This is a genomic window from Brachyspira hampsonii, from assembly GCF_002214805.1.
Lineage (GTDB): Bacteria > Spirochaetota > Brachyspiria > Brachyspirales > Brachyspiraceae > Brachyspira > Brachyspira hampsonii.
The window spans coordinates 1,211,099-1,268,769 of the sequence record NZ_CP019914.1 but is presented as its reverse complement, the minus strand read 5'-3'; the positions used below and the strand labels follow the sequence as shown (position 1 = coordinate 1,268,769).

Sequence of the window (57,671 nt, the reverse complement as noted above, 5' to 3'; positions counted from 1 at the left end):
AAAGATATTAAAAATGCTAATATACAAAATACCGAAGCTATTACAGCATCTATTTATTTTAAAGAATTATTTTCTAGTAATGATTTTATATTTCATAGACAGGATTTCAAAGATAAAAACATTTATGCTCTTAATGCAGCTTTAAACTATACTTATTCTATTATAAGGGCCATTATTATTAAGTATATAATTGCTTCAGGTTTTATTCCATATCTTGGAATATTTCATAAATCTAAAACAAATCCTTTTAATTTGGCTGATGATATTATAGAGCCTTTCAGACCTATTGCAGATTATCATGTATATAAATTTAAAGAAATTTTAATCAATTTAAAATTTTCTGCCCTTGATTCTAACATAAGAAAAGAAATGCATCAAATTTATTTATATGAAGTTTGTATAAATAATAAATGGTTTGAATTATCTTCCGCATGTAAAATATTAATTTCTTCATTATTAAAATCTATTAATAATAATGATTATAATATATTTTTATACCCTAATGATTGGAGAGAAGATATTTGATATTGATTGTATTTTTTGATTTGCCTGTAAAAACTAAAAAGCAGAAAAGAGCAGCTTGTCTATTTAGAAAATATTTATTGAAAGACGGATTTTTTATGATGCAGTTTTCTGTATATGCAAGAATATCAAAAAATTATTCTCTTTTAGAAAAACATATTAATAGAATAGAAAAAAATGCACCAAAAGAAGGTTCAATAAAAACCATAATAATAACTAAAGAGCAATATAATAGTATGAAAGAGTTAATAGGTAACAATAAACATTTTATAAATATAAATAAAAATTATAAAAATTCTTCTAAAATTATATATTTATAATTTATATTATTGATTTTATCATTTTTATGTATATACTGAAAGTGTATACACATTTTATGGAGATAATATGGCGGATTCTCAAATTCCTGATATTAAAGATATTTCTTATTTTATAAGGACAGGCAAAAATAGCTATAAAGTAAAAGTAAAGAAATTATTAACTATACTTGCTACATTTATAATAGAGAATAGTTCTTTTAATAAAGATTCTAAAGATGAAAAAAAATTAGAGGAAAAATATAGTAAGTCAATATATAAAACTCAGTTTGAAACTGTATTTAAATTAAGATATTCAAAGTTAGAATGTGCAAGATTAAAATGTACTAAATTAAATTCTAAGGAATGCATGATATGTGATGAAAAAGAAAAATACAGAAAAGGAGAAGAAAAAAATAATTTTTATAGGGAAGATAAAGAGAATTTAGAAAAAGTGATAGATGCCTCATATAAACAGGCTATTGATTTTATTATGGACTTTAGAAATATTCTTATACATAAAAATGTTAGGGATGATCATTTTGACCATTGTAAATTTAAAGAATTCAATGCAGAATTATTTAATTTCCTAAAATTATGTTTAGATAATGAAATAAATTTAGATGCTAAATATATAGAAAAAATTAAAAAAGAAAATCCAAAATTATCTTTAGAAAAATATAAAAATAAGGATTTATATATAAGAGAAGCATTAAATGTAGACTTTAACGAAATGGAAACATCATTTAAAAATGTACCTTTTGTATATGCTTTAATGATTATAGCTATGTTTACAGAAAAAAAGCATATAAAAGAAATATTAGATTTAATAAAGTTAAAAGGATACATTAATGAATTAATTTTATCTTTTTCATTAAGAGGCGGATATAAAACACTTGTACCGGGTATTGAATTTGATGATGATAAATTATATTATAATCAAATAAAATTCAAAGAGAAATTTAATAGTGAAGTATTCAATACATCAAAGAGAATAAAGAAAACTATAAAAGATTTTGATGATAAATATCATACAGTAAATCAAAATAAAAATCAGGCAGATATTTTTTATTTGTATAAAAAAGCTCTTAAATTTTACAGCTACAGTAATAGTTTTCCAAAAATAGTAGAATTGGAAGATATTATTAGAAAAGATAATACAAATAAATTGATAAAAATAAGAAAAGAAAAAATAGATAAGAATGCTAAAACTGAAATAGAAAGAAAAGAAAAAATAGATAAACTAGAAAACTCCAAAGAAGAAATAGAGAAATCTTTAATCAATGTATTTAGAAATGAAGATATCTTTATGAAAGAGGCTTTAAATTTTATTACAGAATATGGTAAATTTGGAAATTTGAAAAGTTCATTTTTTGAAGATACATGGTCTATAGTAGGAAATGCTGCTATATGGGCCGTTCCTGTTGATAAATATTATATTGATACTAGAAGAAAAGTAAAGCCTTCTAAAAATGCTGATGGATCTATATACAAAATAGTTTATAATGATATCGACAAGAATAACAATATAGGTATGATAAAGTATAGTATTAATAAATACAATCTTACAGCTTTGCTTACATCTATAATGATTTCTGATAATGTAATATTTAATAATTTGCAGTCTGCAGCATCTTTTTTGCATATAAAAAAAGAATATAAAAATAATAATAAAAAATGCAATGTCAGAACATTAGAAGATATTTTGAAAGAGAAAGTAAGTAAATATAGTGTATATCAGAAAACTAAATTTTGTGTAAGAGCTATAAGAAGAGAAATAGCTAAAGATGAACATATACATCAAAGAGATAGTATTGTACTTCATGATAAGTTAATGATGATTATATCAAAACTTAATGTATATAGTTTGTCATCTCCTTATGAATCAATTAAAAAAGCATTTGATTCTATTCACATAGATATTCCTGATAATATAAAAGGTATACTAAAGATAAATACTCTTGACGGTATTACTGATGAGTGTATAAAACTTACTGTTAAATTTGCTGAAAATAAGAAAAATATAAAAAAGAATCCTAAAGATGACACTAACATTTTATATAAAAGCTGGAGTAAATATGCTTTTTCTCCTAATTATTCTATGAATAAAGATAAAAATGATTATTATAAAGATACAGACAGCACAATTTATGAAGCTTTGAGATGGGATAGTATAAAAAAAACTTTATTTTCAAAAGAATTTAATGATTATAAAACTAGAAAATATGATTTGCTATCCATACTATTAAAATATTTTCAATCTAAAAATTATACTATTCCTATAATTATTAATTTTTATGAAGAGTATAAAGCTAAAAATAAAATAAAAAAATTTAGAGATAATGAAATAAGAAATATATTAGCTCAGGAAATGATTCTTGCATTAATTTCTAAGAAATATGCTAATTTAATTGTACATAGAAATAAATATTTAGGAAAAAAGACAAGCATTATTTTTGAATACAATAAAAATAATAGAGGTATTTTAGACTTTGATTTAGTTTGGGTATTAAAAACGCCTATTAGGATTAATATTAGAGATTATTATAAAAAAGATGTGAGAAATGATTTAGAATGGCTGCTTGATCCTCAGAGAATAAATAAATCATCAATGAAAAAAGAAGATTTGGAGCTTTCTATATCTAATTCTATAGAGGCATTTAATATTATAGTTCAAGATGAAGTTTTAAAAAAATTTATTAATCCAGCAATTACTGAATTAAAAGAAGGAGAAGAGCTTGATGTAATAAAAGTTAAGGAATTGGTGCGTGTATTAATGTGGGCTGCTAAAGAGTTTTTATATTTTATATGTGCTATAGAGTCTCATTTAATTTACAAATGTCATAAAGCGTATGGTTTTGAAAGTATAATAAAGGAAGATGGATATGTAGATTTTAACTCTTTAGTTAATTTTAATAATGATAAAATGACTCCAAAGATATCAGAAACTATAAAAGATGTTAGAAATATGATTTGTCATATGAGAGTAAAAGATGGTACAGGTATAGCTGCTATAGATTATAAGAGGAGTATTAGTATTATTAATAGTGTATTAAAAGCTTTAGAATTAAAAGACATTTATGAATCTTATAATAAGATAAAATAAAGGAAATGATAATGCTAAAAAACAATAAGAATCTTATAACTTTTAAAGAAGTTTTTGACGGATTGAGTGAAAGCAACAAAAAACTTTTTAATGAACTTTTTGATGAGGCTAGAATTAAATGTGAAAATGAAAGGGTTAAGGAATTTTTTGAATATACTGAAATAATTGAAGATGAATTGAAGATAAATTATTTAGATAAAGATATATATTATTATTTGGTGTTTTGTATTAAATTATACAAAAAACAAAATAATAGTTTGATAAGTTATTTTGATAAAGTATTAAAGATTGATTTAGAAGATATAAAAAATGATAATTCTATATTTCCTTTTTTGTATGTTATAATTTTACTTAAACATTATTCTTTTAAAAAATTAGAAACTTTTATAAATAATTCTGAAATTGATAGTTCTGTATTAAAATTATTATACGGTTATTATATGCCTAATATTAAAAAAAATATGGATCAGAATACTGTATTAGAGGTTAATGAAAAAATTAATGAGAACACAGTTGTTTTTAATTTATATTTAGATGAAACAGGAAATATTAATGCTAATAAAAAAGAAAAAGAGAAAATTTTTGCTATTGGAGGATATTTTATAAAAGATAAATCTTTATCTGATTGGTATAAGGAAAACTATGCTAAGTTAGATGAATTAAATAGTGAATATTTTCAAAATGATAATAGATATTCATATTCTTCTGAAAATAAAAAAAAATTGGTTTTAATGAATGTTTATCATAGAAATAAAATCAATAATAATTTGAAAAAAGAAATAACTAAAAGTGCTTTTGATTTTCTAAATAAAAATGACGCTAAATTTGTATGTATATATGAAAATAATCCTAATGGTATAGAGTTTACAAGAAAATACTATGTCGATTTAGCATCTAATTTAATAGTAAAAACTTTAAATAAAATTATTAAAGAGTATGATATTGATTTATTGAAGCAAAATATATTATTAATTATCAAAATGCCTTCAAGAGTTTATGTTGAGAAAGACATACTAAACAATAATACTAATAGTAATAGGAATATGGAGCCTATAGACATTGAACCTTATGTTAAAGAAGGAATAGAAAGTTTAAAAATTAAATATGGACTAAATAATAATAATATAGAATATATAATGCTCCCTTTAAGACCTGCAGATAAAGAGCCTGATTTAGTTTTTGCTGATTATTTTTGCAATACTTTTTATAACCGTCATACTTCAGATTCTAAAGAAATTTTTAAGGAGTTTAGTATATATTTAAAAACAAAATACAGTTCATTTGATAAAGATCCTATTGATTTTTATTTTGATAAATATGACTATTATACAATATTAAACAGATATATCTTTTATAAAAAATTAGCATCACATAACAAAATAGGTGATAGAAGAAAAAAATTTGCTGAAAATGACAGCACAGAAATATTGAATTTTTTTATAAACGATGAGGAGTTATATAGAAGAGTAAGTTATTTAGTTCATGCTGTAAAAAGTATATTAGATAATTTAGAGATAGAATCTAATAATGAGTTTAAATATGATAATATATTGGAAAGCTATGATATATTAATTAAACTATTAGAAAAAATTAAAAAAAATAATTCAAAAGAAAATTTTGTATCTAAGAAACTTGATTCTATTATATTTATGATTAATACAGCTAAACTTTCTATTTATAATCATAGTGATAATACAGATAAATCTTTAGAAATGATTGAGCTTAATAAAGGTAAGATAGAAAATATAGATAGTGATTATTTCTTTTTAAGGGAAAAGATACTTTTTGATAATATAAGTATGGTTGCTTTATGGGATTTTTATAAATGCGGTGATATTATAGAATATATAAAAAATATTTTGGAAAATATTAAGTGTTATAATAAATTATATATAGATGATATAGCAAGATTATACGGAACGCTTGGTCAGACATATATTGTTCACTATTATGTTACAGAAGATAAAGAAGATTTGGAGAAAGCTAAGGAATGTTTTTCTAAATCTAAAGAGTTGTTTAAAGATGATAAGGAAAATATAGGCAGAGTATACAGTAATTTTATGCTTTATGCTATTACAGCAGGTAATGAAGAAGAGTTTTTAGATTATCTTTATAAATATATTAAAAAAGGGGAAAAAAAATTTGATAATATTGATTTGTTAATTAAAGAGTTAGTTTCTTATATAGATAATAATAATCAGCCTGATAAAAGCGATAAATATTTGATAATAAGACTTTTAAGGTATTGTAAGAATTTTTATGATGATAATAAATACAGCAGAAGAATATCTGATATACTTATAGAAAAAAGCGGCAATTTCTATAATGATAAAGAAAGAAGAAAATCATCAGAGGATGTAGATATAGAAAAAGATTATTGTTTTGTATATTATAAAGTAAAAAAAGAAAAACTATCTTTGTCAAATAGCTATATATTTGTAGAAAATTTGCAAGGTTATTTTCAGTATATGAGAAAACTTTCCCTATATTTAACTGAGATATTAACAGGAGATGAAATCTATTTTGATAAAGCTGTAAATATATTAAAAGAAATGCTTGAGCTTCCAAATACTGATTATGAGAAAGCGTTTGGAAAGTTTTTGGAAGAAAGTAAGGAATCCGACTTAGATAAACATAATTGGGCTTTTAATTTAAGTAAAAAGTTATATATGTGATATTTTTTGAATAAAATAGTTTGACTTATTTTAAAAAGTTTATATAATATATAATATCAAGTCTCTGGTATTTATCCCCAGAGTTTATTTATTATTTTTTGACTTTGTTTTTAGGCTTTTTGCTTAGAAACAGTATTTTGAAATTAAATGTAATTATTTAATTTCTGTTTGTTTTACAACTTTTTATATAAAATAATAATTTAAACTTTAAGGGGTTAAGTATATCTAATAAAAAATTATTCATTACAGTTTTAATCCTTTAAAATTTTATTATTATTACTGCTGTATAATTATGTATTTAATATACAGTATAGCTCTTTTACATTATAAATATAGTTATTTTATTAAAAATAATTTTTTTATAGTTTTTTTTAATAATTTTTTAATATAATACTTGACATATTTTGTAAATATGCTATTATTGGCTTATAAGATAAAGATATTTAGCTACTGCTAAAGTTTGAAAATATCAATTTTTTACGAGTTTGTCTCTTCTAGCTTAGGAAGAAACAGTATTTACAATTTAATTTTTTTAATGATATTTTTTATAAAACTTAAAAGGAGCTAAATATGCCTATTAACTTTTTTTCTAATAAAAGTAATCTAAACACTGTTCATTATATAGTGAGTAGTCTATTAACTTATGATAATAGTATTGCTCAAATAATTAGAGTGAATAAGAATATCAAGAAAAATCATTTTAAAAAATTAAAAAAGAAAAGTAGTTACCGCCCTTGGAAACTTGACTATCATACTAAGTTGTTTTCATAATTATTGATGAAGAATATTGTATTTTTAATATCTATATAAAAAGGAGTTTTTATGGATAAAAATATAATTTTAGTATTGAAGATTGTAAAAGCTGCTGCAGAAATATTAGTAGAATATTTTAGCAACAAAGAAAATGTTTAATTAGGAGGTTAATATGTTTGGAACTATTATTCGTACTTTATTACCTATCATTGCAGTAAAAATAATTACTAAAATTATCAAAAAGTTTTAGATGTAATTATATTTATGGTAAATAAAAAAGGAGGATACTATCAAATAATTAGTTAATATTTTTTAGTTATTTGCATGCTGTATTTTATAGTTTTTCTAAAATACAGCATGGTTTAAGCAATATGTTAAAGGAGTAATATATGTACAGCCAAAATAATAATTATAAAAAAAATAATAATAAAGGCATTTCAAAAAATAATAGGAGGAAAATAAAAATGTCAAACAATAATTTAAATAATAATATTTCTAATAATGGTTCTATTAATTCAGCAAGAAAAGTTAAATACAGTGAGCATCTTGCTAATTTAAATAAGGTTATGAATGAGCATCTTAAAAATCTTGAAAAAAATTTAGATAAAAATACTTATTTATGTAGTTGCTGTTGGGGCTTGGAATTAGATTATTTATCTGAATCAAAAGACTTAGAAGCAGATATTCAAATTAAAGAGTATGAGAAAAAATCAAGCAAAGTATCGGTCATAGTCAAAGATGATAATAAAAATGCAAAACGCAATACTAAGGCAATTTCTGAAACAAGATATTTATATAATGATGGTTTTAACAAAAAGATAGTTCCTGAAGAAAGTGTAGAGGAAGTAAAATCTATAGCTTCTAAATAGCAAAATACTGATACAAAAGATTATAAGCATACATCTGAAAACACATCGGATAGATTATCAAGTAAAGACGGTAAGGTTAATAGTAAAAAGTTAAATGAGAATGAAGAGCTTACAAGAAGATTAAAAAATGGTGAAAAACTAGAAGTTGAAAATAAAGATGCTCAATTTAAAGCACAGTATTTGAATCAGCTTCCTAAAGCAGCATTATACGGAGCAGTATTTTCGGGCATTAGTGCTATATCAAAAGAGTATGATTGCATTAAAGATGATATGAAATAATTAGCAAATTTTGGTTAATGAAATTGTTAGGAGGGTACTATCAAATAATTAGTTAATATTTTTTTAGTTATTTGCAGTCTGTATTTTAGAGTTTTTCTAAAATACAGCATGGTTTAAGCAATATGTTAAAGGAGTAATATATGTATAATCAAGATAATAATAACTATGGACAAAATAATAACTATAAAGGCAGAAATCATAAAAATAGAAAGAATAATGCAAAATATAATAATGTATTTGTAAATAAAGATACTAAAATAAAAAAGTTTGATATTGACAGTAATTTAAGCAATGGCATTATAAAAGATAGTACCATACATAAAGATATTTCCGGTAATATGGCGGATTCTATTGGATTGGGAAGAAGTGTAAAATATCAGGATCATCGTAATAATTTAAGTAAAGCTATGAATAATTATCCTGAGGCTTTAAAAAAGGTTTCAGATTCAAAAATAAATATGGATCCAAAAAAGCGTATAGGATTTATAGATGAGGTTAAGTTAACTGAATCATATAATGTAAATGCAGCTGAACAATGCAGAGAATATAAAACAGAAGCAAGATTAACTAAACCGGGAGATCCGGAAGCAGATATTATAGTCAGAGATGGTAATACAGAGACAAAATATCAAGTAAAAGATAATGAAAATGCAAAAGTTAATACAGAAGAAATTTCTAAAAAAAGATATTCAGGAGAAGATGGTTCAAATAAAAAGATAGTTCCTGAAGAAAATGTAGATGAAGTAAGAGCAATAGCTTCTAAAAAACAAAATACTGATACAAAAGATTATAAGCATACAGCAGAAAATACATACGACAGATTATCAAGCAAAGATGGTAAAGTTAATAGTGAAAAGTTAAATAGAAATGAAAGTGAAGAGCTTACAAGAAGATTAGAAAATGGAGAAAGAATAGAAGTAAAAAATAAAGATGCTAAATTTAAAGCACAGTATTTGAATCAGCTTCCTAAAGCAGCATTATGCGGTGCATTATTTTCAGGCGGAAGTGCATTTGTCGGAGAGTTTGTAAAGTTTTTATCAAATGGATGCAATTTAACAGAAGATGAGTTTATAGAATCAGCATATAAAGTTCTTACTGCTACTACTGATGGGGCTGCAAAAAGTGCATTAGGGGTTACTTTTACTTATTTGGGTAATAGAGTTGGTTCTTCATTACTTGGAAAAGCTAATATTGCAGGCGGTATGGCTGTAATGACAATAGATACATTAAAAAGTATGTATAGATTTATTACAGGTAAAATAGATACTGTTGAGTTAATGGGAGAGGTATCTCAGAATTTTGTTTCTATAACATCAACTTCATTAGGTGCTTATGCAGGTTCTTTAGGCGGAAGTGCATTAGCTGGGGTTATCGCTTCTAATATGTCTATGGGGGCAGCAGCAGCAGCTTCATTGGGAGCTTTTGCAAGTATAGCAGGATCTGTTGTAGGAGGTTTAGCTGTTGGAATTACTGTATCTTATCTTATATCAAAAGACAGTGAGGCAGGATTGGAAATAGCAAGAAGAGATATAGAAGCAGCCTATCAGACTTTTGCTAAAGACCGTAATCTATATGCTTTAGTAGAAGGTGTTGGTACTCAAAGAGATTGGGAGTTTAGTTTCAAGAGTTTAATTCCATTCGGCGGAGTTTTTGCTCAAATATCAGAATACTCTGCACGCAAATCTGAATTGAATAGAATATCTAGTATGTTAGACAGAGAATATGAGAATATAGATGAAGGAAAAAGAAGAGTATTGGCAGATATGCAGCAGAAATATTATGAGGCAAAAGCAAATATAGAAGAAACATTCTACAGCAGTATTAACACAATGTTTGATGATGACAGAATTGATTTGAGCAATCAGTTAATGGATTATTTGAATCAAAAGAGAACTATATATGCATTAAGAGAGAAAAAATATTTTAATGAAATACATAAAATAGATGAAAAAAACAGCAAATTAGCATCAGATATACAGAAAGATGAATTGTTTTTCAAAGAAGTAGAAAATCTTACTAATATGCTTAAAGACTCTGATATAGAAAATAGGGAAATGATAATAGATGCTATAGCTTATTTAGTATCTGATGAGTGGCTTAAGAATTTTAAAAGCGATGATGATGAGCTATACAATTTATTATTGGAATACGGATTATTAGACTAATATTTTATAAGGAGTATTATTTATGTTTTTGGACTTTATTTTTAATAAGATTTGCAGCTATAGTTTAGATAAAAAAAGAGAAAAAATTAAAAGAAAGATAGATGATGTAAATGCATATAGAGAACTTGCATTTAAGGATATTTATGATGCTAAAGAAATGTATAATGCTAAATTAAATGAAATAGTAAATTTTCTTAATGGTATTAGAAACGAAGCAGAAGCAAATTTTAAAATAATAGTGATGGAAGAATTATATGAAGTAGCTGAGATAATAAGAAAATCTTATGACTTGTTATTTATCATAATAGATTATAATTCACAAATAAAGATATTTAACTATAAGAAGAATTATTATAGAACAGAAATAAATTTTTTCAAAAGAAGAAGAGAAGAATGTTACAAGGTTATAAAAGTATTATCTCTTTCAAGAAGAAAGGATGCAAGATTAAAATGGTTTAATGAAGCTAATGGTACAAATGTTAAAACTATAGATGAACTTAGAGATTTAAGAGGAAGTTATTATAATATTGATTTGTTAATTGATTTATGCGAAAAGGATTTAAAAAACTATAGGAAGATTAATAAACTTAGAGAATATATAAAAATGTTAGATAAAAAGATTCATGTTCTTTATGATAAAGTGAAAGATATTGATGCAAAGATAGAAAAATTGAGAGAAACTATTTTTAAATATTTAGAGGGTTATTATAAATTGTATAAAGATTATTTAGAGATTATTAATAAAAGATTTAATATGGAAGATGTATTTCCAAGCTATAATATGCTTATTAATAAGATAGAAGAAATGGAAATAAATGGATCTTTATTATTAGAAGTAAGAAGTACGGCAAATAAAATCAAATCAATAAAAGAAAGCCGTGAACATTATTCTGATTGGGATAATCCTATACAAAGAAATAATATTGCCCGTAAGAATTATAATAGTATTAATGCAGAATATTTAAGTATAGATAAAAAAATTAAGTATTATAAAAAGACTTTTTATTTATTAATGCAAAATAGAAGAAATGCTATATCAGATTTATATAATAGCTGTTTTAAAAAAATAGTTAAGTGTAAGAATGGAGGATATTTAGTCATAATCAATGAAAAAGATAAAGATTCTAATATATTTATACCAGATTTAATTAGTAATAAAGAAGCAATAAATAAGTAAAAATACTAAGGAGGATTTTATGGAATATAAAATAAAAATAAGAAAGCGATATTTAACAGGCATTAATAGAATAATAATATTTGCTATTATGAATGGTATTAATAATCCGCGAGAGTTATTTAATAATGTTCTTAATATCTTCTATAAAGATACAGTTATCAAATGTTTATCTAAACTTATGAATGTACATTTAATTTGTATAAGAGAAACTCCAAATGGAAAAGGTTTTTATTTAAATAAAAATTTTGACGGAGAGTATTATTATATAAAATTGGAAAATAATATAGATTTGAGCGGCACTGAAATGGAGGACATAAAAAATATATTTAAAAACAATTTATCAGATAAGAAAATATTGAAGGCATTGGATTTTAAGTCTATAAATCTGTAGAAAATAAAGCATAATAATTTAAGGAGTAGTAATAATGAAATTTTTTGAATATTTAAATAAATGGGAAAATTATTTATCTGAATTGTTAAAAAGATATGAAGGTCAAAAAGAAAATGGTGAATATATCAAATATTTAAGGCAATTAGAAACTATAAAAAATATTAATTCAGGAATTGTTCTGTCTGTAGATTTGTTTAATACAATAAAAAATAATTATGAAAATATTTCAGATAATATACAAAGTAACAAAAAAATAAGAAATCTATATCCAATACAAGAAATATATCAAAACAATAGCAATGTATTTAATGTAATAGAGAAAGCTGTTAATAGTAAAGAATTATTTTGTTTGATGGGCCCTCCCGGCACAGGAAAAACTACTGCTATTGTAGAAATTATTTTGCAGACTATAAAGCATAATTATAAAGCAAAAATAGCTGTATGTTCTGAAACTCATATTGCTGTAGATAATGCTATAGAAAGACTTAATACTGAAATAGAGAATAGAAATATTAACTGTTCTATTATGAGGTATGAGGAGTTTAAAAATAAATATAAAAATTTAAATATATGCTATAAAAATTATATAGATTCTTGGAAGGAAAAATTGGAAAATATTTATGATGAGAGTTTTACAAGTAAATTGTTTAATGAATTTGAAGAGCATATTATGAAAAATAAGAAGTATGATAAATATATATGCGAGAATGCTAATATTATAGGAATAACATGCAATCAAATGGCTAGATTTAAATTAGATGAATTAGATGATGTTTATGATTTGATAATTATAGATGAGGTATCAAAAAATACATTGCCTGAGATTTTAATACCCGCTTCTTTGTCTAGAAAATTGATATTGGTTGGAGATCCTAATCAGCTTCCGCCTGTATTTTGTAAAGATGAAATAGAAACTATGAATGAAATAGATACAAAGCTGCAGGAAGAATTAATAGAAAATTCTCTAGTTGATAGATTATTTAAAAATGTTGATAATGAAACAATGTTTGGAATGCTTGATACTCAGTACAGAATGGAGTCAAAAATAGGAGATATTGTAAGTAAATTTTTCTATAATAATGAATTGAAAAATGGTACAAAATACAGTGATGATGAAAGTATATATTGGCTTGATTATAATACTGATAAAAAATTTCCAATTAATTATGGAGGAGAATTATATAATCCTATAGAAGTTGAGTTAATAAATAATAGTATTGAAAATTTGAATATTGATGCTGGTACAACTATAGCAGTTATAACTCCATATAAGAAACAAAAAAGGGAATTAAAAAATATTATTAGCAGTAATGAAAAATTAAAGCATTTAAATATAGAAATAGATACAATAGATGCTTTTCAGGGTAAAGAGGCTGATATAGTTTATTTTAGTGTTGTTAGAAATACAGGATCTGCAAGATTTTTTTCTAATATAAAGAGACTTAATATTGCTGTATCAAGGACAAAAAAGAAACTGTATATGGTTGGAATGTCTAAGTATTGTAATAGAGTTGATATACTTAAAAATATATATTTATCTTCAAATGTTTTAATTTAGATTGAAATATCAGTTAAAGTCAATTTAATTATTAATGTATTTATTGTATAATAATTAAATTGACCATTAATAAAAAAATCAGTTATAAAACATTAAACATTAGCCATTTTGAAAATATTATAAACATCTTCTTTATTTAAAGCTCTAAAATGTTTAAACTCTAATTTTCCATCTTTTATACATCTTTTTGTTAAATCTTGTAAAACTTCTTCGCTTTGCACTCCAATACCTAATTCTGTAAAGTTAGTAGGCATGTTTATTTGTTTAAAATAATCTATAGTTTTTTCTATACCTTTAAATCCTGTATCATCATCAATATTCCAAACATTTTTTGAGTATTGAATGAATCTTTGTCTTTTATCTTTTAAGCAGTATTTAGCCCAGTGTCCCCACATAACAGAAAGACTTGCCCCATGGGCTACATCAAACTTTGCACTTAATTCATGACCGAATTTATGAACTATAAAATCAAAAGTAAGCCCTAAACCTGTTAAAGTATTATGAGATAAACTTCCGCACCACATAAGCTCGCTCATAGCGTCATAATTAGTTTTGTCTTTCATAGCTATTAATCCGTTTTTAAATATAGTTCTTAAAACTGCTTCGGCTATAGCATCTGTTGTTTGATTATTGTCTCCATTTGCTGAGTCTTCACTGTCTCCGAAATATCTGTCGAATGTATGCATAAGCATGTCAGATATTCCGCATGCTACTTGATAATATGGTAAAGTAAAAGTGAGGCATGGATTCATTATAGCAAATTTAGGACGATTAAATTCTGTAGGAAAACCTCTTTTATCGAGAGTTTCTTCATTAGTAAGTACAGCAGAATTACTAGTTTCACTTCCTGCCGCTGATATTGTAAGTATGCATCCTATAGGAAGACTTTTTTCTAAAGTTTTTATTCTAGTCCAAAACTCCCATATATCAATATTAGGATTAGATGCCCCATGTGCTATTGCTTTGGCTGTATCTATAACGCTTCCGCCTCCTACTGCAAGTATAAAATCTGCATCAAAATCTATTGCTTTTTTTACGCCCTCTCTTGCATGAGAAAGTGTTGGATTAGCTCTCACATTTCCGAATAATTCATATTCTATATTAGAGTTTTTTAATATGTTTTCTATTTTTTCTAATAGTCCGCTTTCTTTTACGCTTTTTGTACCATAAACTACTAATACTTTTTTGCATCCTAGATTTTTTATTTCATTTCCTACAGTATTTTCTGTGTCTTTTCCAAATATTACTTTTGTCGGATTATTATATATAAAACTTTGCATATTCTTTTCCTTATATATTAGTATATATGATATTTTTTATTGAAATAACATTATAATGATTTTAATTCATAATACAATATAAAAATAAAAATACTGCAAAAATATTTTCATTTTTTTAATAAAATTTTTTAAATATAATTTTTTTATTATACTTGATATTTATTTATTATCTAATATACTATGAATATTATTTATTTTGAGATTGGAGTATTAAAGGTGAGACATATTAGATTTTTAGTTATACTATTGACTTTTAGTTATTCTATATTCGCATTAACTGCAAATGAAACTAATTTATTTAATGCAATTAATGAAAAAAATTCAGATAATGTATCAAATATATTGAATAACTCTGCAGATATAGATGTAAATGTACTAGATATTGAAGGGTATACTCCTTTACACAGAGCAGTTTATAATAAAGATTTAAATACTGTAAATGTTCTTTTGAAAAATAAAAATATAGATATTAATTCTAAATTAGATATGAAAGTAAGTATAGACGGCTGGTATCTAGGAGGTGCTACGCCATTGATATTGGCTTCATATATTGGAGACACTAATATAGTTTCGGCTTTGCTTGAGAATAATGCTGATATTAAGGCTAGAGATAATGTAGACGGCAGTATGGCTATACATATGGCTTCTGCTAATGGTAATAATGATGTAATAATGATGCTTCTCGCTAAAGATTCTTCTACTATAAATGATGTAGATAATAGAGGAAATACTCCATTACATTGGGCTGCTATGAAAGATAAGCCTGAAACTATTAAATTATTAATGGAAAATGGGGCAGATATAGAATCTAAAGATGCAGACGGATGGACACCTTTACATTATGCTGCTGCTTTCTCTTCTCTTCAAACAGTACAGACTCTTGTTAATTTAGGTGCTGACAAAATGAGCAAAACAAAAGACGGAAATGAGCCTGTATATTATGCTAAAGGCGATGATGTTAAGAATTATTTATCAGGAAATGATAATATAGTAAGAGAAGGTAATCCTGAAGATAATTTGGGCGGAGATGAAACTGTTGTGGCTGACAATAATACGGCAGATGAAAATAATAATACAGAAGAAGCTGTGAATACAGAAACAGAAGAAGAAGCCGCAGAAGAAAATGAAGAATATGCACAAAATGATGTTGTAGTAGAAGAAGAAACTGAAGAAGTATATGTTGATGATACTGTAAATGCTGTTGATTTAGATGTTAAGCAGTTAGAACTTTTAGTTGCTGTTAAAAATAATGATATAATAGCTTTAAATACTTTAATGAAAGAGGACGTTAATCCTAATTTTGCCGATGAAAACGGATATACTCCTTTACATTTAGCGGTTATTAATAATAATTTAGATACAGTTGAAGCCTTACTTAATTATAAAGATATAAATAAAGAAGCAAAACTTCCTTATAAAGCTACTTTGGATAATTGGTATTTGGGAGGAGCTACTCCTTTAATAGTTGCTTCTTATGTAGGTAATCCTGATATAGTTTATACTTTAATAGAAGCAGGATGCGATATAAGAGCTAGAGATGATATAGACGGTGCTATGCCTATACATGTGGCTTCAGCAAATGGAAATGATGATGCTGTTATATTATTATTGGAAAAAGATAAAACATTGGTTAATGAAACAGATAATAATGGAAATGATACACCATTACATTGGGCTGCTATGAAAAATAAACATTCTACAGTTAATGTGCTTTTAAAATATAATGCTGATACAAAAATACAAAATTCTGATGGAAATACAGCTTTGCATTATGCTGCTATGTATGCATCTTCTGATGTTATAAAAAATATAGTTAATGCTGATAAATCAAGTGTTAATATGGCAAATAATGAAAATATGTATCCTATACATTATGCTGCTTTAGAAAATAATGTTGATGCTTTAGTATCATTAGTTCAGGACGGAAAGGCAGATGTTAATATAAAAGATTCTAATAATGATACAGCTTTACATTATGCTGCTGCTTATGGCAATATGGACAGTGTTATGTCATTAGTAGAAAAATGCTATGCTGATAAGACATTAAAAGACAGCGACGGATATACAGCTGCAGATTTAGCTTCAGATAATGGTTATAATAATATAGCTAATTATTTAAGAGGTGCTGCTTATATACCTGCTGATAACAATCAAGATAATACAGATAATAATGGTCAGGAATTAATACTTCCTGAATACAATAAAAAGCCTAATTTGGATAAAAAATGGTGGTAATTTAATTTTATTATAATTGTGATTTTTAAGGCTTGGAATTTTCATAAATTTCAAGCCTTTATTTATTATTTTATGAAATTAAAGTATATATTTTTTTAATAGAATGATATTTTTATAAAGTTATAATAATATTATTATGTATTTTATTTTGTTTGCAAATAATATTAAAAATAGTATAATAAAATTTGCAATAGAAATAAATATATAATACAATATAAGATAATATATTAATTGAGAGGAATTAAGAATATGTTTAAAGGCACTACAATATGTGCAGTATGCAGAGACGGAGTTACGGCAATAGCTGGAGACGGACAGGTTACATTGGGTGAAACCGTGATGAAGCCTAATGCAGTTAAATTAAGAAAATTATATGGCGGCAAAGTTATATCTGGTTTTGCCGGATCTACTGCCGATGCATTTACATTATTTGAGAAATTTGAAAAAAGACTTCAGGAATTTTCAGGTGATTTAACCAGAGCAGCAGTTGAGCTTGCCCGTGAATGGAGAACTGATAAGATGCTTAGAAATTTGCAGGCTTTAATCATAGTAGCAAGCAAAGATAAGATGCTTTTACTTTCAGGTAACGGCGATGTTATAGAAAGTGAAAATAACATATTAGCTATTGGAAGCGGCGGTCAGTATGCTAAGGCGGCTGCTATGGCATTAAGTGAAAATACAGATCTTTCTGCTAAAGAAATAGCTAGAAAATCACTTGAAATAGCTTCTAAAATATGTATATACACTAATAGTAATATTTCTTTGGAGGTAATAGAATAAATATGTCATTTGATGCGAAATTAGAAAGCGAACTTACACCTAGAAAAATAGTAGATGCTTTAGATCAATATATAATAGGACAGACAGAGGCTAAACGCTCCGTTGCTATAGCTTTGAGAAATAGATATAGAAGAAGACATTTGCCTGAAGATTTAAAAGATGAGGTTGCTCCTAAAAATATAATTCTTATAGGACCTACAGGGGTTGGTAAAACTGAAATAGCCAGAAGACTTGCTAAATTAGTAAATGCTCCTTTTATTAAGGTTGAGGCTACAAAATATACTGAAGTTGGTTATGTAGGAAGAGATGTTGAAAGTATGGTAAGGGATTTAGTTAATGTTGCCATATTCGATTTAAAAACAGCCATGATGAAAGAAGTAGAGAAAGAGGCTACAGAAATAGCATTAGATAAATTAGCTAAATTACTTCTTCCCTCTGTAAAAAAAGAAAATGATGAAAAGATATCTGAAGAAGAGGCAGAAAAAAAGAAAAATGCCAGAGAACAGATAAAAAAGCGTATAGCTAATGGTGATTTTGATGAAAGTTATGTTGAAATAAAAATATCATCAGGGAATAATAGGATGTTTGGTATAATTCCGGGTATGGGATTTGAAGAAAGCGATATGATTCAGTCTATGGTTGGAAGTATTATGCCTTCAAATAAAAAACATAAACGTTTGAGAGTTAAAGAGGCTAAGAAATATTTAATTAATGAGGCTTCAGAATCTCTTATAGATATGGATAAAATTACATCCGATGCTTTAAATCTTACAGAAAATATGGGTATAATATTTTTAGATGAGATAGATAAAATTGCAAGCGGCAATAAAACAGATAGTGCCGATGTTGCTCGTCATGGAGTTCAAAGAGATTTGCTTCCTATAGTAGAAGGTACTACAGTTAATACAAGATATGGTCCTGTAAAAACTGATCATATACTATTTATAGCAGCAGGTGCTTTCCATATAAATAAACCTTCCGATTTGATACCGGAACTTCAAGGCCGATTTCCTATAAGAGTTGAGTTAAAGGCTTTATCAAAAGATGATTTTAAGGATATACTTGTAAATCCTAAGAATGCCATAACAAAACAATATCAGGAATTATTAAAAACTGAAGGTGTAACAATAGAATTTGAGGAAGAAGCTTTATCAGCAATAGCCGATATAGCATATAATATAAATACCAATGTTGAAAATATAGGTGCTAGAAGACTTTATACTATTATGGAAAAAGTTTTTGAGGAGATTTCTTTCAGTGCTGATGAACATAAGGGTGAATTTATAAAAATTAATGCCGATAATATAAAAGATGCTATGAAAGATATCGAAGATAATAGAGATATAAGCAGATATATATTGTAGTGTTTTTTTTATTTTAATAGTAGATTTTTTTATTATTTTTTATAATATAGTAAATATAATTAAAAAATGGAGTTTACAAATGGATAATAATAATGAACAAGAAAGTACCGTATTTATTAAATGGGTGCCTCTATATGAAACAAGGCATAAACTTATAGACAGTCAGCATAAAGAACTTGTTAATATTGTTAATGAGCTTTATCTTGCAACTGTTGATAATAATGCCAATACTAATGAAGCTTTTATTAAAGCTATAAAAAAATGTATAGACTATACTCAGTATCACTTCAAAACAGAAGAAAAAATAATGGATTTGATTAATTATTCAGATGCTGAGAATCACAAAGCTATGCATAAAAGTTTTTATTTGGAAATAGTTGATCAGATTAGAAAATATGAGGAAGGTCAGCCTTTTGTAGCAAATAAGTTTATTAAATTCTTAAAAGATTGGCTTTTGGAGCATATAGGTTTCCAAGATAAAAAATTTGTAAACGAAATCAAAGAAGTTTTAAAGAAAAAAGAAGGTAATTAATAAAACGGTATTAATATAATTTATAAACATCTGATGTTTATTATTTTGTTGGAATAGTATTGTATAAAAAATATAGGATTTGTTAAGTGTCGAAGAGTAACTCATACATAATTGGTGTAATTATATTAAGTATTATTAGTGCTATACTCCTATTTTTGGCGTTTCCCCCGCTTAATTTATTTCCTATGTCTTTTATTGCTTTAGTTCCGCTTAATATTATAATATTTAAAGCGGATAAAATTAGATATTATATAATATCGGCTTTTTTATTTGTATTGATTTTTTTCGGTCTTCTTTTAATGTGGATTACAGCTTTTATGTTAAAAGAAACGGAAGCCGTAGTCTCTTTTTTAACTTTATTTACTATATTATTTTTGATAACATTTTTATTCTATTTTCCGGCTATGCTATTAAGCGGATTTCTTTCTAAGAAATTACCGGATTTTCGATTTATTATTATACCGGCTGTATTTACATTTATGGAATATATGAGAAATGTAGGATATCTTGGATTTCCTTGGGGAATTATAGGATATTCTCAATGGAATTTCTTGTTGTTTATTCAGGCGGCAGATATATTTGGTGTTCTTGGTATTAGTTTTTTTATTTATTTTTCAAATTCGGTAATAGCACATTATTTGCTTTTTGTAGCGGAGAAAGATATAAAAGGAAAACATAAATATAAAAAACCGTATATTCCGGGTTTGATATTTGCAGTTTCATTCTTATTTATTATTGCTTATGGCACTATAAAAATGAATCTTGAAGAATCTAATAGAGTTTTGCAGCCCAAAACTAGAATAGCATTAATACAGAAATCTTTTGACCCTAATATTTATTGGAATAATATATATACAGGAGAGCCTTATCATAAAAATTCTAAAGGAATACAAGGCTTTGCAGAAAAATTTTTATTAAAACCTGAAAAATTTAAAAGTGAAGAAAAACCGGACGGTGTTACGCAAAATGGTACAATCTCTGTAAAAAGAATAGCTAATCTTGCCAGAGATGCATCCCTTTCAAAGCCGTCTTTAATAGTGTATCCTGAATCTGTTACTTTGGATTCTTATGGTTTTTATATAAACGAATATAGGGATATGTTTAGTTATGGCTTGGCTTCTAATTCTATGCATCCCGGAGTATACAATACATATATACTTTATGATATGATTAGATATACTCAAACCTATCATCTGTTAGGTACAACAATAATAAAAGAGTATACTAATGAAGATGCATATAATCCGTATAAATATTATAATGGTATGGAATTTATTAATGATAAAGGTAATGTAATAGGGGAGTATTCTAAAATTAAACTTGTACCCGGCGGGGAATCATATCCTTTTCAAGATAATGAGTTTTTACTTAATACTTTCCCTTTTAAAAATATAATTAATTTTATGTATTCTCAATTTGATAAGGCTGGTGCTAACAGATGGGATAGAGGTAAAAGCCTTACAGTATTTAATCATCCTAATGGCTATACTTTTTCCGGAGTTATATGTTTTGAGAGTGCTTTTGGTAATTTTGTAAGAAGGTTTGTATATGATGGAGCTCAGACTTTAGCTGTTATTACAGAAGATGCTTGGTCTTATAGCGATGAGTCTTTACTTCAGCATTTTTATATGTCTGTGTTTAGGGCTATAGAAAACAGAAGAGATATTGTTCATAATGGTAATTCAGGAGTTACAGGACATATATCAAGTACAGGTAAAATAATTTCAACGCTTCCTTTTTGGAAACCAGATTATATGATTGCTAATGTAGCTCTTAATGACAAAATTACTATATATACTAGATTCGGTGAATGGTTTGTATATCTTTGTATTATATCTATTATTTTGTTTGTGTTATCAGCTACAGCAAAAACTCTAATGGAATTAAAAGAAATTATTAAAAACCGTTTCTTTTTGAAAAAGTCTGTTGAAGATGAGTCTGTATTTGCTGTTATTCCTTCTGCTAAGAAAGTTGATGAATATATTAATAATGATAATAGTTATGATTTACCTAGTTTAGATGATTTAGATGATATTGTAAGCAGTAAAAATAAAGTTCATAAACCTGATGCTGCAGAAGAAAAAAAATATTCTAATAAATTAGATAACAATAAAAATATTAATAGAAATGATGTTATAGAACATCAAAATAAAGAAAATAAAAAAGATATTAGCAATAAAAAAATAGATCTATTTTCTGATAGTGCTGTAAATTATTCTAAAGATATGGCTGATATAATAAATAATTTAGAAAGCTACAGTATATTTGAAAAAGATAAATATACATCAGAAATATCTTCAGCTTTAACTAAAATCATAGAAGAAAATGATGAAAGGTTTAGCAGCAAGGATACAAAAAAGCAATAATTTTTTAATAGAAGGGGATTAAGATTTATATATGTTGGGGGCTATCAGAATACTTATAGCTGAGGATTCTAAAACGGTTAGTGCATTATTAAATAATGTATTAGCCAATCATTATAGAATAGAAGTTGTAAGTGTTGTGAATAATGGTATAGATGCATATAAATCTATAGTATCAATAAAGCCTGATTTTGTTGTTATGAATATAGATTTACCGCTAATGGGCGGAATAGAATTATTGAAGCTGCTGAAAAAAGAGAATATACAAACTAATATTTTGATTATGAGTTCTTTGGCACAGAATAAGGATTTATCATCCAGAGCTTTGGATTTAGGAGCTTTCGATATAATATATAAGCCTAGAAATATGACAGCAGATTTCATTAGGGAGAATATACTCAGTGTAATCTTGGAAAATACAAGAAATAATACTGTAAGTTCTGATTCAGCTTTTGATTATAATTCCGTTATTTTTAATAGCAATGCAAAAGAAGCCGTTGAAATTGAAGATAATGAAAAAACATATATGGATAAATTTGATGATAATGTCAAAATAATACCGTATAATCAAAAGCAAGTTGCAACAGCTTTAAGTATATCTTTTAGAAAACCTTTTAAAGCTCCTCTTTTAGTGGCAATAGGAATATCTACGGGAGGTCCTAGGGCACTTAGAATAATGCTTCCAAGTTTGCCTAAAGATTTTCCTCTGCCCATATTAATATCGCAGCATATACCTAAAGAATTTTCAACTTCTCTTATTTCTAGTTTGCAGGATATATCTAATATTAAAATTAAAGAGGCTCAGGTAGATGAAGAGATACTTCCGTCTATTGTATATATCTCTCCCGGTGATAAAAATATGGGAATATATATGGACAGCAAGGGAAAATTGAGAATTAAATTTTATCCTGATCCTGATAAAAAATTTGTTTATACTCCATGCGTGGATTATTTATTTAACACTATTGATGAGGTTGTAAAAGATAAAGCTATTGCTATTGTAATGACAGGTATGGGAAATGACGGCACTAGCGGTATGACTAAATTATATAATGATAATAATTTAACTATTGCTCAGGATAAATTAAGCTGCACAGTATATGGTATGCCTAGAAGTGCTATAGAGAGTAAAGTTGTGCATGTGGTATTATCACTTTATGATATTGCAGAATTTTTAGTACAGTATTTGAGAGGTAAACTTAAATGAAGAATGTTTTTATTTTAGCTATTATATTAATAATTTTTGCATCTTCCTGTAAAAAAGAATATGGTACTGAATACTCCATATATGAATATGAAAAATATATATCTAAACTTATAGCAAATAGAGATACATTAGAGTTTACTGCTAATTTTCTTCAAAGTTTAGATGAAAATATAATTAATACTTTGAATGAGATGACTTTAGTATATGAGCTTACACCTGCTAATATTATAGAATCTATAAAAAATAGGGGTGCTTTATATCAAAGAATATTTTCAGATAATGATGATTCTCTTTGCAATTATTTGCCTAAAGACGGAGGATATTATGATGTTAGTGTAACTTATAAAAAATATAAAGATGTTATGCTGGCTCAGATTGAATATCCTTCTTTTAATAAGATATCTGAAAACTCTATTGAATTTGTAGCAATATATTTGAATAATAAATGGAATTTGATTACTGTCAATTTCCTTAATATTTGAAAATAGGATTTTTTAATGAAAAGAATTTTTATTACATTAATTATTATATTATTTATATTAATATCATGCTTGGAAGATTTAGACAGTGTTAGAAAAGAATCTTTATTTGTATTTTATGATAATATGAAAAATGAGATATTAAATGATAATATAAATTGGATAGAAAAAAATTCTGATATAGAAAATATAGAAAACATTAAAAATATCATATTAGATGACAGCGACTCTATAAAAAAATTGATTTCTTCTTCAAATAAGGAATATTCAGTTACTATAAATTATACAATAGGAGACAATGTCAATTCCGCAAGCGGATATTATATTGTAAGAAATACTGAATTTTCACCTACATACTACTATATAAGACTTGTGAATAATTCAAATAAATGGAAAATAGAATCCATAGATAAACTTCCTTTAATAAAATAAAATATTTATTTTTTAGTTATTTGCAAAAAATATTAAATATACTACAATAAAAATAATAAGTTTTATTTTAAGGAAAATATATATGCCTACAATAAAAGCACCATGCAAGATAAATATTTCTCTTGATATAACTTCAAAAAGAAAAGACGGATATCATTTTATAGAATCCTTATTTCATACAGTAAATTTATATGATATTATCACAATTGAAAAGTCTGATGAATATAATATTACAACAAGCGGTAAGTTTGCATTAGAAGATGATAAAGAAGAAAATATTGTAACAAAAATATTTAATCATTTTAAAAACAATATGAATCTTAATAATAATTATAATATACATATAGAAAAAAATATTCCTACCGGTGCAGGACTTGGGGGAGGATCATCTGATGCTGCTAATATTATTAAGTTTTTTTTATCCGAATTAAATGTTAATATTAATGATGAACTAATAGAATCTTTTTCTTCATTTGGTGCTGATATTCCTTTTTTTATAAGGGGAGGTTGTGCTTGGGTTTCAGGTATTGGTGAGAAAATAAAGAATTATGATTTTATACTTCCATATAATATTATTTTAATATATCCGAATATACATGTATCTACTAAATTAGCTTATTCAAAATTTACTTATGATGATTTTAATAAATCAGATTTATTTTATATAAAGAATATGCTTGATAATAAAAATATTAATTTTGAAAAAATAGTTTCAAAAACATATAATGTATTTGAGAATAATGTTTTTAATTTGGAAAAAAGAATAAAAGAGATAAAAAATAAAGCAAAGCATATAATTAAAAGAAATGTAACTATGAGCGGTTCTGGTTCTTCGCTTTTTGCTTTATATAAGAATGATGATACTGTAATTGAGGAAGATTTTAAAAAGTTAAAAAATGAACTTGATATGGATATATATAAATTGAATTTGATTTAATTGTATTTAATGTTTTTTATGTTATAATTTTGATTATTATAAAAATTAAAAGAGAACATTATAAAAGATGGTAAAAAAAGTATTTATTATATTGTTGATATATTATTCTGTATTTTTTGCAGCTGATTTATCATCAAAGCATTCATTATCAGTTTTAGAAACCAGCAGTACAAGATCAAAGGGTATGATGGGAGCAGATTTTTTAATAGGTAATGATTCATCTGCCGTATTTAAAAACTCTTCGTCTTTGATGGGTGTGCTTAGAGACAGTGTCAATTTGAATTATACTATTACATCTAATCCTCAAAATGATTATATATTCAATGCTTCTTATGCTCATATAGGAGGTTCTTATGCTGTAGGGGTTGGTTTTGCTGGAGAAATAAATAAAGTTTATTCTTATGATAGTTTGGGTGTTAAAAAGAATGATATATATAACGGACTTTATTTAATAAATGTTGGTGCTGCTTATGCTATTAATGAAAGTTCTTTTATAGGTGCAAATATTAAAAGTGTAGTTAATAATAGCGAAAAAGATAATAATTTTGGAATGTTTTTTGATGTGTCATATATACAGTCTTTATTTACTCCTAATTTTAAACTTGGTGTTGGCATTAGGAATTTCGGATTTTATGATAATGTATTTTCCAAAACAGATACTGATATAACCGCTTCTTTAGCATACGCTAAAAGCGACGGAAGTTTTGCAGTATCAGGACAATATACAATATCAGTGCCTTCTGTAAGTCATGAATTATCTATTGGACTTGAAGCTATGATAATAGATTTTAATAAATTGGGATTATTTAAACAAAAAACTGCATGGTATGATGATTTGCCTGAAAGTATATTAGATGCTCCGGATTTTGTACAAAAAAGACTTTCTCAGAAACTTCCAAGCGGTGTTTTGGCTAGATTTGGGGTAGGTACTAAAGGTGTTTCTTTGGGATTATCTCTTTATTTGAACTTATTCAGACTTGATTATGCTATTAGTTTTGATAATTTTAGTAAGGATAATATTTCTCATGACATAGGCATGAGTTTTATGTTTTAATTTAGGTTTAATTATTTTATGGCTATATGTAAACAAAAAATATCTAATACGGAAAATTGTCCTAGAGAAGAATATAAAGATGGTTTATGCATTATACATCATAACAGCAATGATAAGCCTGAAGGACTTTTCAGAAGAATAATAAGAGATGATATATATAGAGGGTTCTATAATTTCTCTTATATGATTAGTTATGACGGATTTAATTTTGAGGGCTTGAAAATTGAAAAAAATTCTAATATGCTTTTTACCAATTCTTTATTTTACGGACCTTTTCAAATGAGGAATTTTAATTTATTCGGTTCCTTAGATTTTACAGACAGCAATTTTGAAAGCGGACTTTTTATTACAATGTCTAATGTTTATAAAGAAATCATCATAAAAAACTCTAAGATAAATATTGATTTTAATATGTCATTATCAAATTTGCATTCTATTGATATTGATAATATAACAGCTGACTGTAATTTTTCTATTGCTAATTCGGATATAATTGATAAATTGTCATTTAATCATATTCATTTTAAAAATAATTTCAGTATGCTTAATGCAAGTTTGCAGGGAGAATCTAGTTTTGAAAATATTATTATAGAGGGAGATGCTGATTTTAGAAATATGGTATTTTATAAATCTTTAAAATTTGAAAATGTTGAAATAAAAGGTAAAACTATACCTTATGAAATTACCGAAAATGAAAAAATAGAATTTGTAAATGTTCTAATAAACGGCAGAGTCATAGAAGACAATCAAAAAGAGAAAAAAGAAAAAGAGAAAAAAGAATCTCAATTAGAAAAAATCAAAGAAGCAAAGGATAAAATGTATAAAGAAACTTTGCTTAATAATAAATATTCCAAAAGAAAATAAATATTAAAGCAAATCTCTTTTATCTTTTAATTCATCTTTTTCCCTTATATCTTTTAATATATCTTTAATTTTTGAGTCATTATTATTCGGATAAATTAAAAGAACTCCGTCAGATTTTACTATAGTTAAATTATCAACCCCATTTATTGCTATAAAAGTGTCATTATCATCATTAATTATGATATTTCCTTTTGCTTCTTTAGCATATACATTTCCAATTATTACATTATCATTATTATCTTTATTATGTATTCTTCCAAGTGATGAAAAAGCTCCCAGATCGTCCCAAAAGAATCTTGATTTTATGCATTTAATATTTTTTAATTTTTCCATTATTCCAAAGTCAAAAGATATTTTATTTATTGTTTTGAATATTTCTTCCTTTTGACTATCATTTTCAACTTCTAAAGTTTTTAGAGTCTTATTGTATGTATCAGGCATTAATTCTTTTATTGAATTAAGGATATTATCTATAGACCATATAAACATTCCGCTGTTCCATAGATAATTACCGTCCTCTAAAAATTTGCATGCATTTTCATAATTAGGTTTTTCTACGAATCTGTCAACATCATATACATCATCTTTAATATTATCTTTTATTTTTATATATCCATATCCTGTTTCTGCTCTGTTTGGGTTTATTCCTACTACCACAACTTCATTAGTATTTTCACTTACTTCAATTGCATTTTCAATAGATTGTATAAATAAATCCTCATTTTTTATTATAGGATCTGCCGGAATAACGGCAATCATTGCATTTCCTATTTTCTCTTTTATATAAATAGCTCCTAATGCAATAGCTGCTGCTGTATCTCTTCCCATTGGTTCATATATTATATTTTTGAAAGAAGGCATATATTTGCTGAATACATCTTTATATCTTTTGCCCGTGATTATAAATATATTTTCTTCATTAGTAATTTTTAATGCTCTGTCTATTGTTTGTTCTATAAGAGATTTATTTTCTATAATATTTAAAAATTGTTTAGGCTTGCTTTCTCTGCTTAGAGGCCATAATCTTTCTCCTATTCCTCCTGCCATTATAAGTACAGCTTTTTTCATATATTATTCCTTTGAATAAAAGTTATCTTATAGTACCTTATTATATATATAATTAAATAAAAAACAATAATATTGTAAAAAAAGCATTTACATTTTATACATTAAAATAAAAAAAATATATTTTTTGTAAAAAATGTAGTTCTTGTATAGCATTAATAAATATAAACATATTGATATTAAATATAATTTAAATATTTTTATTTGACAAAAATTTCATTATGTATTATCTTTATTGTGCAATGGGAGATTTTTTATTTTTCTTTAATTTTTTAATTTGAGAGGTTATATGATTAATACTGAAGAGTTAATATACGATGACGATGATATGCTGTCGCCTATAGATGCAGCTAAAATAGTTGGAGTGTCAAGAACTACTGTTAACTATTGGGTTAGACACTATGGGTTAAAAGCGGATGTTACCCCCGGTAAGAGATATAAAATCCGTTATGCCGATTTAAAGGCTTTTCTAGCTTTCAACAATAAAGAGAAAAGAATTAAATTAAAAAGAAAACAGTCAAAATATAAGATTGCTATAATTGAGCCTATGGAAATTACAAGAAAAAATTATCTTGAATGGCTTAAAGATGATTATGATGTTACATGCATATCTAATTTGGCATCGCCTTTAAAAGAGTTAAAAAAGATTTCACCTGATGTAATCTTAATGGATATTAATTTATCAGATGATAAAGATTATTTTTATATAATAGATGAAATCAAAAAAGAAATTTCTTTAAGAATATCATTAATTATTATTATTACAAAGAGATACAATGAAGATGATGTTGTAAATGGTCTTGAAAAAGGTGCATGCGATTATGTAAAAAAGCCTGTAGGTCAAAATGAGTTAAAAGCAAGAATTAAAAATGCTATTAGATTTTATGTTGATGTGTAAATAATTATTAAAGCATATTTATTGGGTCTATATCTATTTCTATGTAATTACCTTTGTTTGCTGTAAAACTATTATTTAGTTTATTAAAGAAATTTTTTAGCAGAGAATGAGAAGGTGTTTTTATAAGAATATTCCATCTGTAATATTTATTTAATTTACTTATTGCACATGCTGTTGCTCCTAGAATTATTATTTTATCGGAATGATTATAAGTTTCCATTCTAAGCATATCTGCTATTTTATTTGCATCATTTTCCACTTTTTTTTCATCTATTCCTCTTATTACTAATCTTATGAGTCTTGAAAACGGCGGATAATTTAAAGGTGCTTTTCTATTTTCTATTTCTTTATTATAAAAAGATATATAATCATGATTTTTAGCACATTCTATACTATAGTTATTAGGAGAATAAGTTTGAATATATACTATTCCGTTTTTCTCTCCCCTGCCGCTTCTTCCTGCTACTTGAGTAATGAGATTAAAAGTTCTCTCAGCACTTCTAAAATCTGGTATATGAAGAGACATATCCGCTAAAAGTACCCCTACTAAAGTAACATTAGGAAAATCAAGCCCTTTAGCTATCATCTGAGTTCCTACAAGTATATCTATTTCACCATCAGAAAATCTTTTGAATATTTTTTCATAGTTTTTTGTGCCTCCTACAGTATCCTGATCCATTCTCTCCACCGCAGCATTTGGAAAAAGTATATTTAAATGTTCTTCTACTTTTTCAGTACCGCTTCCTATACGCTCAAAATGTCCTATTTTACATTCATCACAAAGCTCATCTAAATATTGAGTATATCCGCAGTAATGACACATAACAACATTTTTCTTTTTATGATAAGTAAGAGATACAGAACAATTAGGGCATTCTAAAACTCTTTGACAATATGAACAAGCAACAACAGGAGCATATCCTTTACGATTAAGAAATAGTATTATCTGTTCTTTTTTCTCTAATTTTCTGTTTATTTCTTCCGCCAATTTTTGTGTAATCATAGGAAAAGCATCTGCTCTTTTTTCTTTTTTTAAATCTAATATTTTAACTTCAGGCATATTAACCGAAGCCGCTCTTTTCTTTAGGCTTAGAAGTTCTATTTTTCCTATAGAAGCATAATAAAAACTTTCTATAGAAGGAGTAGCACTTCCCAAAAGTAATGTAGCATTTTCCTGCGATTTTCTATAAAAAGCTACCTGTCTTGCATGGTATCTTGGCGTATCTCCAGCTTTATAGCTTGTTTCATGTTCTTCATCTATAACAATTATACCTAAATTTGGAGTAGGGGAGAATATTGCACTTCTTGCCCCTATAACAATTTTTATTTCATCTTTTTTTATCATCTGCCAATATCTATATTTAGAATTAGGCGATAATTTACTGTGAAGTACTGCTATTTTACCTTCAAATCTTTCAGCAAATCTTTTTATAGTTTGAGGAGTGAGCGATATTTCAGGAAGTATAACTATAGCCTGCTTTCCCATATCAACAACTTTTTTTATAGCCTGCAGATATACTTCTGTTTTTCCGCTTCCTGTTACACCATGAAGTAAAAAAGTTTTTGGGCTATTGGATTCTATACTTTCATTTATTTTTTTTAATACAATTTCTTGTTCATCATTGAGTTTTAAATATGGTTTTTGTTTTGCCGGTATTGGTTTAGCTTTCTTCTCTTTTTTTGCGGGTGTACCTACAGGAAGTGCCGCAAATAGGGCTTCTCCGAAAGATGAATGATAATAATTACTCATCCATTTAGCTAATTTGAATTCTTTATCTGAACATATAGGTTCAAGATCAATTCTAGCTTTGATAGGATATATTTTATAGTTACCGTCTATAGTTTCAACTTCTTCTACAACAATACCCTTATTATTTTTTCCTTTAATAGGAGCTACAACTCTACATCCTACCAAGCTATCATTAATCTCATCTGGTTTTTTGTATGTAAGTATTTTATCTATAGGCAGATTGAAAACAACTTTAACATACATTATTACATTTTTTCACGACGCTTTTTGTCTTCATATTTAGACATGCAGTTTACACATCTTAAAGTATAAGGCAAAGCAGTTAATCTTTCCTCATTAATTTCTTCTTTACAATCTATACATTTACCATAAGTACCGTCTTCTATTCTCTTAAGTGCATTGTTAAGCATATCTAACTTATCTTTTTCTTTTTGAGAGAAATTCATTAGATTTTGTTTCTCATAAGCCTGAAACGCTATATCTACCATATCGCCATGAGAATCATCTTTAAGAGCTTCATAAGTCTCATTTCCGCTCAATAATTCATCTAAAGTTTTTCTCTTTTCTTCTAATAGTAAATCTTTAAATTTTTTTAACTTCTTAGCAGTCATTATACAAACCTTTAAGTAATAGTAACCCAATAAAAAGATAGTTTAACGTTTTGAGAATTGGAAACGTTTTCTAGCACCTGATCTTCCGTATTTTTTACGCTCAACTACACGAGAATCTCTAGTAAGAAATCCATTTCTTTTTAAAGTAGTTCTGAAATCTTGGCTTTCACCTACCAAAGCTTTAGCTATACCATGTCTCACAGCATCAGCCTGAGCAGAAACACCGCCGCCATGAACATTAGCAAATACATCGTATTTTCCAAAATTACCTGTTACTTTCAAAGCATCTTCTACTACTTTAAGAAGTGCTGCTCTATTGCAGAAGTATTCAGCATAATTTTTTCCGTTTATTAAAATTTTGCCGCTGCCTAAAGTTATACGAACTCTTGCATTAGCTGTTTTTCTTTTTCCAGTAAAAATAGTTAATTGTTTAGCTGCCATTTTTATCTCCTAATTATATATTTACTACAGTAGGTTTATTAGCTTCATGCGGATGCTCACTTCCAGCATATACTTTTAATTTTTTAAGATGAAGTCTTCCCAATGGATTATGAGAAAGCATACCTTTTACAGCTATTTTTACCATTCTTTCAGGATTTTTTTCTAATAATTCGCCGTAGCTTATAGATTTTATACCGCCCGGATAACCTGTATGTCTATAGTGGATTTTTCCTTTCTTTTTATTGCCTGTTAGAACTATATCTTTGGCATTGATGATAATTACATAATCACCATTGTCTAAGTTGTAGGCATAGTCTACTTTATGTTTTCCTTTAAGCATATAAGCTGCTCTGCTTGCTACTCTTCCTAATGACTTACCTTTGGCATCTATTATTAGCCAATTTTGCTTTATATCTTTTTGCGATAAAACGTAAGTATTATTTTTTGTTTTTAATGTTTTTTTATCCATAAAATACACACCTTGATTTAACGTTTTAAAAAATTTGGTAGTTTTAATCTTAAAAATGTAACGGTGCGTAATTATAACATAAATATATTGTAAAGTCAAATTTTATTTATAAAATATATTATTATTTATTTTGATTATTTTTTTATATTTTTAATTATTTTAAGTATATCATCAACGCCGACTATATTTACTATTTTTATAATTTTTTCCAAATCATTTCTATCTACTTTTTTTAATAAATCAAGATATTTTTTATCTTTTATATTGTTATTTATATCAATTATCTTAGATATATCTTTTATTTTTATCATTTTGATAATTTCTATTAACCTATCTTTTCCTATTATATTTACAATATTTATTATATTACTAATGTTATCTTTAGCTTTGTTAAACATATTTGTCAGCCTCTTTTTAGATATATTATATTATAATATACTGTTTATTTCAATATATATGTATTGTTTAATGCTATATTGTTTATTATTTCAAAGGCATATTATCTAATAATCTAGTGGCACCGCAATAGGCTGATATAAGTATTATTGAATTTTTTGATGCTGTTTCCATGCTCATTAAAGTTTCCTTATCTACTATATAAACATACTCTAACTTAAGCATTTTATGAGTTTTTATATTGTTTTTTATTATATCTAATAAATACGATGATTTAGTTCCGCCTTTTTTAAACTCTTCTCTTGCCTCCCTAAGAAGTTTATATATTATAGAAGCTTCTTCTTTTTCTCTCTCGCTTAATAGAGTATTTAAACTGCTTAAAGCAAGCATATTTTCATCTCTAACTATAGGAATAGTTTTTAATGCTATATTGTAATTTAAATCCTTTATCATTTTTTTTATTATAAACACTTGCAAATAATCATATTCTGTGAAATACACATGAGTAGGAGATATTATATTAAACAGCTTAGCCATTATTGTAACTATGCCTCTATAATATATAGGTCTTGAAATTATATTGAATTTACTGTTTTCTATATTTATGTGAGCGGCATAATCATCAGGAATCATCTCTTCAACAGATGGCAGAAATAAAACATTTACCTGATATTCTTCCAAAAATTTTTTATCTTTATCCAAATCCTGAGGATATCTTTCTATATCTTCTACCTTTATAAATTGAAGCGGATTAATAAATATACTTACAATTACAATAGAACATTCTTTTTTTGCTTTTTTTATTAAGGCAGCATGTCCTTCATGCAAAGCTCCCATAGTAGGGATTAAAGCTATAGAATTATTTTTATTATCATTAATAAATTTATATGCACTTTTTATATTTTTTAATATAGTTAAAGACATACATTAATCCATTTTTTTATTAATTTTATCCTGATTTGTTGCCGGTTCATAAAAATATAATGCAAGTATTGTTTGAATCGGAAACATTATAATAGCTTCAATAAACATACTGAATCGTCTAATAGTAAATATTATATCTTTTTTAAGTACAAATACATTCACTATATAAAGTATTTTACTAGCAGCAAATGCTAAAAATAATAATATTATTAAAAAATAAGGCAATGTATTTGGTGCCGGTAATATAGTAATATATTTAGGTGTTTCATTATTATTGGAATTAACTATAAAAAGATATATTCCAAATAAATATATAAAAGCAAATATTCCATCTAGTATAATAGTAATAAGTTCAGCATTTTTATGTGAAATTTCAGGATAAAGTAAAGTTCCGCATGAACGGCATTGTTTAGCGTATTTATCATTAACTGTTTTACACGATTTGCATTTAATAGTTTTAGCCATAATTTTATAACAGCTCCTTAATTTAATCAGCTTCAGTTTTTTATTTTTTATTAATAATAATATTTATAAATAGCAAAATTGTCAACTATTATAATAATTAATTATGAAATTAATAATAAAGCTAATAGAAGTTTTTTATTTTCTATTAGCTTTATTAATTATTTTAAGTATAAATTATTTATTAATGTTAGGCAGTAGTTATAGTAGTAGTAATCTCCTCTGAAGGATTTTTAGTAGGAGGAATTTTTATTAATTTCAAGTCAAACATAATCATAAACATACAAGGTAAGAATATGAGTGTAAGAAGCGAAGCAAATAAAAGTCCGTAAGCTAATGCCATAACTATAGGAATAATAATGTCAGCTCTTCCTCCTATACCATATACAGTAGGTAAAAGCCCAACAACAGTAGTAACTGTAGTTAAGAATACAGGACGAAGACGCTGTTTAGCTCCGTCAACAATAGCTTTAGCAACACCCTTTTTACCGCCTTCTACACCTTCATCTATGATTTTGTTAATAAGGTCAACAAGTATAATACCATTGTTTACTACAACCCCCGCCAAACCAATAATACCTACAACCCCCATAAATGATAAAGGCATTCTGTGTATGGCAAAACCTAATAATACCCCAATTAAACCAAATGGAATAATTATCATTATCATAATAGGCTGTATGAATCTGTTTAACTGTAAAAGTAATACAATGTATACAAATATAAATGCCATAGCAAAACTGAATATTAATTGTTTTATGGCTTTCATAGTTTCTTTAGCTTCACCGCCGAATTCTAATTTTAATCCTCTGTATTCTCTGCTGAAATCTTTGAATCTTTCGCTTACTGCCGCCATAACCTGCTGAGAAGTATTTTTTCCGTATTCAATACCTGCTGTTATAGTTATTGTTCTCTGCCCGTTATAGTGCTTTAATGTTGCAAGTCCGTCAGCAATTTCTACATTTGCTAGGTTATGAAGATAAATAAGCCTTCCGCTTGTGTTAGGTATTAGAAGATTAGTAAGGTATTGAACATCATAAGTGTAAGGATCATCAAATACTACTCTGAAATTTAATTTATTTTCAAGCTCCTGTATATATGTAGCTTCAGTACCATAATATGCAGTTCTTACTTCATTAGCAACAGCAGCAACATTAACTCCAAGTTCTGCTATTTTATCATAATCAAACATCACTCTTAATTCTTCTTTACCAACTTTATCATCATCATCAATGTTGATAACGCCCGGTACAGTAGCTAAAAATTCTTTTATCTCATTTTTAGCTTTTTTAGCAAGTTCAGTATTGTTTCCTACTATTTTTATGTCTACAGGATCCCCAGGGTCAATACTTCCTTTTGTATTCATACTAAAAACAGGAACAGTTTGTCTTATATCTGTTTTATCTAGTTCAGCATTTATTAAAGCAACAAGCTCATCGGCAGTTCTGCTTCTTTCAGCAGCAGGTACTAAATAAACCATAATACCAGCCAAACTTCCTTTTTCTTCAGATACAACCTCTTGGTCAACCTGCTTTCCTACAAGTGAGTATAAAGCAACAAGCTCTTCCGGTTTTACCACACTTGCAACAACATCTTCTATTTTTGCAATCTCTTTTGTAGTAGCTTCTTTAGTAGTACCAGTAGGCATTTCTATATTGATTACTATAGTATCAGCACTTGTGTCATATATAAGTACGAAGTTTTTAAAGCTGCTTTGTGCCAAGAATATGGAAGCTATTAATAATGCTACGAAAGCACCTATTACAATATATCTTACATGAATTAATTTTTCTAATATTGCACCAAAAGGTATTTTCATTTTATCGAATAAAGCATCTTTGTCAAAATCAAGAGGATTTTTGAATTTGCTTTTCTTTTTAGGTTTATAAGATTTGTATTTATCTTCTTTATCTTGTAATTGGTTAGGCAAAAGCAAAGTAGCCTGAAGCATACTAACAACAAGAGTAAATATAACTATTCTAGGGAAGAGGTTTAATATTTTACCCATCATACCGCTTATTGTAAGCATAGGGAAAAATGCCGCAACTGTTGTAAGAGTAGAAGCCACCATAGGCATAACAACATCGCTTACAGCAAGTCTTGTTGCTTCAAGTCCCTTATAACCTGCCTGTTTGAAGTTGAATATATTTTCGGATACTACTATTGAGTTGTCTACTATCATACCAAGTACGGTAATAATAGCAGCTAATGACATAGTATTGAATGTTATTCCTGTTACCTGCATATAAATAAAGCATGAGAACATAGTAATAATCATACCCAAACTTGTAAACATAGCACTTTTGAAATCTAGGAATATAATCAAGGTTATAAATATGATTATAAAACCTTGAATGAGGTTTGAAGTTACGATACTTAGAAGAGATTTTATAGTTCTTGAATTGTCGCCCATAACAGATACCTGAATATTATCGGGTATTAGGTCAGCATTATCTTTTAGATATTGGTTTACTGTTTCAATGGTTTTAAGAATGTCAGCATTCTCATTTTTTACAATAGAAAGAGAATATCCGGAAGCTCTATTAACTCTCATAAGAGTAGTTTTATCTTCAAAACCAGATTCCACATGTCCTATATCGCTTACTCTTACTCTCTGACCATTGAAAGTAGATCGTATTATAACATTGCTTGCTTCCATAGGGTCTTGAAACTCACCGTAAGTTACAACAGTTTGTTCTTTTCCGCCGGATTCCATATCTCCGCCTGTAGCTCTTACATTTCTTATGCTGAGAGCATTTACAACATCGCTTAATGCTATATAATTTTTTGTCATTTTTATAGGGTCTATATAAACTTTAATTTCAGGATCAGTTCTTCCTTCTACTCTAACTTCGCCTACACCTTCAAGTCTTACTAGTTCATTTTCAAGCATTTGGCTTACATCAAATAATTCTCTTTCATCGCCTTCCATACCTTCTTTAAAGTGAACAGCCAATGTATATATAGACATTTTATTAGGGTTTAAGTCATAAGTTGTAACCTCTTCAACATCTGTTGATAAGTCTGGAACATTCTGCATTTGTCTAAATATTTCATCTTTAACAGGCTGTCTGTCTGGAAGAGTTTCATCTAATGTTACTAGTATTATGGCAACATTTTCAATAATTGTTGTTTCATATTCATCTATACCGGATATACCCTGTAATTCTTCTTCTATAGGTATAACAGCATTCTGCTCTACATCTAAAGGAGTAGCTCCCGGATATGTTACAGCTATAAGCATCATATCCAAATCAGTAGACGGAATAGATTCTTTTCTTAAATTAAAATAGTAATATCCTCCTACAAATAATATGGCCATTACTATTATATTTACAAGCATAGTTTTTTTGGCAAAAAATACTATAATTTTTTCCATATATCTCTGCATCTCCTATTTCTGTTTTTTATTTTAATTAAAAAAATTAAAAGATTTTGTCATTCGGATATCAATTTTTATTAATTAATATCCAAATGACTTTTATATTATCCCTCTAAATCCTTATAAAAATTGCTGATAAAAATATCTTACTCATAATCAATTGCAAGTAAAGCTCTGTAATCAAATATTGTTGTTATGAACTCATACTGAAGATTTAAAAGCTCTGTTTGTGTTGCAACTAAATCCAATCTTGATGTGAGTAAATCATCAATTTCCAAACGCCCTTGATCTAATTTTTGAAGCTGAGTTGCTATTCTTGAATTAATAGCTCTTATCTGCATTTGCTTGCTTGCTATTAAATTTTTATAAGCATTAAATCTTGAAATATATGTTTGTAATTGAGTATTAAAATCTTTTTCTAATTGATCATATTGGGCTATAATTCCATATAATGAGTTTTCAGCCATTTGATATTGAGCTTTGTTTGCTCTGTTTCCTATAGGGTATGAGAATTGTACTCCTGCAAAAAAGTCCACATTTGTCATACTTCCAAAAGACTGAAAGTATCCTTCACTATTGGGACTAATACCATTCAAACTAACGCTTCCTACAATATCTAAATTAGGCAAAGTTCCGTTTTTCATAGCTTCTAGAGTATATTCAGCTCTTATCTTTGACTGATATGCAATTTGTCCGTTTACACTGTCTGCAAAAGGAACTGCCTCCATTTGCATATTGCTTCCCAAATCTAAATAAGCATCCCAAGTGGTATGATCTGGCTTTATATTAGTTACAGGCATAAAGAAACCCACTGTTGCTAAAAGACTTTCTAAATAAACCTGATTCTGAGCATAATAATCACTGTATAGCATAGTTTGAGTTCTTGCATTTTGATAATCATCATTATCTATAAGTCCGTTATTATATCTGTCTCTCATCTGATTTTCAAATCTTCTTGCAGTGATGTACATGCTTCTATAGTATGCAAGAAGTTTTTCATACATTATCCATTGATAATAAATTTTCTGATATGAAACTATAACGCTTGCATCATCCAATTTTCTCTGAAGTTTAGCTATAGCAAGAGCATATTCAGCATCTTTTATTGGATACCTATCTAAAGTACCGAAAAAATTTCTTAAAAGCGGCTGAGTAACTTGTATCGTAAGAGAAGGCAGATAATTATTAAAATCAACCGCCTGCGAGCTGTTTGGCGTATACAATTTACCGCCTATAAATGAATTATGAGTTAAATTAACAGACCAAGTTGTTCCGCTGTATGGTATTAAAGATCCAATACCAATTCCAGCCTGTATGCCTGCAGCTTCTACTGTAGAACCTGATGATGTTGATACAGAAGTACTGCTTCCGCTTGATAAACTTCCGTATTTACCTACTGCTCCAAGCTGAGCAGATAAATTAACATCTCCCGAACTTTTGGCACTTAATAAATTCATCTCAGCATTAGTTTCTGTAACTGCATTTATTTTTAATTCCGGAATCTGATCTCTTATAGTTTCCATATATGCCGCATAAGTTAATGTATTAGTTTGACAATATAAAATATTAACCGTAAAAAACATTAATAAAAATATTATAAACTCTATTTTAATTTTCATTAGCACTCCTTATTACAATAATCTATATGTCGATTTGCCAATTTTTAAGGTTTTCAAAACTATATTTACTTCCAAGTAAATATAATACACTTTTACACAAATTATCAATCAAATTATTTAAGTTAATTTCTAAACTCCTATTTTGTTTTATATCCTCTTTGTAATAATATAATTTTCTGTCAAAATCATAATATTTAGTTAATATCAATTCTGTTCCTATACCCGCTATAGTTGCTATTATCTGCATATATATGTCATTTTGATCAACTTCCGGCATGAAATATTTTTCTTCTATTTTTTTGTCTATAAATAAAAATAATTCAGTAAGCCAAAAATATAGATTAACATCCTGATTTATATTTTTTTTAAGTTTTTCAAATCTTTTTTTATCATTAAAAAAAATCGGCTGAAGTTCAAACATTATTTTTCCAAATTCGCTTGCCGTAATAAAAAAAAATTTTTTAAAATATTCAAATAATCCAAATATAACTTTTTCAGGATCACAATTGTATTTTTCTATGATGTTTTTAGGATTTATATTTGTTTTCTTACTATTAAGCAATGAAATAACTATATCATCTATATTTGAATAATATTTGTAAACACCCCCTTGACTTAACTGCGATTCCTTAACAATATCCTTCATTGTAACACTATAAGCAGGTTTTCTTAGAAAAACTCTCATAGCTGCCTCTAGTATTATCTTCTTCTTATTCTCAAAATATTCTTGATTTACTTTTGGCATGTTTTTTGATGTTCACCTCATATTTGAAAAATTAATATGAAAATAAAAACGATACTAGTGTCATTTTTATTTGTGAAATACATCTTATTACAATTATTTTTTATTGTCAATATATTTTGTATATAAAAATTTACAGTTTTTATATACAATTTTATAAATTAAATAAAAATCATGAGCTATATTTTACATTTAATACATAAAATATTTGTAATTAACTATTGTAAATATTTATATTTAGTTTAATATTGAAATATAAATATTTACAATAGAATCATAAATGGAGTTTTGCTATTATGGAAGTAAATATCAAAGAATTAGAAAACAACACAGTAATATTAAAATTAGATGGAGACATTGATGTTTACAGTTCATCTGATTTAAAAGATGCTATTTTTTCCCAAATAGAGCTTGGGGCTAAAAAGATAATAATAGATATGGAAGATGTTTATTATATAGACAGCAGCGGAATAGGAGTATTTATTTCTGCACTTGGAAGATTTAAGAAGGTAAATGGTAAAATATGTTTTATAAAGATTACAGATCCTGTTAAAAAGGTATTTGAAATTACTAAAATTAATAGTTTTTTCCCTGTATTTACAACAGAAACCGAAGCCTTGGCGAATTTTTAATTTAATTAAATCATGAATATGAATTAAATTTAAGTAAATTATAAAAAATGAATAATAATAGTTGATTTTTTATTTAATAGTTATAAAATTATTAGCAATTACAATTTATAATAAATATTTTTATCATTTTTATGAAATTCGTATACAAGGTAGTAATTTTTATTATGATTAAAAAAGTATTTTTGCTTAGGAAAGTTTTTATATTAACTTTAATATTAAGCTGTGCATTTTCTTCTAATATTCTATATAGTGCTGAAAATATCAATGATTATATAATGGAAGAGATAACCGATAACACAGAACATCCATTTTATACAATCCCAATAAAATTTGGAAAATACATTGATTTTGATTTTAAGATAACAAAACATATAATATTAGTAACTTTAGCGGGTATTTTATCTGTATGCAGTATGAAATATCTATCTCATAAGTTAAAAAGACCATTTAGAAGACCTACATATTTACAAAGTATATTAGAAGGGCTTATAGATTACATGAATAAAGATGTTATAGGTGCTACTTTAGGCGAAGAAGGTAAAAAATATGTACCTTTCTGCCTTACAATATTTTTATTTGTATTATTTTCAAATATATTAGGGCTTATTCCTGCATCTATACAAGTTCCTACACAAGACGGGGAGCATGCTTATATTGCTGGAGGACTTGGTGCTAATATAGGATTTACAGCGGCTATAGCGGTGATAGTATTTATAGTTTATATTTTTGCTGGTATTAGGAAGAAAGGTATAATAAAATATTGGACTGGTTTGGTACCTAAAGGACTTCCTATACCGCTTATACCTATAATATGGGTATTAGAGTTTATTACATTATTTAATAGGGCTTTTGCTCTTGCGATTCGTTTATTTGCCAACATTACAGGCGGACACATAATGATGATAGTTATACCGTATTTGATTATTATGTCCGGAACTTTGTTAGTTTCGCCTTTTGCGGTATTGTTTTTAGGTTTTATATATGTACTTGAAATGTTTGTATCTGTTTTACAAGCTTATATATTCTCATTATTATCAGCAGTTTATATAGGAATTGCTATTAGTGATGAGCATTAATTTATAGATTAATAAAATTTTAAATAAAAAGGAGAATTAAAAAATGGAACTTTCTATATTAGGAGCAGCAATAGGAGCAGGACTTGCTGCTATAGGAGTTGGTTTAGGAATAGGTTTTATAGGTTCTAGAGCAGTAGAAGGTATTGCCAGACAGCCGGAAGTTTCCGGAAAAATACAGACAGCTATGCTTATAGCAGCAGCACTTATAGAAGGTGTTGGACTTTTTGCTTTGGTTATTTGTATCCTTGCATTATTTACAAAATAATTAAATAAAAATATTTTGGGGGTATTATGGCACTTTTAAAAATAGATCCTGGCATTATTATTTGGACTTGGATTACATTTTTACTAGTTCTTGCTATATTAGGTGCTTCTACTTGGAAAATAATATTAAAGGGATTAAATGCCCGTGCTGATAAAATACAAGAGGATTTGGAAGAAGCTGAAAAAACTAGAGAAAATGCTAAAAAATCTTTGGCAGCATATAGAGAACAAATTGATAATGCTAAAACTGAGGCAAGTGCTATTATAGAAAATGCCAGAGTTGAAGCAAACAGGATCAGAGATAAAATTATTAATAATGCCAGAGAGGAGGCTGAAGTTAATAAAAATAAAATTATGTCTGAAATAGACAGATCTAAAGAAGAAGCTATGAATAGTGTGAAAAAACAGGCACTTGATATTGCTGTTGTTATGGCAGAAACTATTCTTAAAAGAAATATTAATAAAGAAGATAATCAGGCTTTGATTAATGAATTTATTAGTAATGTAAATAAAGAAAATGATGAAAAATAATATTATGATTTTAAGATTTTAGGAAGTGAATAATCTTATGAAAGAAAGTGATAAATTACAAATATTAAAACCTACAGCTAATGCTATATTTGATATAGCCAGAGAGCTTGGAATGATAAAAGAGATATATAATGAACTTTCTGAATGTTCAAAATTATTTCAGGATATTGATATAAAAAAATATTTTTTTGACAGATCAATTTCTGAAAAGAATAAAAAAGAATTAATAGATAAGAGATTAAAACCAATACTTTCTAAAGAAACTTATGCTTTTGTATCTATATTAGCAGAACATAATAGTATAGATGTACTGCCGGATATTGTTGCTTTATATAAAGAGATAGCAGATGATTATAATAATATAGTGAGAGTTCGTATTATTACAGCAAGCACTATTGATGATAATACGGTAAAAGATATTATTCAAACAGTTAAATGTTTTTCTAATAATGAAATATCTTATGAAACAGTGATTGATGAAAATATTATAGGCGGAATAATAGTATATATTGGCTCTGTAGTTTATGATTATAGTGTAAAAAATCAAATAGATTTATTGCATAATAAATTTACTTATGGTAATTAATTAATATTATAGGAGTTATATAATATGGATTCTATTGCTGAAAGCATTTTAAGTGATCTCAAAAAAGAAGTGCTTAAAGAGATTACAAAGGAAAAGGCAAATAGATTTAGCCGTATTGTAAAAAATGAATCTAGTGCTAGGAATTACGCTAAGGCTATGTTTGATATTGCTTCGGATATAGGTAAAATAGAAGCTATTAAAAGCGATTTAAATATTGTTTATTCATCTTTACTTGTAGATAATGATATATATGATTTTTTTAAATCTAGTTTTATAGACGGACATATAAGGATGAGTATACTGAAAAAAATATATGCAGATAAAATTTCAGAAGAAACATTTAATCTTATCGCTATATTAATAGAAAGGGATATGATTAATATTTTATTTGCTATAATAGTGGAATATGAAAACTTATGTAATGAATACTATAATATAATCATAGTTAAAATTAAAACTGCATCAAATATTGCTGATACAGAAGATATACATAAACTTAAAGATCATATTAAAAGCATAATTTTGGATAAAGATATACATTTTACTTTTGATATAGATGAAAATATAATAGGCGGTGTTGTAATAGAGATAGAAGATATTGTATATGATTATAGTGTGAGAAGGCTGCTTACAGAATTAAAATCTTCTATTTCTGAAATTAATTGATATATTTTTATATTTTGAGGATTTTTTATGAATATAAAAGCTAGTGAAATTGCAGCAGTTCTTAAAGAGGAGATTAAGAATTATAAGGCTGATTTTACTCCTAATGAAGTTGGGGTTGTTGTAGAGGTTGGAGACGGTATAGCTAGAATTATTGGGCTTCCGCATGTTATGGCTAATGAGATGATACTTTTTGAAAGCGGTGCGGTTGGACTTGCTTTTAACTTGGAAGAAGAAACCATAGGTGCTATAGTTTTGGGCGATTATTACGGCATTAAAGAGGGAAGTAAAGTCAGCAGGCTTAAAAGAATATTAGAAGTACCTGTAGGAGAGGCTCTTTTAGGAAGAGTTGTTAATCCTTTGGGTGTGCCTATAGACGGACATGGCGAAATTACTACTGATAAAAGAAGAGTGATAGAGTTTCCTGCTCCTGGTATTGCTGACAGACAGGCGGTAAAACAGCCGCTTCAAACAGGAATTAAGGCTATTGACTCTATGACTCCTGTAGGAAGAGGACAAAGACAGCTTATTATTGGCGACAGAGGTACAGGTAAAACTTCCATTGCTCTTGATGCTATAATCAATCAAAAAGGAACAGACGTTATATGTGTTTATGTAGCAATAGGTCAAAAGGCTTCTACTGTTGCAGGTGTTGTTGATACATTAAGACAGCATGGAGCATTAGAATATACTATAGTAGTTGCTGCTACTGCTGCTGATTCTGCTCCGCTTCTTTATATAGCTCCTTATGCCGGATGTGCTATGGCAGAGTACTTCATGTATGAACAGAAAAAAGACACATTAATTATATACGATGACTTAACTAAACAGGCTAATGCCTATAGGCAGATATCATTACTTTTAAGAAGACCTCCGGGAAGGGAAGCTTTTCCGGGCGATGTATTCTATTTGCATTCAAGACTTCTTGAGAGAGCTGCAAAACTCAGTGATGAATTAGGAGGCGGTTCTTTGACAGCACTTCCTATAATAGAAACTCAGGATAATGAGGTATCTGCTTATATTCCTACGAATGTTATTTCTATTACTGACGGACAAATATATTTGCTTACTAGCTTATTTATGAGCGGTGTTCGTCCTGCTATAGATGTAGGTATATCGGTTTCTCGTGTAGGCGGTAATGCTCAGACTAAGGCTATGAAAAAGGTTGCCGGAACTTTAAGGCTGGATCTTGCTTCTTACAGATCTTTAGAGGCATTCTCTCAACTTGGTATTGGGCTTGATAAGGCTACTTTGGCACAGTTGGACAGAGGTGCTAAAATGGTTGAATTATTAAAACAGAAACAGTGCAGTCCTATGCCTTTTGAAGAACAGGTTATTGTTATATTTGCAGCTACTAAAGGATTTTTAGATAATATTGAAGTTGACAGAGTTCATGAATTTGAATGGAGACTGCTTCAATATATTAAGGCTGATAAGCAGAATATACTTGATAATATCAGAGATAAAAAAGATATAGAAGATATGGATGAACTTTATAAGGTTATAGAAGAGTTTAAGTCTAAATTCTAAAATATATGAGCAAAATTTGTTTTTTGATATTAGCACATAAAAATCACAATCAGTTGATGAGATTAATCAATCATCTCAAAAAAGATTTTGATATTTATGTGCATATAGATAAAAGAGCCAATTTAAATATAAAAAGTTTTGATAATGTTAAAGTTTATAAAAAAATTAAAACTTATCATGGCGGATTAAGTTTAGTTATGGCAACATTATTTTTAATTAGAGAGGCTTATAAAAATGATTATGACAGGTATATTTTTATAAGCGGGCAGGATATTCCTTTAAAAACTAATAAAGAAATTATTGATTTTTTTGATAAAAATAAGGATAAGGAATTTACTTCATTTGTTAATATTAAAAATAATGACAATATGTATAAAGAAATGTCATTTAGGCTTAATGCTTATAACTTTGGCAAACTATATAGAAAATTGTTAGGCAGAAAATTTAGAGAAGCCATATCTAATATTCCATTTATAAAAAGAAAAACACCTGAAAATATATATTATGGATCTCAATGGTGGAATTTAAGTTATAATGCTATTAAATATATACTTGAATATGTAGAAAAAAATCCTGAATACTTAAAAAGATTTAACTATACTTGGGGAAGCGATGAGTTTTTTTTTCAATCTATACTTCTTACAAGCAGTTTTAAAGATAATTGTGTGAATGATTGTTTAAGGTATATTATATGGGGTGTAGGTACTCCTATAAATTTGAAGATGGAAAATTATGAAGGATTAAAGAATAATATTAAAGACAATTTATTTGCACGCAAGTTTGATGAAAATATTGATAATGATATAATAGATAAATTATATGGAAATTTATATGAGTAAAATTTGTTTTTTAATAACGGCACATAAAAATCAAAATCAATTACTGAGATTAATTAATCATCTTAAAAAAGATTTTGATATTTATGTACATATAGATAAAAAAAGCAAATTGAATTTAAAAACTTTTGATAATGTAAAAATATATAAAAAATATAAAGTTTATCATGCTGAAGTAAGTCAAATTATTTCTACATTATTTTTGATAAATGAGGCCTATGAAAATAATTATGATAGATATGTTTTTATAAGCGGTCAGGATGTACCATTAAAAACTAATAAAGAAATTATTGATTTTTTTAATACTAATAAAAATAGTGAATTTATTAGTTATGAAAGTACTAAGCATAATAGTCATCTTAAAAAATGGGAAGATATAAGATTAAATCATTATTGTTCTAATTCTAGAATTAACAGAGTTTTTCATAGCAGTGTAAGAAAATTTATTTTTGCTTTATTGCCTAATAGAAAAACAATAGAAAATGTATACTTCGGATCATCATGGTGGAATTTAACTAATAATGCTGTAAAATATATACTTGAATATATTCAAAAAAGTCCTGATTTTTTAAAGAGATTTTATCATACTTGGGGAGGAGATGAATATTTTTTCCAATCTATATTATTAAATAGCCTGTTTAAAGAAAACTGTGTAAATGACGGTTTAAGATATATAGATTGGTCTGAAAAGTATGGCAGTAACCCTGTTACTTTTAGGTTTGAAGATTATGACAATATAAAAAATAATATTAGAAATAATTTATTTGCACGCAAGTTTGATGAAAATATTGATAATGATATAATAGATAAATTATATAAAGATTTAGAAAGTTGAAAAATTCTAATAATTTGGAGTTTTTATTATGGCAGAGAAACTTAATGTATTAAAAGCAAGAATTAAAGCCGTATCAAGTACGCATAAAATAACTAAAACAATGGATATGATAGCAAGATCCAGAACTGCTAAAATTCTTACAGTAGAACAAGGTATGCGTCCTTTTACTCAAAAATTAAACAGAATAGTAGAAGATCTTTCGCATTCTGATATGGATCATGTTCATCCTTTGCTTGCACCAAAGAAGAAAATAAAAAATATAATACTTTTTGTTGTAACTTCTTCAAGAGGATTATGCGGTTCTTATAATACAAAGATTTTTGATGAGGCTATGGAAAGAATCAGACATCATCATAGACATGGCAGAGAGGTTCAGCTTCATGTACTTGGAAAAAAAGGGGAAGTTTATTTTGAAAAGCAGGGTATACCAATAGCTAGAAAATATCCTCGTATAGATGAAGAATCTACTTTTGATGATTGTGCTACAGTAGTTCAGCGTTTCATGCATGAATATGCAGTTGATAATGCTTCTAGGGTAGAGGTTATATATACTAGGTATTATACTAGAGTTGTACATATACCTAAAATTAAAAGTTTGATTCCCATGATACCTGATGAGGAAGATATTGAGGGACATAAAATTAAGAAAAAATTAGAATATGTAATAGAGCCTAATGTAGAAGATGTACTTAAAGAAGTTGTCCCTATGGCTATTAAAACATATTTCTATTTTATGCTTACTAGTTCTTTTTTGTCTGAAAATGCTGAAAGATCTGTGGCTATGAGAAATGCTACTGACAATGCTGAAAGATTATTAACAGACCTTAAAAATAAAGCTAACAGAGCCAGACAGGAACATATTACTAATGAGCTTCTTGATATTATAGGCGGTTCTGAGGCTATATAATTTATTTTTGATAATAGAAAATTAATGCCATTCATATATTTTATGAGTGGTATTTTTTTATTTTTAATTCTTTAATCATTATGCTATAATATCTCAAATTATATTAATTACTATATTGCGGTGTTTATGAAAAGAATAAAAGTGTTAAAAACTATATTATTAATTTATTTATTATCAATGATTTTTATTATATCATGCAAGAAAAAAGAGGAGTCTAGTGTAAGTATAAGTAATAATTCTGTGTATGTAAGTAATCCTGATAATATTTACCATAAAACTTATACTAATGTTGTAAAGATACAGGGTAAATATGTTAGTATGAATTCTGCTTTTTCTTACGGCAATAGAAAAGAAGGAGAATACAGCGAGGACTATGATATATTTGAGGCTATAGAAAATCATAGCTTAAAAAGAGTAATGGAATTAATAGGAGAAGGTGAAGATATAAATCAAACTTATAGCGGTGAGATAAAATATAGCGATTTTTTCAATGATTATTATTATCTTGACGGAGCTACTCCTTTAATGTTTGCTATATTTTATAGAGATTTGGGTATAATGAAATATTTGCTTGATAAAGGTGCTGATCCTTATACTAAAGATGATTACCCTTACAATTGGAATGCCTTTTTATGGGCTTGCGGTACTGGAAATGTTGATGTTATAAAAATGCTTGTGCAGTATGATTCTGATGTTGTAAACTCTAAAAATATGTATGATGCAAATGGGCTTCATATGGCTGCTTTGAATGACAATGTAGAAGTGTTTGAATATTTGGTTAGGGATTTATGTTTTGATATAAACAGTACAGATGAGGACGGTGATGGAGTTTTATATTATGCTGATGAAGATGAAGCAATAGAGAAGTTAAAGGAATTAGGGGCAGAAGAGTAAAAATTGTGAGCGTTTCAAGATGAGTATTAAAAAATCGAGCGTCTAGCAAATTCGCCGAAGGCGGACAGAGTCTTTGCTAGAGCCTTAAAGCGAGATTTTTTAATTTTTTAATGAAGCAATTTTTTGTTAATAATCGATAAAAAATTGTGAGCGTTTTAAGGTGAGTAGATTAAAAAATCGAGCGTCTAGCAAATTCGCCGAAGGCGGACAGAGTCTTTGCTAGAGCCTTAAAGCGAGATTTTTTAATTTTTAATGAAGCAATTTTTTATTAATAATCAATAAAAAATATTGAGCGTTTCAAGATGAATGTATTAAAAAATCGAGCGTCTAGCAATATCATTGCTAGAGCCTTAAAGCGAGATTTTTTAATTTTTAATGAAGCAATTTTTTATTAATAATAATAGAAAATAATTTGCTTTTATTGTATAATACTTCACAAATTATTAATTACTATACGGCGGTGTTTATGAAAAGAATAAAAGTGTTAAAAACTATATTGTTAATTTCTTTATTATCAATTATTTTTATTATATCATGCAAGAAAAAAGAAGAGGCTAGTGTAAGCATAAGCAATAATTCTGTGTATGTAAGTAATCCTGATAATATTTATCATAAAACTTATACTAATGTTGTAAAGGTTCAGGGTAAATATGTTAGTATGAATTCTGCTTTTTCTTACGGCAATAGAAAAGAAGGAGAATACAGCGAGGACTATGATATATTTGAGGCTATAGAAAATCATAGTTTAAAAAGAGTACAGGAATTAATAGAAGATGGCGGAGATATTGATGAGTCTTATTATGGAGATGATAGCATATACAGCGATTTTATGAATGACAGCTATTCTGCTAATGGTGCTACGCCTTTGATATTTGCCGTATTTTACAGAGATTTGGGTATAATGAAATATTTACTTGATAATGGGGCAGACCCTTATGTAAAAGATGATGACGGCTGGAATGCTTTTTTATGGGCTTGCGGTACTGGAAATGTTGATGTTATAAAAATGCTTGTACAGGCTGATCCTGATGTGGTAAACTCTAAAAATATTTATGATGCAAACGGTCTTCATATGGCTGCTTTGAATGACAATGTAGAAGTGTTTGAATATTTGGTTAGGGATTTGGGTATGGATATAAACAGTACAGATGAAGACGGAGACGGAGTTTTATATTATGCTTCTGAAGATGAGGCTATAGAAAAGTTAAAAGAATTAGGTGCAGAGGAATGATTTTTATTAGTAATAAATGAGTTATTTTATAAAAATGGTGAGCATCTGGAAAGTTTATTTGTATAATATTTTTTAATAATGAATATAACGCACGGTGAATTAGCTTTTATCTATAAATTCATTATATTTTTTATTTTCTATAATTTTATAAATAAAATTCTTCGTGCGTTGTGAAAGCATTAAATTTAAATAAATCTAGGGTGGGCAGTAGAAATAACAGTGCAGAGTTAAAAATAAAAATGAGACAAAAATAGCAGATTAAAATTATAAGCCTAAAGGGTGGGGAGTGAAAATAAGTTTTAAAACTTTATTTACATACCCCGCCCTTTATTCTTTTTCACTTTATCAAAAAATTTAACTTTCATTATCTTTAACAGTATACTTGGAAATTTTAGCCCCCGCCCAAGTTTTTATTAGGTTTTGAATTTTATTTAACTAAATATTAATAAAAAATAAAAACATAGAAGTGGCTTATATTATAAACGCTGGTTATTCTTTTGTTTTGTATGTGATATTATATTTTTTAAGAGGCTTTTATATTGAGTACAGGTTTTAATCTGTCTATTATATCTGCTGTAGGCATTATTAATTTTTCTATTTCCTTTGAATCTTTATATGCCTGAGGAGCTTCATCTAAAGTATTTTTTGATATGCTGCTTGAATAAATACCTTTCATAGATTCAATAAAATCTTTCATATCTATTTGTTTTCTTGCCTGTATTCTTGAAAGCACTCTTCCAGCTCCATGAGGTGCTGAAAAATTCCAATCTTCATTGCTTTTTCCTTCGCATATTAGTATACCGTCCCGCATGTTAAAAGGAATTATAATTTTTTCTCCCTTATAACTTCTTATGGCACCTTTTCTTATTATAAAATCTTCAAAATCTATAAAATTATGTATAGATGAAAAAGTATCTTCTAATTTTATATTAAGAGAATCTTTTATAATGTTAAGCATAGCCTCTCGGTTTATTTTTGCATAATACTGAGATATTACCATATCAATGCAGTAGTCAAACATAGCTTTGCCGTATATATAATCTCCGCTTCTTACTATTTCATTATACTCATAATATTCTTTTGTTGTTTTATCATTAGCATCATTTGCACTATTTAAAAAATCTTTTGCTTCTTCTATTCTTTTTTTATTGTTTCTTACATGATATTCGCATACCATTGTGCCGAAATTTCTTGAGCCTGAATGTATAGTGAGAAAGTAATCATTATTAATGGAGGTTCCTATTTCTATAAAATGATTTCCTCCTCCTAATGTTCCTATAGAGTTGTGAAATTTTTCTAAATCCATTTCTATTCTTTGGCATAATTTTTCTATGTAATCATTATCTATCTCAAATATGGCAAAGTTTGTATTATATCTTTTATTATAACCTATAATAAAGTTTCTCATAATTTCATTTAATTCTTTAAAATTAAAAAATGAATAATTACTTTTTTTATGAGTTTTAAAACCCATAGGAATATTTTGTTTTATAGTTTTATCAATTTTTTCAAGCCCAATATTTTTTATATTATCATTTAATTTTGAAGTAAGCATTCCGCAGCCTATATCAACGCCTATATGAAAAGGATTTACTCTATCAGTTAAAGGCATTGTAAAACCTATTACTATACCCTTTCCAATATGAGTGTCCGGCATTATCCTAACTTTCACATTTTCGCTTGCTTTTTCATTTAAAATATTATAAATCAAAGAATAAGATTCTTCATCGATATTGTCAGTAAATATTTTGCAGTCTTTATTGTATTTTCCTTTTAACTCTATCATGAAAGTATACTCCTTTCTCTTCAACTGTTAATAATATTATAAATTATTATAATGTCAAAAATTTTCATTTATGTTATATATTAAAAAATTTTTAACCTTGTAAAATTTTATTAATATTTTAATAATCGTACTTGATAAAAATACTAATATACAGTATTATATATAAATATAATGTTTTAATATATTATAAAAAGAGATAAATTATATGATTAAATACAGAGAGATTAACTGCAAATCAGCTTTAAATAAAGTAGATAATGAATATGGATTCTGTTATGATTTGAATATTTACAGAGGCTGTCTTCATAAATGCTATTATTGTTTTGCTGTATATTCTCATAAATATATTAATTCAAAAGATTTTTTCGGTGAAATATTTGTAAAAAAGAATATTGCAGAAGTTTTAGAAAAAGAATTATCATCAAGAAATTGGAAGAGAGATATAATTAATCTAGGAAGCGTTACAGACAATTATCAAGAAGCAGAAAAAGATTATAAACTTATGAGAGATGTTTTAAAACTCTTAATAAAATATAAGACACCAATGTGCATATCCACAAAAAGCGATTTGATATTGAGAGATTTTGATTTGATAGATGAGCTTTCAAGTATAGTACCTGTAAGAATAGCGACAACTATAACAGCATTAGATGAGAAATTATCTTCTCTAATAGAGCCTAATGTTATAAGCCCAGAGAGAAGATTAAATATATTAAAAGAGTTTAAAAAAACAAAAGCTATAACAGCAGTTCATACTATGCCTGTCATGCCTTTTATTACTGAAAATGAAGTAGAAAATATTTTTAAAAAAGTTAAAGAATATAATATAGACTATTGTGCGGCAGATGTACTTAAATTAAGAGGTGAATGCAGAAAAATATATTTAAACTTTGTGAGACAAACATTTCCAGAGCATTATAAAAAATATTTGTACATTTACGGAACTGACGGACTTCTTAAAGATGAATATAAAGAAAAACTATACTCAAAAATAGAAGCGTTAGAAGAAAAATATAATATCACATACAAAACTAAAGAGGAACTCAATACAGAAGACAGTGTTTATAACAGATATAAAAATAAAGTTATGGAAGAAGAGCCTAGCTTATTTTAAGTATTATTTAATATATTAAATCTATAATTAAACCTATTTTTTAATCAAATAAATACAGATATATTATTAATTGCAAAAATTATTGATAAAAATATATACAATTATAAAAAAATATATTATACTTATAATAAGAATTGATGTTTATATGTGATATTAGTATACATAATACTTTATTTTATCATGTCTCTCATATTCTTATCAAAAATATATTTTAATAATCTGGAGTTCTTTATATGAAGGATAAAATTTTCGGTGTACTGCAAAGGGTAGGAAGATCGTTCATGCTTCCTATAGCTGTGCTTCCTGTTGCAGGTTTGTTTTTAGGTATAGGTAGTTCATTAACTAATACCACAATGCTTGAAACCTATAATTTAATGGGTATCTTGGGTCCGGGTACTATTGCCTATGATATATTATCAGTATTAAGCGAGGCTGGTAATATAATATTTGGAAACCTGCCTATTATATTTGCTATGAGCGTAGCTATAGGTATGGCAAAAAAAGAAAAAGAGGTAGCTGCTTTATCTGGAGCTATAGCATTTTTTGTAATGCATGCTTCTATAGGTAAAATGATACAAGTTATGGGCGGAGCTGAAAAACTTTTGGCTGGATCTACTACAAATGTTGTAGGTATATTATCACTTCAAATGGGTGTATTCGGCGGTATTATAGTAGGTCTTGGAGTAGCTGCTTTGCATAATAAATATTATAATATAGAGCTTCCTCAAGTATTATCATTTTTCGGCGGTACAAGATTTGTTCCTATAATATCTTCTATAGTATTTTTAGTAGTAGGTATATTAATGTATTATGTATGGCCTCCAGTACAGGTTGTTATGAATAAATTAGGAGACTTAATAGCTGGTTCTGGTTATATAGGTACTTTATTCTACGGTATAATAGAAAGAGCATTAATACCTTTCGGACTTCACCATGTATTCTATACTCCATTATGGCAGACTTCTTTGGGCGGTACTATGATGATAGACGGCAATTTGGTAGAAGGTGCTCAAAATATATTCTTTGCTCAGTTAGGCTCTCCTACAACAACTGCTTTCAGTGTTGAAGCTACTCGTTTTATGACTGGTAAATTCCCATTTATGATATTCGGTTTACCTGGTGCTGCTTTGGCTATGTATAAAACTTCAAGACCAGAAAAAAGACAGGTAGTAGGTGCTTTGCTTTTCTCTGCTGCTCTAACTGCTATGCTTACTGGTATTACTGAACCTATAGAGTTTACATTTATATTTGTAGCTCCTATGTTCTATGCTATTCACTGTGTACTTGCTGGTATATCTTTCATGCTTATGCATATACTTCATGTTACAGTAGGTATGACATTCTCTGGCGGTTTTATAGACTTATTATTATTCGGTATAATACAAGGCAATGCTAAAACTAATTGGGTATGGATAGTAATAGTAGGTGTTGTTTATTTCTTTGTTTACTATTTCTTATTCTCTGCTTTAATTAAAAAATTTGACTGGAAAACTCCAGGAAGAGAACCAGATACAGAAGAGCCTAAACTATATAGAAGATCTGATGTTGAAGCTGCTAAAAATGCTGGAAAAGAAGGCGAAGTATCTCCAGCCTCTAAATATGAAGAAGCTCCATTAATAACAGCAGGACTTGGCGGAAAGAAAAATATAAGCGATGTAGACTGCTGTGCTACAAGACTTCGTATAACAGTATTTGATGCTTCTAAAGTAGATGATTCTCTATTAAAACAAAGCGGTGCTGCTGGTATCATCAAAAAAGGTAATGGAATACAGGTAATATACGGACCTAAAGTTACTGTAATAAAATCAAGACTTGAAGATTATTTGCATGATCCTATAAGCGATGAAGAAGTATCTGTTAATACTGCAAATACCGCAGCAGAACCAGTAAAACAGGAAGAAAAGAAAGAAGAACCTGTAGCAGATAAAAAATCTGAAAATAAGGCAGCAGCTTTGGTAGATAAAGTATATGCTCCTATACAAGGTAATATAGTAAAATTAGAAAGTGTTAAAGATGAGGCATTTTCAAGCGGTGCTATGGGTAAAGGCATAGCTATTGAACCTAAAGAAGGCAAAGTATATGCTCCTTTTGACGGTATAATAGAAACAGCTTTCCCAACAAAACATGCTATAGGATTAACTTCTGATAAAGGAGTTGAACTTCTTATACATGTTGGTATGGATACCGTGAAATTGGGCGGTGCTCACTTTATTTCACATATAGAAGAAGGTCAAAAGATTAAGAAAGGTGATTTATTATTGGAATTTAATATAGAAAAGATAAGAGGAGCAGGATATCCTACACTTACTCCTGTTATAGTAACAAATTCTGATGATTATTCAGAAGTTGGTATTACAAGTGCTTCTTCTGTAAATGCAGGCGATGATTTGCTTGATGTTAAAAAATAAAAAATAAATAATCAATAATATAATAATAGGGGAGTTATTAATTTAGCTCTCCTATTTTTTTATTTAATTTTTTTATTGCATTTTTTTTATTTTATTATATTATATTAATTAATAATATTTGATAGTGTTTCCGAGAAATGTTAATTTATTATAATTGAAGATAAAAATATATATTATATAGTAATTTATACCTTATAATTAAAATATTTGGAGAATTATTTATGAATGATAAGAAAAAGAAGTATGTATTAATGCTTAAATTTTTACTTCCGTTTGCTGCGTTTATAATAGTTATGGTTGTAGCATTGATGTTATATTTTATACCTATGTACGAAATAGAATTTGCCTTAGAGATAGAATCTAATATGTATAAGAATGAAACATCAGTTACTACTTGGCTTAATTATTATTATTCACAAATAGAAGTTTTAGCAGCATATTGTAAATATGAAACAGATTATACTCAAATGCTTGATTCTTTTAAAGAATTAGAAAGTATAAAAGAAGAGATTAAAAATATACATTTCAGCGGAACAGTATCATATAAAGACGGAGGATTATTGGTAATAGTATACGGAGATAATATAGAAGGATTTGACCAAACTACTAGAGAATGGTATATAGAAGCCAAAAAAAATCCTTCTAAAATATTTATTAGCTCCCCGTATATAGATGCTGAAAGTAAAGAAACAGTTATAACTGTATCAAAAGGTGTAACATTAAACGGAACTTTTATAGGAGTAATTGGCATAGATATATCTTTCAAGAAAATATCAGAGCTTTTACTTAGTAATAGTGACAGCAAATATTATATATCATTAGAAGATGGACAGTTTGTTACATATTCAGATAACTCTTTACTTTTTAATAAACAAAGAACTATATATACAGAACTTAATGCTCCTAGACTTAATGGAACAGATTATGCTTTTAATATTAGTAAATCCAAATGGACAGCTGTATATGATATACCAAATACTCCTTGGCTTTTAGTAGGAAATGGAAGTTCATCTTATCTTAATAATAAAATAACTACACTTTCTATTATAATGGTTGTAGTTGCTATAGGATTTTTATTGATTGAGTTTATACTTGTCATGCTGAATGTTACTCCATTATCTCAGACTTTAGATAGAGCTATAGATGTTATTAAAAATATGACAGATAAGCATTTCAATGCTGTATTTGAAGATAAGTTATTAAACAAATCAGACCAAACTGGGGTTTTAGTTAATTCTATACAGGATATGCAGAAATCTCTTGGTAACTCTATACATTCTTTGCAGGATTCTCTGAATTTTATTAATAATGAAATAGATACTGTTGCTGACGGAAGTACAAATTTATCCGACAGAACTAACACTCAGGCTTCTTCTCTTGAGGAATTATCCAGTTTGATAGAATCTCTATCATCATCTCTTGATGAAACAAATATTCAGTCTAATGACGCTAAGGATATGAGTGTAAAAGTGGCAGATGCTACAAAAGTAGGGGTAGAATCATCTTCAGAAATTATAAATAGTATGAATGAAATATCTGAATCTAGTAAAAAGATATCAGAGATGACAAAACTTATACAATCTATTGCTTTTCAGACAAATATATTAGCATTAAATGCAGCGGTAGAAGCGGCAAGAGCAGGGGATCAGGGTAAAGGTTTTGCGGTGGTAGCAAGCGAGATACGATCTCTTGCTCAGAATGTAGATGAAACGGCTAAAAATATCACAGATACTATTAATGATGCTTTGGCTAAAGTAGATGTAGGAAACAAAGCTGTAGAAAATTCTTCTAAAATACTTGCTGATATTGAATCTTTAGCACAGGATATGCTTAATAAATTGACTTCTATATCAGAACGGGCTGTAATAGAAGCCGACAGTATTAATCAGATAAATGTTTCTGTGAGACAGCTTAATTCTATTACAGGAGAAAATAGTGATTTAGCAGAGGCAAATGCTAGTTCGGCAAAAGAAGTTAGAGCAAAAATAGAAGATATGGTTGATCAGATTAATAATTTTAAGTTTTAACATATAAAATCATAAAAAGAAATGACTGTAAAAGCCATTTCTTTTTATGTATTTTTTAAGAATATATAATAGTTATATCTCTATATTTATTTTTCTTTATCTTTTTTGATTTATTTTTAATCCCACCCTTTATATTTATTGTTTATTTTAGAGTTTATAGATATCATTTTTTTGTAGTCTTTTCTGTCATTATAAATCCCACCCTAAATTTTTGTTAATATTACTGCTTTCATTAACGCACGGTTAGTAAAATTTTTTATATAATTTTATTAAT

49 protein-coding genes (1 of these 49 cut by a window edge) are annotated in these 57,671 nt (G+C 27.2%); 36 read left to right on the top strand and 13 right to left on the bottom strand.

The genetic code is table 11. The annotated features are described in order from the left end of the window. From cas1 to BHAMNSH16_RS05275, 9 genes are all read left to right on the top strand, one after another. On the top strand, positions 1-525 hold the 3' portion of the coding sequence (gene cas1, locus BHAMNSH16_RS05320) for a type II CRISPR-associated endonuclease Cas1 (RefSeq protein WP_069732039.1). Its footprint begins 405 nt before the window's first position; only the last 525 of its 930 coding nucleotides appear in the window; the start codon falls outside the window, past its left edge; it ends in the stop codon at positions 523-525. Further along, on the top strand, positions 522-842 hold the full coding sequence (gene cas2, locus BHAMNSH16_RS05315) for a CRISPR-associated endonuclease Cas2 (protein WP_241033660.1): 321 nt from the start codon (positions 522-524) through the stop codon (positions 840-842). The genes cas1 and cas2 overlap by 4 nt, the downstream gene beginning before the upstream one ends. Before the next feature lie 67 nt (positions 843-909). Beyond that, entirely contained in the window at positions 910-3,924 is a 3,015-nt protein-coding gene (locus BHAMNSH16_RS05310) for a hypothetical protein (protein ID WP_069732040.1), read from the top strand. Between the two features lie 11 nt (positions 3,925-3,935). After that, positions 3,936-6,599, top strand: coding sequence for a hypothetical protein (locus BHAMNSH16_RS05305; protein ID WP_069732041.1), 2,664 nt, complete (start codon positions 3,936-3,938; stop codon positions 6,597-6,599). A gap of 1,217 nt (positions 6,600-7,816) precedes the next feature. After that, the gene (locus BHAMNSH16_RS05295; protein WP_008727676.1) at positions 7,817-8,221 is read left to right on the top strand and encodes a hypothetical protein; all 405 of its coding nucleotides are present in this window, start codon (positions 7,817-7,819) and stop codon (positions 8,219-8,221) included. A 419-nt stretch (positions 8,222-8,640) separates the two neighbouring features. Next, positions 8,641-10,665, top strand: a complete 2,025-nt coding sequence (locus BHAMNSH16_RS05290) for a hypothetical protein (protein ID WP_008727677.1) — start codon at positions 8,641-8,643, stop codon at positions 10,663-10,665. A 22-nt stretch (positions 10,666-10,687) separates the two neighbouring features. Continuing rightward, entirely contained in the window at positions 10,688-11,842 is a 1,155-nt protein-coding gene (locus BHAMNSH16_RS05285; RefSeq protein ID WP_069732043.1) for a hypothetical protein, read from the top strand. A 19-nt stretch (positions 11,843-11,861) separates the two neighbouring features. Then, positions 11,862-12,233: a hypothetical protein gene (locus tag BHAMNSH16_RS05280; RefSeq protein ID WP_069732044.1), complete on the top strand. Its 372-nt coding sequence runs from the start codon at positions 11,862-11,864 to the stop codon at positions 12,231-12,233. 34 nt (positions 12,234-12,267) lie between these two features. Further along, positions 12,268-13,791 carry an AAA domain-containing protein gene (locus BHAMNSH16_RS05275; protein ID WP_069732045.1) on the top strand — a complete coding sequence of 508 codons (1,524 nt, stop codon included), beginning with the start codon at positions 12,268-12,270 and terminating at the stop codon, positions 13,789-13,791. A gap of 92 nt (positions 13,792-13,883) precedes the next feature. Here BHAMNSH16_RS05275 and BHAMNSH16_RS05270 read toward each other — a convergent pair whose 3' ends face one another. Beyond that, complete coding sequence (locus BHAMNSH16_RS05270) at positions 13,884-15,071, bottom strand: iron-containing alcohol dehydrogenase (protein WP_008728210.1); 1,188 nt, start codon at positions 15,069-15,071, stop codon at positions 13,884-13,886. A 216-nt stretch (positions 15,072-15,287) separates the two neighbouring features. Here BHAMNSH16_RS05270 and BHAMNSH16_RS05265 point away from each other — a divergent pair, with 216 nt between their 5' ends. The 11 genes from BHAMNSH16_RS05265 to BHAMNSH16_RS05215 all read left to right on the top strand — a co-directional run bounded on the left by BHAMNSH16_RS05265 (position 15,288) and on the right by BHAMNSH16_RS05215 (position 27,318). Next, positions 15,288-17,306, top strand: coding sequence for an ankyrin repeat domain-containing protein (locus BHAMNSH16_RS05265; protein WP_008728208.1), 2,019 nt, complete (start codon positions 15,288-15,290; stop codon positions 17,304-17,306). 249 nt (positions 17,307-17,555) lie between these two features. Further along, complete coding sequence (gene hslV / locus BHAMNSH16_RS05260) at positions 17,556-18,086, top strand: ATP-dependent protease subunit HslV (protein WP_008723464.1); 531 nt, start codon at positions 17,556-17,558, stop codon at positions 18,084-18,086. A 2-nt stretch (positions 18,087-18,088) separates the two neighbouring features. Then, positions 18,089-19,450: an ATP-dependent protease ATPase subunit HslU gene (gene hslU / locus BHAMNSH16_RS05255; RefSeq protein ID WP_008728206.1), complete on the top strand. Its 1,362-nt coding sequence runs from the start codon at positions 18,089-18,091 to the stop codon at positions 19,448-19,450. Positions 19,451-19,529: 79 nt separating this feature from the next. After that, on the top strand, positions 19,530-19,982 hold the full coding sequence (locus tag BHAMNSH16_RS05250) for a bacteriohemerythrin (RefSeq protein WP_069732046.1): 453 nt from the start codon (positions 19,530-19,532) through the stop codon (positions 19,980-19,982). 86 nt (positions 19,983-20,068) lie between these two features. After that, a complete protein-coding gene (lnt, locus tag BHAMNSH16_RS05245; RefSeq protein ID WP_069732047.1) occupies positions 20,069-22,348 on the top strand; it encodes an apolipoprotein N-acyltransferase in 2,280 nt (759 codons plus the stop codon). A gap of 31 nt (positions 22,349-22,379) precedes the next feature. Beyond that, positions 22,380-23,552, top strand: coding sequence for a chemotaxis-specific protein-glutamate methyltransferase CheB (gene cheB / locus BHAMNSH16_RS05240; protein ID WP_008728204.1), 1,173 nt, complete (start codon positions 22,380-22,382; stop codon positions 23,550-23,552). After that, a complete protein-coding gene (locus tag BHAMNSH16_RS05235; protein WP_069732048.1) occupies positions 23,549-24,034 on the top strand; it encodes a hypothetical protein in 486 nt (161 codons plus the stop codon). Before cheB ends, BHAMNSH16_RS05235 begins: the two co-directional genes overlap by 4 nt. A gap of 15 nt (positions 24,035-24,049) precedes the next feature. Further along, complete coding sequence (locus tag BHAMNSH16_RS05230; protein ID WP_069732049.1) at positions 24,050-24,463, top strand: hypothetical protein; 414 nt, start codon at positions 24,050-24,052, stop codon at positions 24,461-24,463. 82 nt (positions 24,464-24,545) lie between these two features. Next, positions 24,546-25,400 carry a 4-(cytidine 5'-diphospho)-2-C-methyl-D-erythritol kinase gene (gene ispE, locus BHAMNSH16_RS05225; protein ID WP_069732050.1) on the top strand — a complete coding sequence of 285 codons (855 nt, stop codon included), beginning with the start codon at positions 24,546-24,548 and terminating at the stop codon, positions 25,398-25,400. 67 nt (positions 25,401-25,467) lie between these two features. Then, positions 25,468-26,454 (top strand): hypothetical protein, encoded by a 987-nt coding sequence (locus tag BHAMNSH16_RS05220; RefSeq protein ID WP_008730580.1) that lies wholly within the window; start codon positions 25,468-25,470, stop codon positions 26,452-26,454. Between the two features lie 18 nt (positions 26,455-26,472). After that, entirely contained in the window at positions 26,473-27,318 is an 846-nt protein-coding gene (locus BHAMNSH16_RS05215; protein WP_069732051.1) for a hypothetical protein, read from the top strand. A gap of 3 nt (positions 27,319-27,321) precedes the next feature. Here BHAMNSH16_RS05215 and BHAMNSH16_RS05210 read toward each other — a convergent pair whose 3' ends face one another. After that, positions 27,322-28,386, bottom strand: coding sequence for a mannose-1-phosphate guanylyltransferase (locus BHAMNSH16_RS05210; protein WP_069732052.1), 1,065 nt, complete (start codon positions 28,384-28,386; stop codon positions 27,322-27,324). Positions 28,387-28,672: 286 nt separating this feature from the next. Between BHAMNSH16_RS05210 and BHAMNSH16_RS05205 the strand changes: the two genes are divergently transcribed. Continuing rightward, complete coding sequence (locus tag BHAMNSH16_RS05205) at positions 28,673-29,281, top strand: response regulator (RefSeq protein WP_008727051.1); 609 nt, start codon at positions 28,673-28,675, stop codon at positions 29,279-29,281. 7 nt (positions 29,282-29,288) lie between these two features. Here BHAMNSH16_RS05205 and priA read toward each other — a convergent pair whose 3' ends face one another. The 10 genes from priA to BHAMNSH16_RS05155 form a co-directional block, all read right to left on the bottom strand. Continuing rightward, entirely contained in the window at positions 29,289-31,274 is a 1,986-nt protein-coding gene (priA, locus tag BHAMNSH16_RS05200) for a replication restart helicase PriA (RefSeq protein ID WP_008727053.1), read from the bottom strand. A gap of 2 nt (positions 31,275-31,276) precedes the next feature. Further along, positions 31,277-31,642 (bottom strand): TraR/DksA family transcriptional regulator, encoded by a 366-nt coding sequence (locus BHAMNSH16_RS05195; protein ID WP_008723490.1) that lies wholly within the window; start codon positions 31,640-31,642, stop codon positions 31,277-31,279. A gap of 42 nt (positions 31,643-31,684) precedes the next feature. Continuing rightward, positions 31,685-32,083, bottom strand: coding sequence for a 30S ribosomal protein S9 (rpsI, locus tag BHAMNSH16_RS05190; protein WP_008723492.1), 399 nt, complete (start codon positions 32,081-32,083; stop codon positions 31,685-31,687). Positions 32,084-32,096: 13 nt separating this feature from the next. Beyond that, positions 32,097-32,552, bottom strand: coding sequence for a 50S ribosomal protein L13 (gene rplM, locus BHAMNSH16_RS05185; protein WP_008723494.1), 456 nt, complete (start codon positions 32,550-32,552; stop codon positions 32,097-32,099). A 134-nt stretch (positions 32,553-32,686) separates the two neighbouring features. After that, entirely contained in the window at positions 32,687-32,950 is a 264-nt protein-coding gene (locus BHAMNSH16_RS05180; RefSeq protein ID WP_069732053.1) for a hypothetical protein, read from the bottom strand. A gap of 85 nt (positions 32,951-33,035) precedes the next feature. Continuing rightward, on the bottom strand, positions 33,036-33,872 hold the full coding sequence (gene panC / locus BHAMNSH16_RS05175; RefSeq protein ID WP_069732054.1) for a pantoate--beta-alanine ligase: 837 nt from the start codon (positions 33,870-33,872) through the stop codon (positions 33,036-33,038). A gap of 3 nt (positions 33,873-33,875) precedes the next feature. Continuing rightward, the gene (locus tag BHAMNSH16_RS05170; protein ID WP_069732055.1) at positions 33,876-34,337 is read right to left on the bottom strand and encodes a hypothetical protein; all 462 of its coding nucleotides are present in this window, start codon (positions 34,335-34,337) and stop codon (positions 33,876-33,878) included. A gap of 187 nt (positions 34,338-34,524) precedes the next feature. Then, positions 34,525-37,713, bottom strand: coding sequence for an efflux RND transporter permease subunit (locus BHAMNSH16_RS05165; RefSeq protein ID WP_008731406.1), 3,189 nt, complete (start codon positions 37,711-37,713; stop codon positions 34,525-34,527). 149 nt (positions 37,714-37,862) lie between these two features. Continuing rightward, the gene (locus tag BHAMNSH16_RS05160; protein ID WP_008731408.1) at positions 37,863-39,335 is read right to left on the bottom strand and encodes a TolC family protein; all 1,473 of its coding nucleotides are present in this window, start codon (positions 39,333-39,335) and stop codon (positions 37,863-37,865) included. A gap of 22 nt (positions 39,336-39,357) precedes the next feature. Beyond that, positions 39,358-40,080 carry a TetR/AcrR family transcriptional regulator gene (locus BHAMNSH16_RS05155; protein ID WP_069732056.1) on the bottom strand — a complete coding sequence of 241 codons (723 nt, stop codon included), beginning with the start codon at positions 40,078-40,080 and terminating at the stop codon, positions 39,358-39,360. Positions 40,081-40,373: 293 nt separating this feature from the next. On the opposite strand from BHAMNSH16_RS05155, the gene BHAMNSH16_RS05150 reads away from it, so the two are divergent. The 12 genes from BHAMNSH16_RS05150 (at position 40,374) to BHAMNSH16_RS05095 (ending at position 50,062) form a co-directional block, all read left to right on the top strand. Then, on the top strand, positions 40,374-40,709 hold the full coding sequence (locus BHAMNSH16_RS05150; RefSeq protein ID WP_069732057.1) for an STAS domain-containing protein: 336 nt from the start codon (positions 40,374-40,376) through the stop codon (positions 40,707-40,709). 164 nt (positions 40,710-40,873) lie between these two features. Continuing rightward, positions 40,874-41,785 (top strand): F0F1 ATP synthase subunit A, encoded by a 912-nt coding sequence (gene atpB / locus BHAMNSH16_RS05145; RefSeq protein WP_008731413.1) that lies wholly within the window; start codon positions 40,874-40,876, stop codon positions 41,783-41,785. Between the two features lie 43 nt (positions 41,786-41,828). Continuing rightward, the gene (atpE, locus tag BHAMNSH16_RS05140; RefSeq protein ID WP_008723511.1) at positions 41,829-42,050 is read left to right on the top strand and encodes an ATP synthase F0 subunit C; all 222 of its coding nucleotides are present in this window, start codon (positions 41,829-41,831) and stop codon (positions 42,048-42,050) included. Positions 42,051-42,076: 26 nt separating this feature from the next. Next, complete coding sequence (atpF, locus tag BHAMNSH16_RS05135; protein ID WP_008731416.1) at positions 42,077-42,580, top strand: F0F1 ATP synthase subunit B; 504 nt, start codon at positions 42,077-42,079, stop codon at positions 42,578-42,580. 37 nt (positions 42,581-42,617) lie between these two features. Next, positions 42,618-43,166 (top strand): ATP synthase F1 subunit delta, encoded by a 549-nt coding sequence (gene atpH, locus BHAMNSH16_RS05130; RefSeq protein WP_008731417.1) that lies wholly within the window; start codon positions 42,618-42,620, stop codon positions 43,164-43,166. Positions 43,167-43,190: 24 nt separating this feature from the next. Beyond that, entirely contained in the window at positions 43,191-43,832 is a 642-nt protein-coding gene (atpH, locus tag BHAMNSH16_RS05125; protein ID WP_008731418.1) for an ATP synthase F1 subunit delta, read from the top strand. Positions 43,833-43,859: 27 nt separating this feature from the next. Then, positions 43,860-45,359, top strand: coding sequence for a F0F1 ATP synthase subunit alpha (gene atpA / locus BHAMNSH16_RS05120; RefSeq protein WP_008731419.1), 1,500 nt, complete (start codon positions 43,860-43,862; stop codon positions 45,357-45,359). Positions 45,360-45,364: 5 nt separating this feature from the next. Beyond that, positions 45,365-46,198: a beta-1,6-N-acetylglucosaminyltransferase gene (locus BHAMNSH16_RS05115; protein WP_069732058.1), complete on the top strand. Its 834-nt coding sequence runs from the start codon at positions 45,365-45,367 to the stop codon at positions 46,196-46,198. Beyond that, entirely contained in the window at positions 46,191-47,030 is an 840-nt protein-coding gene (locus tag BHAMNSH16_RS05110; protein WP_083250073.1) for a beta-1,6-N-acetylglucosaminyltransferase, read from the top strand. Before BHAMNSH16_RS05115 ends, BHAMNSH16_RS05110 begins: the two co-directional genes overlap by 8 nt. Positions 47,031-47,058: 28 nt before the next feature. Next, positions 47,059-47,937 carry an ATP synthase F1 subunit gamma gene (gene atpG / locus BHAMNSH16_RS05105; RefSeq protein WP_008730832.1) on the top strand — a complete coding sequence of 293 codons (879 nt, stop codon included), beginning with the start codon at positions 47,059-47,061 and terminating at the stop codon, positions 47,935-47,937. Positions 47,938-48,063: 126 nt separating this feature from the next. Continuing rightward, entirely contained in the window at positions 48,064-48,831 is a 768-nt protein-coding gene (locus tag BHAMNSH16_RS05100; protein WP_008730833.1) for an ankyrin repeat domain-containing protein, read from the top strand. A 466-nt stretch (positions 48,832-49,297) separates the two neighbouring features. After that, entirely contained in the window at positions 49,298-50,062 is a 765-nt protein-coding gene (locus BHAMNSH16_RS05095) for an ankyrin repeat domain-containing protein (RefSeq protein ID WP_008730834.1), read from the top strand. A gap of 523 nt (positions 50,063-50,585) precedes the next feature. On the opposite strand, the gene BHAMNSH16_RS05090 is transcribed toward BHAMNSH16_RS05095, so the two are convergent. Further along, complete coding sequence (locus BHAMNSH16_RS05090; protein WP_069732059.1) at positions 50,586-51,848, bottom strand: RtcB family protein; 1,263 nt, start codon at positions 51,846-51,848, stop codon at positions 50,586-50,588. Between the two features lie 205 nt (positions 51,849-52,053). Between BHAMNSH16_RS05090 and BHAMNSH16_RS05085 the strand changes: the two genes are divergently transcribed. The 3 genes from BHAMNSH16_RS05085 (at position 52,054) to BHAMNSH16_RS05075 (ending at position 57,397) form a co-directional block, all read left to right on the top strand. Next, on the top strand, positions 52,054-52,962 hold the full coding sequence (locus BHAMNSH16_RS05085; protein WP_069732060.1) for an SPL family radical SAM protein: 909 nt from the start codon (positions 52,054-52,056) through the stop codon (positions 52,960-52,962). Positions 52,963-53,195: 233 nt separating this feature from the next. Further along, positions 53,196-55,370: a PTS sugar transporter subunit IIABC gene (locus tag BHAMNSH16_RS05080; protein WP_069732061.1), complete on the top strand. Its 2,175-nt coding sequence runs from the start codon at positions 53,196-53,198 to the stop codon at positions 55,368-55,370. A gap of 221 nt (positions 55,371-55,591) precedes the next feature. Beyond that, positions 55,592-57,397 (top strand): methyl-accepting chemotaxis protein, encoded by a 1,806-nt coding sequence (locus BHAMNSH16_RS05075; protein ID WP_069732062.1) that lies wholly within the window; start codon positions 55,592-55,594, stop codon positions 57,395-57,397. Positions 57,398-57,671: the final 274 nt, after the last annotated feature.

Excerpts from the sequence above, each read along its gene's own strand:
- BHAMNSH16_RS05310 (WP_069732040.1), top strand. The coding sequence starts at position 910 with ATGGCGGATTCTCAAATTCCTGATATTAAAGATATTTCTTATTTTATA.
- BHAMNSH16_RS05305 (WP_069732041.1), top strand. The coding sequence starts at position 3,936 with ATGCTAAAAAACAATAAGAATCTTATAACTTTTAAAGAAGTTTTTGAC.
- BHAMNSH16_RS05295 (WP_008727676.1), top strand. The coding sequence starts at position 7,817 with ATGTCAAACAATAATTTAAATAATAATATTTCTAATAATGGTTCTATT.
- BHAMNSH16_RS05290 (WP_008727677.1), top strand. The coding sequence starts at position 8,641 with ATGTATAATCAAGATAATAATAACTATGGACAAAATAATAACTATAAA.
- BHAMNSH16_RS05285 (WP_069732043.1), top strand. The coding sequence starts at position 10,688 with ATGTTTTTGGACTTTATTTTTAATAAGATTTGCAGCTATAGTTTAGAT.
- BHAMNSH16_RS05280 (WP_069732044.1), top strand. The coding sequence starts at position 11,862 with ATGGAATATAAAATAAAAATAAGAAAGCGATATTTAACAGGCATTAAT.
- BHAMNSH16_RS05275 (WP_069732045.1), top strand. The coding sequence starts at position 12,268 with ATGAAATTTTTTGAATATTTAAATAAATGGGAAAATTATTTATCTGAA.
- BHAMNSH16_RS05270 (WP_008728210.1), bottom strand. The coding sequence starts at position 15,071 with ATGCAAAGTTTTATATATAATAATCCGACAAAAGTAATATTTGGAAAA.
- hslV (WP_008723464.1), top strand. The coding sequence starts at position 17,556 with ATGTTTAAAGGCACTACAATATGTGCAGTATGCAGAGACGGAGTTACG.
- hslU (WP_008728206.1), top strand. The coding sequence starts at position 18,089 with ATGTCATTTGATGCGAAATTAGAAAGCGAACTTACACCTAGAAAAATA.
- BHAMNSH16_RS05250 (WP_069732046.1), top strand. The coding sequence starts at position 19,530 with ATGGATAATAATAATGAACAAGAAAGTACCGTATTTATTAAATGGGTG.
- cheB (WP_008728204.1), top strand. The coding sequence starts at position 22,380 with ATGTTGGGGGCTATCAGAATACTTATAGCTGAGGATTCTAAAACGGTT.
- BHAMNSH16_RS05235 (WP_069732048.1), top strand. The coding sequence starts at position 23,549 with ATGAAGAATGTTTTTATTTTAGCTATTATATTAATAATTTTTGCATCT.
- BHAMNSH16_RS05230 (WP_069732049.1), top strand. The coding sequence starts at position 24,050 with ATGAAAAGAATTTTTATTACATTAATTATTATATTATTTATATTAATA.
- ispE (WP_069732050.1), top strand. The coding sequence starts at position 24,546 with ATGCCTACAATAAAAGCACCATGCAAGATAAATATTTCTCTTGATATA.
- BHAMNSH16_RS05220 (WP_008730580.1), top strand. The coding sequence starts at position 25,468 with ATGGTAAAAAAAGTATTTATTATATTGTTGATATATTATTCTGTATTT.
- BHAMNSH16_RS05215 (WP_069732051.1), top strand. The coding sequence starts at position 26,473 with ATGGCTATATGTAAACAAAAAATATCTAATACGGAAAATTGTCCTAGA.
- BHAMNSH16_RS05210 (WP_069732052.1), bottom strand. The coding sequence starts at position 28,386 with ATGAAAAAAGCTGTACTTATAATGGCAGGAGGAATAGGAGAAAGATTA.
- BHAMNSH16_RS05205 (WP_008727051.1), top strand. The coding sequence starts at position 28,673 with ATGATTAATACTGAAGAGTTAATATACGATGACGATGATATGCTGTCG.
- priA (WP_008727053.1), bottom strand. The coding sequence starts at position 31,274 with ATGTATGTTAAAGTTGTTTTCAATCTGCCTATAGATAAAATACTTACA.
- BHAMNSH16_RS05195 (WP_008723490.1), bottom strand. The coding sequence starts at position 31,642 with ATGACTGCTAAGAAGTTAAAAAAATTTAAAGATTTACTATTAGAAGAA.
- rpsI (WP_008723492.1), bottom strand. The coding sequence starts at position 32,083 with ATGGCAGCTAAACAATTAACTATTTTTACTGGAAAAAGAAAAACAGCT.
- rplM (WP_008723494.1), bottom strand. The coding sequence starts at position 32,552 with ATGGATAAAAAAACATTAAAAACAAAAAATAATACTTACGTTTTATCG.
- BHAMNSH16_RS05180 (WP_069732053.1), bottom strand. The coding sequence starts at position 32,950 with ATGTTTAACAAAGCTAAAGATAACATTAGTAATATAATAAATATTGTA.
- panC (WP_069732054.1), bottom strand. The coding sequence starts at position 33,872 with ATGTCTTTAACTATATTAAAAAATATAAAAAGTGCATATAAATTTATT.
- BHAMNSH16_RS05170 (WP_069732055.1), bottom strand. The coding sequence starts at position 34,337 with ATGGCTAAAACTATTAAATGCAAATCGTGTAAAACAGTTAATGATAAA.
- BHAMNSH16_RS05165 (WP_008731406.1), bottom strand. The coding sequence starts at position 37,713 with ATGGAAAAAATTATAGTATTTTTTGCCAAAAAAACTATGCTTGTAAAT.
- BHAMNSH16_RS05160 (WP_008731408.1), bottom strand. The coding sequence starts at position 39,335 with ATGAAAATTAAAATAGAGTTTATAATATTTTTATTAATGTTTTTTACG.
- BHAMNSH16_RS05155 (WP_069732056.1), bottom strand. The coding sequence starts at position 40,080 with ATGCCAAAAGTAAATCAAGAATATTTTGAGAATAAGAAGAAGATAATA.
- BHAMNSH16_RS05150 (WP_069732057.1), top strand. The coding sequence starts at position 40,374 with ATGGAAGTAAATATCAAAGAATTAGAAAACAACACAGTAATATTAAAA.
- atpB (WP_008731413.1), top strand. The coding sequence starts at position 40,874 with ATGATTAAAAAAGTATTTTTGCTTAGGAAAGTTTTTATATTAACTTTA.
- atpE (WP_008723511.1), top strand. The coding sequence starts at position 41,829 with ATGGAACTTTCTATATTAGGAGCAGCAATAGGAGCAGGACTTGCTGCT.
- atpF (WP_008731416.1), top strand. The coding sequence starts at position 42,077 with ATGGCACTTTTAAAAATAGATCCTGGCATTATTATTTGGACTTGGATT.
- atpH (WP_008731417.1), top strand. The coding sequence starts at position 42,618 with ATGAAAGAAAGTGATAAATTACAAATATTAAAACCTACAGCTAATGCT.
- atpH (WP_008731418.1), top strand. The coding sequence starts at position 43,191 with ATGGATTCTATTGCTGAAAGCATTTTAAGTGATCTCAAAAAAGAAGTG.
- atpA (WP_008731419.1), top strand. The coding sequence starts at position 43,860 with ATGAATATAAAAGCTAGTGAAATTGCAGCAGTTCTTAAAGAGGAGATT.
- BHAMNSH16_RS05115 (WP_069732058.1), top strand. The coding sequence starts at position 45,365 with ATGAGCAAAATTTGTTTTTTGATATTAGCACATAAAAATCACAATCAG.
- BHAMNSH16_RS05110 (WP_083250073.1), top strand. The coding sequence starts at position 46,191 with ATGAGTAAAATTTGTTTTTTAATAACGGCACATAAAAATCAAAATCAA.
- atpG (WP_008730832.1), top strand. The coding sequence starts at position 47,059 with ATGGCAGAGAAACTTAATGTATTAAAAGCAAGAATTAAAGCCGTATCA.
- BHAMNSH16_RS05100 (WP_008730833.1), top strand. The coding sequence starts at position 48,064 with ATGAAAAGAATAAAAGTGTTAAAAACTATATTATTAATTTATTTATTA.
- BHAMNSH16_RS05095 (WP_008730834.1), top strand. The coding sequence starts at position 49,298 with ATGAAAAGAATAAAAGTGTTAAAAACTATATTGTTAATTTCTTTATTA.
- BHAMNSH16_RS05090 (WP_069732059.1), bottom strand. The coding sequence starts at position 51,848 with ATGATAGAGTTAAAAGGAAAATACAATAAAGACTGCAAAATATTTACT.
- BHAMNSH16_RS05085 (WP_069732060.1), top strand. The coding sequence starts at position 52,054 with ATGATTAAATACAGAGAGATTAACTGCAAATCAGCTTTAAATAAAGTA.
- BHAMNSH16_RS05080 (WP_069732061.1), top strand. The coding sequence starts at position 53,196 with ATGAAGGATAAAATTTTCGGTGTACTGCAAAGGGTAGGAAGATCGTTC.
- BHAMNSH16_RS05075 (WP_069732062.1), top strand. The coding sequence starts at position 55,592 with ATGAATGATAAGAAAAAGAAGTATGTATTAATGCTTAAATTTTTACTT.